General features: G+C 45.2%; 48 protein-coding genes. 36 read left to right on the top strand and 12 right to left on the bottom strand.

What is annotated here, in order from left to right:
- The 4 genes from L3V30_RS22110 to L3V30_RS22125 all read left to right on the top strand — a co-directional run.
- A partial coding sequence (locus L3V30_RS22110; RefSeq protein ID WP_267136969.1) for an EF-Tu/IF-2/RF-3 family GTPase occupies positions 1-728 on the top strand: 728 nt, incomplete at its 5' end.
- A 331-nt stretch (positions 729-1,059) separates the two neighbouring features.
- Positions 1,060-1,248: a bacterioferritin-associated ferredoxin gene (locus tag L3V30_RS22115; RefSeq protein ID WP_031780493.1), complete on the top strand. Its 189-nt coding sequence runs from the start codon at positions 1,060-1,062 to the stop codon at positions 1,246-1,248.
- 101 nt (positions 1,249-1,349) lie between these two features.
- Positions 1,350-1,826, top strand: a complete 477-nt coding sequence (gene bfr / locus L3V30_RS22120; protein WP_005395745.1) for a bacterioferritin — start codon at positions 1,350-1,352, stop codon at positions 1,824-1,826.
- 203 nt (positions 1,827-2,029) lie between these two features.
- Entirely contained in the window at positions 2,030-3,307 is a 1,278-nt protein-coding gene (locus tag L3V30_RS22125) for a malic enzyme-like NAD(P)-binding protein (protein ID WP_006742766.1), read from the top strand.
- Between the two features lie 113 nt (positions 3,308-3,420).
- On the opposite strand, the gene metJ is transcribed toward L3V30_RS22125, so the two are convergent.
- The gene (gene metJ / locus L3V30_RS22130) at positions 3,421-3,741 is read right to left on the bottom strand and encodes a met regulon transcriptional regulator MetJ (protein ID WP_005381353.1); all 321 of its coding nucleotides are present in this window, start codon (positions 3,739-3,741) and stop codon (positions 3,421-3,423) included.
- A gap of 225 nt (positions 3,742-3,966) precedes the next feature.
- On the opposite strand from metJ, the gene L3V30_RS22135 reads away from it, so the two are divergent.
- The 3 genes from L3V30_RS22135 to metF all read left to right on the top strand — a co-directional run bounded on the left by L3V30_RS22135 (position 3,967) and on the right by metF (position 8,715).
- On the top strand, positions 3,967-5,130 hold the full coding sequence (locus tag L3V30_RS22135) for an O-succinylhomoserine (thiol)-lyase (RefSeq protein WP_237309917.1): 1,164 nt from the start codon (positions 3,967-3,969) through the stop codon (positions 5,128-5,130).
- Positions 5,131-5,142: 12 nt separating this feature from the next.
- A complete protein-coding gene (locus tag L3V30_RS22140; protein WP_104969869.1) occupies positions 5,143-7,551 on the top strand; it encodes a bifunctional aspartate kinase/homoserine dehydrogenase II in 2,409 nt (802 codons plus the stop codon).
- A 261-nt stretch (positions 7,552-7,812) separates the two neighbouring features.
- The gene (gene metF / locus L3V30_RS22145) at positions 7,813-8,715 is read left to right on the top strand and encodes a methylenetetrahydrofolate reductase (protein ID WP_012841345.1); all 903 of its coding nucleotides are present in this window, start codon (positions 7,813-7,815) and stop codon (positions 8,713-8,715) included.
- 74 nt (positions 8,716-8,789) lie between these two features.
- On the opposite strand, the gene L3V30_RS22150 is transcribed toward metF, so the two are convergent.
- The 3 genes from L3V30_RS22150 to argE all read right to left on the bottom strand — a co-directional run bounded on the left by L3V30_RS22150 (position 8,790) and on the right by argE (position 13,797).
- A complete protein-coding gene (locus L3V30_RS22150) occupies positions 8,790-9,329 on the bottom strand; it encodes a PadR family transcriptional regulator (RefSeq protein WP_005395734.1) in 540 nt (179 codons plus the stop codon).
- A gap of 425 nt (positions 9,330-9,754) precedes the next feature.
- A complete protein-coding gene (ppc, locus tag L3V30_RS22155; protein WP_005395732.1) occupies positions 9,755-12,388 on the bottom strand; it encodes a phosphoenolpyruvate carboxylase in 2,634 nt (877 codons plus the stop codon).
- Positions 12,389-12,660: 272 nt separating this feature from the next.
- A complete protein-coding gene (argE, locus tag L3V30_RS22160; RefSeq protein ID WP_047009947.1) occupies positions 12,661-13,797 on the bottom strand; it encodes an acetylornithine deacetylase in 1,137 nt (378 codons plus the stop codon).
- Between the two features lie 144 nt (positions 13,798-13,941).
- Between argE and argC the strand changes: the two genes are divergently transcribed.
- The 4 genes from argC to argH all read left to right on the top strand — a co-directional run bounded on the left by argC (position 13,942) and on the right by argH (position 19,186).
- Positions 13,942-14,946 carry an N-acetyl-gamma-glutamyl-phosphate reductase gene (argC, locus tag L3V30_RS22165; protein ID WP_006742772.1) on the top strand — a complete coding sequence of 335 codons (1,005 nt, stop codon included), beginning with the start codon at positions 13,942-13,944 and terminating at the stop codon, positions 14,944-14,946.
- 21 nt (positions 14,947-14,967) lie between these two features.
- The gene (argB, locus tag L3V30_RS22170) at positions 14,968-15,759 is read left to right on the top strand and encodes an acetylglutamate kinase (protein WP_048626700.1); all 792 of its coding nucleotides are present in this window, start codon (positions 14,968-14,970) and stop codon (positions 15,757-15,759) included.
- 84 nt (positions 15,760-15,843) lie between these two features.
- Positions 15,844-17,058, top strand: coding sequence for an argininosuccinate synthase (locus tag L3V30_RS22175; protein WP_065645889.1), 1,215 nt, complete (start codon positions 15,844-15,846; stop codon positions 17,056-17,058).
- A 253-nt stretch (positions 17,059-17,311) separates the two neighbouring features.
- Positions 17,312-19,186, top strand: coding sequence for an argininosuccinate lyase (gene argH / locus L3V30_RS22180; RefSeq protein ID WP_104971008.1), 1,875 nt, complete (start codon positions 17,312-17,314; stop codon positions 19,184-19,186).
- 206 nt (positions 19,187-19,392) lie between these two features.
- On the opposite strand, the gene L3V30_RS22185 is transcribed toward argH, so the two are convergent.
- The 3 genes from L3V30_RS22185 to L3V30_RS22195 all read right to left on the bottom strand — a co-directional run bounded on the left by L3V30_RS22185 (position 19,393) and on the right by L3V30_RS22195 (position 22,446).
- Positions 19,393-19,662 (bottom strand): DUF3624 domain-containing protein, encoded by a 270-nt coding sequence (locus L3V30_RS22185; protein ID WP_012841349.1) that lies wholly within the window; start codon positions 19,660-19,662, stop codon positions 19,393-19,395.
- Positions 19,663-20,052: 390 nt separating this feature from the next.
- A complete protein-coding gene (locus tag L3V30_RS22190; RefSeq protein ID WP_006742775.1) occupies positions 20,053-21,525 on the bottom strand; it encodes a dihydrolipoyl dehydrogenase in 1,473 nt (490 codons plus the stop codon).
- Positions 21,526-21,717: 192 nt separating this feature from the next.
- Complete coding sequence (locus L3V30_RS22195; RefSeq protein WP_005395721.1) at positions 21,718-22,446, bottom strand: redoxin family protein; 729 nt, start codon at positions 22,444-22,446, stop codon at positions 21,718-21,720.
- Between the two features lie 170 nt (positions 22,447-22,616).
- Here L3V30_RS22195 and oxyR point away from each other — a divergent pair, with 170 nt between their 5' ends.
- Positions 22,617-23,528, top strand: coding sequence for a DNA-binding transcriptional regulator OxyR (oxyR, locus tag L3V30_RS22200; RefSeq protein ID WP_005395720.1), 912 nt, complete (start codon positions 22,617-22,619; stop codon positions 23,526-23,528).
- A 51-nt stretch (positions 23,529-23,579) separates the two neighbouring features.
- Here the strand turns inward: oxyR and L3V30_RS22205 are convergent, their stop codons facing one another.
- On the bottom strand, positions 23,580-26,141 hold the full coding sequence (locus L3V30_RS22205) for a PBP1A family penicillin-binding protein (RefSeq protein WP_237309919.1): 2,562 nt from the start codon (positions 26,139-26,141) through the stop codon (positions 23,580-23,582).
- 143 nt (positions 26,142-26,284) lie between these two features.
- Here L3V30_RS22205 and pilM point away from each other — a divergent pair, with 143 nt between their 5' ends.
- The 14 genes from pilM (at position 26,285) to rplI (ending at position 37,477) form a co-directional block, all read left to right on the top strand.
- Positions 26,285-27,301 (top strand): type IV pilus assembly protein PilM, encoded by a 1,017-nt coding sequence (gene pilM, locus L3V30_RS22210; RefSeq protein ID WP_237309921.1) that lies wholly within the window; start codon positions 26,285-26,287, stop codon positions 27,299-27,301.
- Positions 27,285-27,860, top strand: coding sequence for a PilN domain-containing protein (locus L3V30_RS22215; protein WP_046874634.1), 576 nt, complete (start codon positions 27,285-27,287; stop codon positions 27,858-27,860). The genes pilM and L3V30_RS22215 overlap by 17 nt, the downstream gene beginning before the upstream one ends.
- A complete protein-coding gene (pilO, locus tag L3V30_RS22220) occupies positions 27,853-28,446 on the top strand; it encodes a type 4a pilus biogenesis protein PilO (RefSeq protein ID WP_012841351.1) in 594 nt (197 codons plus the stop codon). Before L3V30_RS22215 ends, pilO begins: the two co-directional genes overlap by 8 nt.
- Positions 28,436-28,951, top strand: coding sequence for a pilus assembly protein PilP (locus L3V30_RS22225; RefSeq protein ID WP_012841352.1), 516 nt, complete (start codon positions 28,436-28,438; stop codon positions 28,949-28,951). Before pilO ends, L3V30_RS22225 begins: the two co-directional genes overlap by 11 nt.
- 25 nt (positions 28,952-28,976) lie before the next feature.
- Positions 28,977-30,725, top strand: a complete 1,749-nt coding sequence (locus L3V30_RS22230; protein ID WP_237309923.1) for a type IV pilus secretin PilQ family protein — start codon at positions 28,977-28,979, stop codon at positions 30,723-30,725.
- 187 nt (positions 30,726-30,912) lie between these two features.
- A complete protein-coding gene (gene aroK, locus L3V30_RS22235; RefSeq protein WP_005381319.1) occupies positions 30,913-31,431 on the top strand; it encodes a shikimate kinase AroK in 519 nt (172 codons plus the stop codon).
- 32 nt (positions 31,432-31,463) lie between these two features.
- Entirely contained in the window at positions 31,464-32,564 is a 1,101-nt protein-coding gene (aroB, locus tag L3V30_RS22240) for a 3-dehydroquinate synthase (RefSeq protein ID WP_046874636.1), read from the top strand.
- Positions 32,565-32,616: 52 nt separating this feature from the next.
- Positions 32,617-34,131, top strand: coding sequence for an AAA family ATPase (locus tag L3V30_RS22245; RefSeq protein ID WP_237309925.1), 1,515 nt, complete (start codon positions 32,617-32,619; stop codon positions 34,129-34,131).
- A 69-nt stretch (positions 34,132-34,200) separates the two neighbouring features.
- The gene (locus L3V30_RS22250; RefSeq protein WP_005395710.1) at positions 34,201-35,040 is read left to right on the top strand and encodes a Dam family site-specific DNA-(adenine-N6)-methyltransferase; all 840 of its coding nucleotides are present in this window, start codon (positions 34,201-34,203) and stop codon (positions 35,038-35,040) included.
- Between the two features lie 92 nt (positions 35,041-35,132).
- A complete protein-coding gene (rpe, locus tag L3V30_RS22255; protein ID WP_005395709.1) occupies positions 35,133-35,804 on the top strand; it encodes a ribulose-phosphate 3-epimerase in 672 nt (223 codons plus the stop codon).
- A gap of 242 nt (positions 35,805-36,046) precedes the next feature.
- Positions 36,047-36,436, top strand: coding sequence for a 30S ribosomal protein S6 (gene rpsF, locus L3V30_RS22260; protein WP_005381299.1), 390 nt, complete (start codon positions 36,047-36,049; stop codon positions 36,434-36,436).
- Between the two features lie 8 nt (positions 36,437-36,444).
- Positions 36,445-36,747, top strand: coding sequence for a primosomal replication protein N (gene priB, locus L3V30_RS22265; protein WP_237309926.1), 303 nt, complete (start codon positions 36,445-36,447; stop codon positions 36,745-36,747).
- 16 nt (positions 36,748-36,763) lie between these two features.
- The gene (gene rpsR / locus L3V30_RS22270) at positions 36,764-36,991 is read left to right on the top strand and encodes a 30S ribosomal protein S18 (protein ID WP_000090472.1); all 228 of its coding nucleotides are present in this window, start codon (positions 36,764-36,766) and stop codon (positions 36,989-36,991) included.
- Positions 36,992-37,024: 33 nt separating this feature from the next.
- Complete coding sequence (rplI, locus tag L3V30_RS22275; RefSeq protein WP_005381278.1) at positions 37,025-37,477, top strand: 50S ribosomal protein L9; 453 nt, start codon at positions 37,025-37,027, stop codon at positions 37,475-37,477.
- A gap of 79 nt (positions 37,478-37,556) precedes the next feature.
- Here rplI and L3V30_RS22280 read toward each other — a convergent pair whose 3' ends face one another.
- Positions 37,557-38,321 (bottom strand): DUF481 domain-containing protein, encoded by a 765-nt coding sequence (locus tag L3V30_RS22280; RefSeq protein WP_006743223.1) that lies wholly within the window; start codon positions 38,319-38,321, stop codon positions 37,557-37,559.
- A 221-nt stretch (positions 38,322-38,542) separates the two neighbouring features.
- Here L3V30_RS22280 and L3V30_RS22285 point away from each other — a divergent pair, with 221 nt between their 5' ends.
- Both L3V30_RS22285 and alr read left to right on the top strand, forming a co-directional pair.
- Complete coding sequence (locus L3V30_RS22285) at positions 38,543-39,943, top strand: replicative DNA helicase (RefSeq protein ID WP_005395704.1); 1,401 nt, start codon at positions 38,543-38,545, stop codon at positions 39,941-39,943.
- A 13-nt stretch (positions 39,944-39,956) separates the two neighbouring features.
- Positions 39,957-41,033 carry an alanine racemase gene (alr, locus tag L3V30_RS22290; protein WP_237309938.1) on the top strand — a complete coding sequence of 359 codons (1,077 nt, stop codon included), beginning with the start codon at positions 39,957-39,959 and terminating at the stop codon, positions 41,031-41,033.
- A gap of 38 nt (positions 41,034-41,071) precedes the next feature.
- Here the strand turns inward: alr and L3V30_RS22295 are convergent, their stop codons facing one another.
- Entirely contained in the window at positions 41,072-41,491 is a 420-nt protein-coding gene (locus L3V30_RS22295; RefSeq protein WP_237309928.1) for a secondary thiamine-phosphate synthase enzyme YjbQ, read from the bottom strand.
- A 306-nt stretch (positions 41,492-41,797) separates the two neighbouring features.
- Between L3V30_RS22295 and pgi the strand changes: the two genes are divergently transcribed.
- Positions 41,798-43,450: a glucose-6-phosphate isomerase gene (pgi, locus tag L3V30_RS22300; RefSeq protein ID WP_053807699.1), complete on the top strand. Its 1,653-nt coding sequence runs from the start codon at positions 41,798-41,800 to the stop codon at positions 43,448-43,450.
- A gap of 104 nt (positions 43,451-43,554) precedes the next feature.
- Here the strand turns inward: pgi and L3V30_RS22305 are convergent, their stop codons facing one another.
- Both L3V30_RS22305 and zur read right to left on the bottom strand, forming a co-directional pair.
- Entirely contained in the window at positions 43,555-44,016 is a 462-nt protein-coding gene (locus tag L3V30_RS22305) for a chemotaxis protein CheX (protein ID WP_005381269.1), read from the bottom strand.
- A gap of 9 nt (positions 44,017-44,025) precedes the next feature.
- The gene (zur, locus tag L3V30_RS22310; protein ID WP_005381268.1) at positions 44,026-44,490 is read right to left on the bottom strand and encodes a zinc uptake transcriptional repressor Zur; all 465 of its coding nucleotides are present in this window, start codon (positions 44,488-44,490) and stop codon (positions 44,026-44,028) included.
- Between the two features lie 321 nt (positions 44,491-44,811).
- Here zur and dusA point away from each other — a divergent pair, with 321 nt between their 5' ends.
- The 7 genes from dusA (at position 44,812) to L3V30_RS22345 (ending at position 51,813) form a co-directional block, all read left to right on the top strand.
- The gene (gene dusA / locus L3V30_RS22315) at positions 44,812-45,792 is read left to right on the top strand and encodes a tRNA dihydrouridine(20/20a) synthase DusA (protein ID WP_109170353.1); all 981 of its coding nucleotides are present in this window, start codon (positions 44,812-44,814) and stop codon (positions 45,790-45,792) included.
- A 163-nt stretch (positions 45,793-45,955) separates the two neighbouring features.
- The gene (gene pspG, locus L3V30_RS22320; protein ID WP_005398086.1) at positions 45,956-46,171 is read left to right on the top strand and encodes an envelope stress response protein PspG; all 216 of its coding nucleotides are present in this window, start codon (positions 45,956-45,958) and stop codon (positions 46,169-46,171) included.
- 98 nt (positions 46,172-46,269) lie between these two features.
- A complete protein-coding gene (locus L3V30_RS22325) occupies positions 46,270-46,929 on the top strand; it encodes a TIGR04219 family outer membrane beta-barrel protein (RefSeq protein ID WP_237309930.1) in 660 nt (219 codons plus the stop codon).
- A 156-nt stretch (positions 46,930-47,085) separates the two neighbouring features.
- A complete protein-coding gene (locus tag L3V30_RS22330) occupies positions 47,086-47,316 on the top strand; it encodes a hypothetical protein (protein ID WP_005455817.1) in 231 nt (76 codons plus the stop codon).
- A 117-nt stretch (positions 47,317-47,433) separates the two neighbouring features.
- Positions 47,434-49,305 carry an assimilatory sulfite reductase (NADPH) flavoprotein subunit gene (locus tag L3V30_RS22335; protein ID WP_237309932.1) on the top strand — a complete coding sequence of 624 codons (1,872 nt, stop codon included), beginning with the start codon at positions 47,434-47,436 and terminating at the stop codon, positions 49,303-49,305.
- Positions 49,305-51,041, top strand: coding sequence for an assimilatory sulfite reductase (NADPH) hemoprotein subunit (cysI, locus tag L3V30_RS22340; RefSeq protein WP_237309935.1), 1,737 nt, complete (start codon positions 49,305-49,307; stop codon positions 51,039-51,041). The genes L3V30_RS22335 and cysI overlap by 1 nt, the downstream gene beginning before the upstream one ends.
- Positions 51,034-51,813: a phosphoadenylyl-sulfate reductase gene (locus L3V30_RS22345; RefSeq protein WP_237309937.1), complete on the top strand. Its 780-nt coding sequence runs from the start codon at positions 51,034-51,036 to the stop codon at positions 51,811-51,813. The genes cysI and L3V30_RS22345 overlap by 8 nt, the downstream gene beginning before the upstream one ends.
- Positions 51,814-52,393: the final 580 nt, after the last annotated feature.

A 52,393-nucleotide genomic window follows, 5' to 3' on the forward strand; every position in this document is an offset into this window, starting at 1 on the left:
AAGTTCGTGAACTTCTATCTGAATACGATTTCCCAGGTGATGACCTACCAGTTATCCAAGGTTCTGCACTAGGCGCACTAAACGGCGAAGAGCAGTGGGAAGCGAAAATCGTTGAACTAGCTGAAGCTCTAGATACTTACATCCCTGAGCCAGAGCGTGCGGTAGATCAGCCATTCCTAATGCCTATCGAAGACGTATTCTCAATCCAAGGTCGTGGTACAGTAGTAACTGGCCGTATCGAGCGTGGTATCCTAACTGTAGGTGACGAAGTTGCTATCGTAGGGATCAAAGACACTACTACTACTACATGTACTGGTGTTGAGATGTTCCGTAAGCTTCTAGACGAAGGCCGTGCTGGTGAGAACGTTGGTGCACTTCTACGTGGTACTAAGCGTGACGAAGTTGAACGTGGTCAAGTACTAGCGAAGCCTGGTTCAATCACTCCACACACGAAGTTCGAATCAGAAGTATACGTACTGTCTAAAGATGAAGGTGGTCGTCACACTCCATTCTTCAAAGGCTACCGTCCACAGTTCTACTTCCGTACAACTGACGTAACTGGTGACATCCAGCTACCAGAAGGCGTAGAAATGGTAATGCCAGGTGACAACGTACAGATGACTGTTGAGCTAATCGCACCAATCGCAATGGACGAAGGTCTACGTTTCGCGATCCGTGAAGGTGGCCGTACAGTAGGTGCTGGTGTTGTTGCTAAGATCTTCGACTAATTCATAACGAATTAAACGAAATCTTGCACTCTTCTTCTTTATGAAGAAAGCGCATCGAGAAAGGGAAGCTTAGGCTTCCCTTTTTTATATCTAAATTATATTTGGTTATAAGTGTTCGTAGGAAATGCGTTAATTTTTTAATTTAAAAACAGAATATTACCGGCTCTATTTTTCAACACCTTTGGTCGTAGCACCTAACTCTCTGATCTTTGACTACTGTCCCCAAATCTATATAACAAAATATTCTGAATAGGCCTATCAATGCGACTGGTAACAAGAACTATTCTTGTTTATATTGGTTGCCACAGGTTAATTTAATAGGTTTTTGAGTATGTACGTTTGTCTTTGCCATGGGGTCTCCGACAAGAAAATTAGGAAGTTGGCGATAGATGAAGGCGTAACGGATATTAAAGGAATCAAAAAATGCACAGCATTGGGTAGCCAATGTGGTAAGTGCATCAGACAGGCCAAGGATATTTTAGCGGAAACCAGTTACACGGTATTCAAACAAGCTAGCTAATTACTGTGAGCATGCAGTAATTAAGTAATTATTTGCCTAGCGTTTTGACACCTTCTCATTTGCTTCTACATTTAAATGAAGCCAAAGAGGAGGTTTTTGTCATGAAAGGCGATCCAATCATCATCCAACATCTCAATAAAGTGCTCGGAAATGAGCTCATCGCTATTAATCAGTATTTTCTTCATGCTCGAATGTATAAGGACTGGGGGTTAAAGCACCTAGCAGATAAGGAATATCACGAATCTATCGATGAGATGAAACATGCCGATCATCTGATTGAGCGTATTTTGTTTCTTGAGGGCTTACCTAATCTACAAGATTTAGGCAAGTTGATGATAGGTGAAGACACTAAAGAAATGCTCGAGTGTGACTTAAAGCTTGAAATGGCCGCCATTCCAGATTTAAAAGATGCGATTGCTTATGCTGAAGACATTCGAGACTATGTGTCTCGCGATCTGTTTCAAGATATTCTTGAAGATGAAGAAGAGCATGTTGATTGGCTAGAGACGCAACTTGGCTTGATTGAAATGTCTGGCATTGAGAACTACCTCCAAGCGCAATACGTAGACGAAGAGTAATAACGTCCAGGATTTTGCGCACTTCAATTGTAAGAAGAAAAGAGCACCTGACTCGAAAATCAGGTGCTTATCCCCGCTATCTGGTCTAATCTCTTTTATTATCGGCTTTTTAAGGATATTGCTCGCAATCTTGCCTATGAAGTTTGATTTCTATCCGATAGAATTTATCCCCCCTTACCTAAAAATAAAAAAGAGAAACGTCCATGTCTGAAGACAATCGCCAAGCAGCCACTCCAGAAGAAGAACATCGCCAAAAAGCATTGGATTACCATGCTTATCCAACCCCAGGGAAGATTGCTGTCGAATTGACAAAGCCTGCGGAAACGGCGGGTGATCTTGCCCTTGCTTACAGCCCTGGTGTTGCAGAACCAGTGCGTGAGATCGCACAAAACCCTGATAACGTGTACAAGTACACAGCGAAAGGCAACATGGTTGCTGTTATTTCTAACGGTACCGCTATTTTAGGTCTAGGTAACCTAGGTCCACTTGCATCTAAGCCAGTAATGGAAGGTAAAGCGTTACTGTTTAAGCGTTTTGCAGGTCTTGATTCGATTGATATTGAAGTTAAGCACCGCACGATCGATGAATTTGTTGATACTGTCGCAAGCATTGCAGACACCTTTGGTGGTATCAACCTTGAAGATATTAAAGCACCAGATTGCTTTGAGATTGAAAAGCGTTTAATTGAGCGTTGTGATGTACCAGTATTCCACGATGATCAGCACGGTACTGCGATTGTAACGGCGGCAGGCATGCTGAACGCGATCGAACTTCAAGGTAAGAAGCTTGAAGACTCAACGATCGTTTGTCTTGGCGCTGGCGCTGCAGCTGTTGCGTGTATGGAGCTGCTGATTAAATGTGGTGCAATGCGCGAAAAAATTTACATGCTGGATCGTAAAGGTGTGATCCACACTCGTCGTGATGATCTTAATGAATACAAGCAGCTATTCGCAAACAACACGGACAAACGCACATTAGAAGATGTGATTGAAGGCGCGGATCTGTTCCTAGGTGTATCTGGTCCAAACCTATTGCCAGCGGAAGCGTTGAAGCTGATGGCAGATAAGCCAATCGTATTTGCATGTTCGAATCCAGATCCTGAAATTAAGCCGGAACTTGCCCACGCTGTTCGTGATGATTTGATCATGGGTACTGGCCGTAGTGATTACCCGAACCAAGTAAACAACGTATTGTGTTTCCCATTCATCTTCCGTGGTGCTCTTGATGTGCGCGCAAGTGAAATCAATGATGAAATGAAACTTGCAGCCGTTGAGGCGATTCGTGAGCTAGCAAAAGAGCCTGTACCTGAAACTGTATTGAAGGCCGCAGGCGTCGATAAGCTTGAGTTTGGTGCAGACTACATCATTCCAAAACCAATGGACTCACGTTTACTACCACGTGTTGCAAAAGCAGTGGCTCAGGCGGCGGTTGATTCAGGTGTTGCTCGTATCGAGATGCCTGAAAACTACATGGCAGAGTAATATATCTATTAGATGTGATGTACAAAAAATGGGACGCAATCGCGTCCCATTTTTTATGTCATTCTGTTGGCTTGAGATAAGAATTGCTATCTGAAGCCTCCAGCCTCGCTTTTTTACTCTTCGTCAAACGACTCAAATTCGATGCCCATTTCCGTCATCAGTGCTTTTACTTCTGTTGGAATATCATCTGGACGGTCTTTACGAAGGTCTTCATCTGTTGGAAGTGGCTGACCTGTATACGCGTGCAAAAATGCTTCGCATAGTAATTCACTATTGGTTGCATGGCGTAAGTTATTGATCTGACGGCGAGTACGCTCATCAGTTAGCACTTTTAAAACTTTTAGCGGGATAGAGACGGTAATTTTTTTTACTTGTTCGCTTTTTTTGCCGTGCTCTGCATATGGGCTAATGTATTCGCCATTCCAGTCAGCCATTGCACACCTTCATTTATGTAATCGGTTAAAAATAATTTAGGTGCTGATTTTAGCTGCATTTACCGCCATAAGCAAAGACATATAGACGTCTAGAAGTGTTGACGTCTCATTTTTTGACGAGTAAAGTGAACAGAACAGCAAAGGAAGCGTGTTGATCACTTTATTTTACTCATTAGATATAGCGCATTCCTCTTTAGAAGTCATTACCCGTGAAAGGATACACCCATGAGCTCTCGCAAACCTGCGACCATTGCAGTACGCACTGGTATTGAATCAGACAGCCAATATCACGCTGTCGTTCCACCTATTTATCTTTCCACTAACTATGGTTTTCCTGCTTTTGGTGAAGTACCTAAGTATGATTACACGCGATCTGGAAATCCAAACCGCGGACTGTTGGAAAGTGCGTTATCTGAACTCGAGTCTGGAAAAGGAGCGGTTGTCACGAACTGCGGTACGTCGGCATTAAATTTATGGGTGTCCGCTTTTCTTGGCCCTGATGATCTCATTATTGCTCCTCACGATTGTTATGGCGGCACCTATCGTCTTTTTAATACCCGAGCCAACAAAGGCGATTTTAAGGTTCAGTTTGTCGATCAATCAGACGAGCAAGCTTTGGATGCAGCATTAGCACAAAAACCAAAACTCATTTTGCTAGAAACTCCGTCAAACCCTCTGGTTCGCGTAGTGGATATTGCAGCTACCTGTGAAAAAGCGAAACAAGTCGGCGCGTTAGTTGCGGTGGACAATACCTTTTTGACACCCGTGTACCAAAAACCTTTAGAGCTAGGTGCGGATTTTGTTATCCACTCCACAACGAAGTACATCAACGGTCATTCAGACGTGATTGGTGGCGTGATCATCACCAAAACAGAAGCGCATGCAGAAGAGCTTGCATGGTGGGGAAATTGCATTGGTGCGACTGGCACACCTTTCGATAGTTATATGACGTTGCGAGGCATTCGTACACTTGGTGCTCGCATGCGAGTGCATGAAGAGAGTTCACAGCAGGTACTGGCTTATCTCCAGAAGCAAGGGTTAGTTAAAACCATTTATCATCCAAGCTTGCCGGAGCACCCAGGTCATGACATTGCCAAAAAGCAGCAAACGGGCTTTGGCTCTATGCTGAGCTTTGAGTTTGCCGGTTCGTTTGAGCAGTTAAAAGTGTTCGTTAAAGAGCTCCAACTGTTTTCATTGGCTGAGTCATTAGGTGGAGTTGAAAGCTTGATTTGTCATCCGGCATCCATGACGCATCGCGCTATGGGAGAGGAAGCACTGGCAGAAGCGGGGGTGTCGCATCAACTATTGCGTTTGTCTGTCGGCTTGGAAGATGCACAAGATCTCATCACAGATTTAGAGCAAGCATTCGCTAAAGCTGCCCAACAATAGGAGACGAGAATAATGACTGTACAACGTCAGCTGCATAAGTTTGGTGGCAGTAGCTTAGCAAACCCAGAATGCTATTTACGCGTTGTGGATATTCTTAAGGAGTATTCGACGGAAAATGATCTTGTGGTCGTCTCGGCGGCAGGAAAAACCACTAACCGCTTGATTGAGTTCCTGGAAGGGCTAGACAAAGATGGCCGAATCGCGCATGAAGCACTTCAAAGCCTAAGGCAGTTCCAAACGGAGCTAATAGAAAACTTGTTGGAAAATGAAGTACAAGAAGAACTATTAGCGTTACTGCATGATGAGTTCAGTACCTTATCTGAGCTGACAGCACCACTCACTGGCGCGCAAAAAGCCGCGGTACTAGGACACGGAGAAGTTTGGTCTGCTCGCCTATTGGCCGCGTTATTATCTCAACGTTCTATCCCCGCTGTTGCACAAGATGCACGAGCGTTTTTACGTGCGGAAGCCGGGACTCAACCTGAAGTTGATCGCGCTCGTTCATATCCTTTGATAAAAGAAGTTCTCGCGCAACACAATCATAAACGTGTGGTAATTACTGGCTTTATGGCTCAGAACGAGGCGGGCGAAACCATTTTACTTGGTCGTAATGGCTCTGACTATTCTGCAACTGTCATTGGTGCTCTGGCTGAAGTGAGCACAGTCACCATTTGGAGTGACGTTGCTGGTGTCTATAGTGCCGATCCGCGTTTGGTGGCAGACGCGTGTCTGTTACCGTTGCTTCGATTGGATGAAGCCAGCGAACTCGCCCGTTTAGCCGCCCCAGTCCTACACAGTCGTACACTTCAGCCTGTGGCGCAAAGTACTATGGATCTCAACCTCAAGTGTAGCTATCTGCCGGAATCGGGCTCTACTCGTATTGAGCGTGTCTTAGCGTCTGGCCGTGGCGCTAAAATTATTACCTCGCTGGATGATGTTTTATTGGTGCAGCTGTCTTTCATGCATGGGCACGACTTCGAAAAAACACAGAATGATGTATTACAAGCGTTGCAGCGAGCGCAATTGGAGCCATTGGCATTTGAGGCACAGCCCGATCAACACACGTTGCGCTTGGCGTATACCGCAGAAATTGCCGGTGGCGCACTGAAACACTTACAAGAGCTTGCGGTTGAAGCGGAGATTAAGCTCAAAGAAGGCTACTCTCTCTTAGCGGCGGTAGGCGCTGGCGTTACGAAAAACGCCAACCATTGTTTTGGTTTCTATCAGAAGTTAAAACACTCTCCGGTTGAATTTATTTCTGAAACTGAGTCGGGGCTGAGTTTAGTCGCCGTTTTGCGTCGTACTGATACCGAAGTGTTGGTTCAAACGATTCATAGCCAGTTGTTCCAAGCGCAAAAGCGCGTGGCGGTGGCTTTATGTGGCAAGGGCAACATTGGTTCTAGTTGGTTAAATTTATTTGCAACTCAAAAAGGTGAGCTCGAAAAACGTCATGGAATGAGCTTTGACCTTGTAGCGGTCGTGGATAGTCAAACCTACTGGTTCGATGAGCAAGGTATTGATGCAGCAAGTGTTGCTGAACGATTTGATGATGAAAGCCTAGCAAACGATGGGTCTTGGTTGACTCACTTAGGAGCGCTAAAAAATTACGATGAAGCCGTAGTGCTTGATGTGACAGCGAGCAAAGACTTAGCTCAGCGCTATGTAGAAATTGCGCAGCAGGGCATTCATTTGATTTCCGCTAACAAAGTGGCGGGTTCGGCTGATAGCCAGTATTACCATCAGGTTCAAGATGCATTCGCTAAAATTGGTCGTTATTGGCTGTACAATGCGACGGTTGGTGCGGGGTTACCGATAAACCATACCGTGCGAGATCTACGTGAAAGTGGTGATGAGATCGTTGCTCTATCGGGTATTTTCTCAGGGACGTTATCATGGTTATTCCAACAATTTGACGGCTCAGTACCATTTAATGATTTAGTCGACCTCGCTTGGCAGCAAGGTTTAACAGAGCCTGATCCTCGTTCTGATTTAGATGGTTCAGATGTGATGCGTAAGCTGGTTATCTTAGCTCGAGAGTCTGGTCTCGATATTGAGCCGGGCAGCGTTAAGGTTGAATCTCTGGTACCAGAAGAATTAAGAGAACTTAGCATCGATGACTTCTTCGATAACGGAGGGCTGTTGAGTGAAATACTGCAAGAGCGCCTGACAAAAGCACAGAGAAACGACCAAGTGCTTCGCTACGTTGCTCGTTTAGAAAAAAATGGTAAAGCGACGGTGGGAGTAGAAGCGTTATCTCGTGAACATGCGCTCGCCAACCTACTGCCGTGCGACAACATTTTTGCCATTGAAAGTAAGTGGTACAAAGATAACCCACTCGTTATTCGAGGGCCTGGCGCAGGAAGAGAAGTGACAGCCGGCGCGATTCAATCCGACCTCAACCGATTAGCCGGTTTATTCTAAAGTTGCGAGATACCTAAAACCCTGGAACCCGACCAGGGTTTTTTATTTTGCCTTCAGTGCCATACTGAAGTATCGGCTTGTGATAAGTGGTGAAATAACGTTCAAGTAATAACTTGAACTATCCTCATTATTAACTTGAGAAAAATTCATAATTACAAGGTTGACATTAAATCGTATTCAATACATTCTGTAGACATATAGACGTCTAAACGTCGATTTAAGGAATTTGTTTTCGTGGCGGAGTGCCACAGGGAGAGTAAGATGGGATACACGCACGCAGGCCATATTGACGCCTTGAACCAGAATATTGCTGAGTTGTCAGACAACATCAATGTATCATTTGAGTTTTTTCCACCAAGCAGCGCTAAGATGGAAGAGACACTCTGGAATTCAGTGCACCGTCTTAAAACGCTCCAACCTAAATTTGTTTCTGTGACTTACGGCGCTAACTCTGGCGAGCGTGACAGAACGCACTCCATCATTAAAGAAATCAAAGCAACAACCGGATTGGTTGCTGCTCCTCACCTCACTTGTATTGATGCGACTCGCGAAGAGTTGATTAATATTGCCGATGATTACTGGAATAATGGCATTGAAAATATCGTTGCTCTGCGTGGTGATATTCCTCCTGGTGGCGGTGCGCCTGACATGTATGCCTCGGATCTGGTTGAGCTGCTGAAATCACGTCACGATTTTGATATCTCAGTAGCCGCGTTTCCTGAGGTTCACCCTGAAGCTAAAAGTGCGCAGTCTGACTTATTGAACTTAAAACGTAAGGTAGATGCAGGTGCAAACCGTGCAATTACTCAGTTCTTTTTTGATGTTGAGTCTTATCTGCGATTCCGTGACCGTTGTGTAGCGGCAGGAATTGACGTAGAAATTGTGCCAGGAATTTTGCCTGTATCGAACTTTAAGCAAGCGTCTCGCTTTGCTGCGCAGAACAATGTGAAAGTACCAGGCTGGATGAGTAAACAGTTCGAAGGCTTGGATGATGATCCGGTGACTCGTCAGCTTGTAGGAGCTAGCCAAGCTATTGATATGGTGCGCGTACTTAGTCGTGAAGGCGTTAAGGATTTCCACTTCTACACCCTAAACCGTGCAGAGATGACTTACGCTTTATGTCATACGCTAGGCGTTCGTCCTCGCGTTGCAGTAGGTGCATAAATCGACCGGGTTTCAAAAAGACAAAAGGCTTGCCGAGTGGCAAGCCTTTTTCGTTGTATCAAAGTAAAAGGAAATTAACCAATCACTTCAAGTTCTGTTAGGACTTCTTCAGCCCAAGTGATCCACGTTTCACGTAACAGTAGGTTACGACGAAGCGTTAAACGCTCTAGGCGAGCTTGTTTGTCTAAAGTTGACGGCGTTGCGTAGTAAGCCGCTTCAATTTCTTTGTAGTGAGAAACCAGTTTGCGAGACTCTTCAACCAGTTCGGCGAGTTGATCACGGAAAGGTGTTGATGGTTGAACGGCACATGCCATCAATTTCGCTGAAAATTCATCACGAACAGTCGGGTGTGCAGTTGGTTGATCAAACCATTCTCCTAAAGCGCTGCGACCAGCATCTGTGATGGAGTAAACCTTACGGTCTGGTTTGCCTTCTTGGGGTTCTAATACGCAAGTAACCAGCTCTTTCTCGGCCATTTTATTGAGTTCACGGTACACTTGTTGGTGGCTTGCTTTCCAGAAGTAACCGATGCTAGCAGAGAATTCTTTAGTGATATCGTAACCGGTTGCGTCGCGAGTGCTAAGAACAGTTAAGATTACGTGTGGTAATGACATGTCTTCAATCCAAATGGTCAATAAACTTGTAAACAAGCTACTTATACTTTCAGCTGTGCTCTTTCTGGCACTTGAGTTTTTTAATGTATAAGTAGCACCAACAATGTTGGTCCTGTCACCTTAAAGCCGTTTATCACCTAGAGAGATGGGGAGTCCCATCATGGCTGGAGCAGGTATGATTGGATTTATGAGCTCTCAGCAGGCAAGTAGTATATAAATAATAAGCATGAAGTGGAATAGTAGGACAAAATTACCCTAAAAAACTAACATAATAATCAATAGTGTTAACTTGTGGTTTTTTATTCTTTTTGTGTGGTAATTTTTGGGTTTTTTATAGTTTATTAAACTGCCTTTTGGTTGTGCAATTATCCTGCGCCAAAAAAAAGCTGAGCACTTGCTCAGCTTTTTTATTACAAATGAAGCGATTAGCCTGTGTTGCGCATGCCAGCTGCAATACCAGCAATTGTCACCATTAGCGCTTCTTCTAGGTTTGCAGATGCTTCTTCGGTTTGGCGTGTACGGTATAGCAACTCGGCTTGTAGCATGTTCAATGGCTCAACGTAGATGTTGCGCAAGCGAATCGATTCGAGTCCCCAAGGGTCATGCTGCATCAAGTTTTCGTTGTTCTCTACATTCAGTACTGCTTTGATATCTTCTTGAAGCTGAGCGCGCAGCTTTTCACCGAGTGGACGGAGTGATTCATCCACCAATCGCTCATCGTAATAGCGAGAAATATCGATATTACACTTCGAGTACACCATTTCTAACATGCCAAGGCGAGTCGAGAAGAACGGCCATTCACGACACATCTCTTCGAGCAACGCTTGGTGGCCTTTATCGATCGAGTATTGAATCGCTTCACCCGCACCTAACCATGCTGGAAGTACCAAACGATTTTGGCTCCACGAGAAGATCCACGGGATTGCACGTAAGCTTTCCACTCCGCCCTTCGGATTACGTTTTGCAGGACGAGAGCCAAGTGGCAACTTACCGAGCTCGAGCTCTGGTGTCGCTTGACGGAAGTAAGGCACAAAATCAGGCTCGCCGCGAACTACGTTGCGATAAGACTCGCAGCTAACTTCTGATAGCACTTCCATTAAGTCGCGCCATTCTTGTTTTGGCTCTGGTGGTGGCAATAGGTTAGCTTCTAGAATCGCGCTCGCGTAAAGGTTAAAACTGTTTACGGCGACATCTGGAAGGCCCAGTTTAAAGCGGATCATCTCGCCCTGTTCTGTTACGCGCAAACCACCTTTCAAGCTTTTTGGTGGTTGAGACAGAAGTGCTGCGTGTGCTGGCGCGCCGCCGCGGCCTACTGTACCGCCACGACCGTGGAATAGAGTCAGTTCAACACCTTCTTCTTCCGCCACTTTTACTAACGATTCCATCGCATGGTACTGAGCCCAGCCTGCAGACATGACACCCGCATCTTTCGCTGAGTCAGAGTAACCAATCATGACCATTTGGTGGTTTTGGATAAAGCCACGGTATAGGTCGATACCCATCAGCTGTTTGATGACCGATTCTGCATTGTTCAAGTCGTCTAGCGTCTCGAATAACGGGCAAACATCCATACGATATGGGCAGCCAGCTTCTTGCAGAAGTAGGTGGACTGCTAACACATCTGATGCAGTGCGTGCCATAGAAATAACGTAGGCACCGAATGCTTCACGCGGTTGTGCTGCAATAATCTTACAGGTGTCCAAAACCTCTTTGACAGGTTCTGATGGTTCCCAATCACGAGGCAGAAGAGGACGTTTAGATGCGAGTTCGTTGGTTAGGAAAGCAATCTTATCTTGCTCGCTCCATTGTTCGTAATCACCAATGCCTAAGTAGCGGGTTAATTCAGACAATACGTCTGAATGACGCGTGCTCTCTTGGCGGATATCAAGGCGAACAAGATGAATACCAAATGCTTTTACGCGGCGCAATGTATCCAGTAGAGAGCCATTTGCGATCACACCCATGCCACATTCATTTAGCGACTGGTAACAGGCATACAGAGGTTCCCAAAGTTGCTCGACTTTTTGCAACGGAGCTTTAACGGCCAGTTTTTGACCATGGATTTTAGCATCGAGAATATCTTTGGTTTCGTTCAATAGTGAGCGAAGTTGTTTCAGGATCGCACGATATGGTTCGTGCTGATCTTCGCCAGCAAGTTCACGAACTTGATCGTTTGAAACCGTCATAGACAGTTCACTGATCAACTCGTTGATGTCATTGAGATAAAGATCTGCAGCTTTCCAACGAGACAGAAGCAATACTTCACGCGTCACGCTATGAGTGACGAACGGGTTACCGTCGCGGTCACCCCCCATCCAAGAAGAGAAGTGCACAGGGCGCGCATCAATTGGTAAACCTTCACCCAAGTAAGATTTCAAGCGATCGTGCATTTCACGTAAGAAGTCTGGCACTGCTTCCCACAGTGAGTTTTCTACTACGGCAAAACCCCATTTCGCTTCATCCAATGGAGTAGGGCGTTGTTGACGAATTACGTCAGAATGCCAGCTTTGTGCGATAAGTTGCTCTAAGCGACGCTCGGTTTTCTTGCGCTCTTTAGAAGAAAGATCACTCAGTTCCAACTTTGATAAGCACTCGTTGATCTTGACCAACTTGTTGATCATCGTGCGACGCGTGATTTCCGTTGGGTGAGCCGTCAATACCAATTCAATATTCAGATCACGAACCGCTTGCGCAGTGTCCAGTTTGCTCACATCGTTTTGTACCAGTTTAGAAAACAGCGAGTTAATCGCGTCTGGTTCACAGATGTGTTCTTCACAGTGGCGTGAAATCGTGTGGTATTGCTCAGCAATATTGGTGAGATTTAGAAATTGGTTAAACGCACGGGTAACGGGCGTTAGTTGCTCATCAGGTAAATGTTTGATTTCTTCGATCAAGCTGTCCCTGTCTGCTTGATTTCCTGCTTGAGCTGATTTGGATAATTTACGAATGGTTTCCACTTTCTCGAAGATTTCTTCGCCATGGGCATCGCGAATGGTGTTACCCAATAAGTGGCCTAACATGCGCACATTACTTTTGAGTGCGGCGTATTTCTCGTTCATTGTCGTCCTGCCTCGTAAAAAAACTACATCCATTGTCCTTGTTAAGACTCCAATCTAGCGAAAAGCACCAGTTATAGTCAAATAAAGCAGACTAAGTTTGCAATTATTCCGCTGTCTCCTGATTTAGAGCAAATTTACGGCAGCTGTAGAATAAGAAGTGAAAATTAATTACAAAATAACAAGTTAAAGAAGTGTTAAGGCTAGCGCTAAATTGTGAAGATAAAAAGATGCAGCTCAATCGAGCTGCACTGACTTTTGAGTTTATTCGTGTATTAACAGCAATACTTGACCATTGCCTTTGAAAGCACATCAATTGTGGGATCGATAAAATCAAATGAGAGAAACTCATCCGGTTGGTGCGCTTGGTCAATTGAACCGGGGCCGAGAACTAAGGTTGGACAGAGCTGTTGTAAGAAGGGCGCCTCAGTACAGTAGTTCACGGTTTCTGAACTGGTTTGGCAGATCTCTTCAACACCACCGATAAATGGGTGGTCATGTTGGCATTCGTAACCCGGAATTGGTTCATGTAACGGAATTATCTCCAAGCGTCCAGGCCACTTTGCTTCGACTTCTTTTAATGCTCCGCGCAGCATATTTTCTAGGCCATCCAGGCTGATCCCTGGTAGTGGGCGAACATCATAGTGCAGCTCACAGCAACCACAAATACGGTTAGCGCTGTCACCGCCGTGAATGTGTCCAAGGTTTAGGGTAGGGCTTGGAATGGCAAAACCCGGATGGTGGTATTCTTTCACCAATTTATCGCGCAGTTGCATCATGGCAAACATCACTTCATGCATGATCTCAATCGCGTTAACGCCTAAGGCAGGATCGGATGAATGGCCTGACTTACCCGTGACCCGAATTGCATTAGCCACATGACCTTTGTGGCCGCGAATAGGAACGAGGCTGGTAGGCTCACCAATAATGCAGTAATCCGGCTTAAAAGGGGCGTTTACGGTGAAATGTCGCGCACCCAACATGGTGGTTTCTTCGTCACAAGTGGCTAATACGTATAGCGGCTTGGCTTGCTTGCTCCAGTCGACTTTTTTGACGGCTTCGTAAATAAAGGCAAAAAAGCCTTTCATGTCTGCCGTGCCTAAACCGTAAAAGCGGTTGTCTTTTTCAGTCAGTTTATGTGGATCAAAACTCCATCGCCCTTGATCGAATGGCACGGTATCACTATGGCCCGCAAGTAAAAGGCCGCCTTCACCCTCACCCATACGTGCAATCATATTGTGCTTGCCTGGCTCGACCTCGATCACTTCAACGCTAAAACCCAGATCTTTAAACCAAGATGCGAGTTTTTCGATGACTTTTGCATTGCCCTGATCCCAGCTCGGATCCGTGGAGCTGATAGAAGAGGTGCTGATGAGTCCTTCATAGACCTCTAGAAAAGTTGGTAATTGCATGGATTCTTCAAATCTCCTGTTGACAGACAGACCACAAAAATGTAAAACACATATTAAATCATGTTTAATGAATAAAAAATCAAAATAAAGCAAAAATTAAATATGAATAGTCATTTTAGCCTTTAAGTATATGGATGTCACACAATGCTAAAAACCACGATTATTGGAGCCAGCGGTTACACCGGCGCAGAGTTAGCGTTAATGGTTAATAAACACCCACAACTTACGCTATCAGGTTTATACGTTTCCGCCAACAGTGTTGATGCAGGAAAGAATATTGCGCAGCTGCACGGTAAGTTAGCAGGCATCATTGATATGCCGGTCTCGCCACTAACGGATCCACTGCAAATCGCTCAAGAATCGGATGTGGTGTTTTTAGCAACGGCTCATGAGGTGAGCCACGATCTAGCCCCAACTTTCTTGGAGGCAGGCTGTCAGGTATTCGATTTATCGGGGGCATTCCGCGTCCAAAGTGAAGGTTTTTACAACACCTTTTATGGCTTCGAGCATCAACATAATAACTGGCTAGATAAAGCTGCATACGGCTTAGCAGAGTGGAACCAGGAATCAATTAAAACTGCTCCCTTAGTTGCTGTAGCAGGTTGCTACCCGACTGCTTCGCAGTTAGCCATCAAACCTCTACTCGAAAATGCATTAGTGGATACCAATCAATGGCCTGTCATTAACGCGACCAGCGGTGTGTCCGGAGCTGGGCGTAAAGCTTCTATGGTGAACAGTTTCTGTGAAGTGAGCTTGCAACCTTATGGTGTATTTACTCATCGTCACCAACCAGAAATTGCTCAGCACTTAGGTTGCGATGTGATTTTTACTCCGCACCTAGGCAACTTTAAACGCGGCATTCTTGCCACGATCACCATGAAGCTAGCATCAGGCGTTACAGAGCAACAAGTCGCTCAAGCATTTGAACAAGCTTATCTAGGAAAGCCTGCCGTGCGTTTAAAAGGCGATGGCATTCCACGTATTCAGGATGTCGAAAATACCCCTTTCTGCGATATCGGCTGGAAGGTACAAGGTGAACACATCATTGTGATTTCAGCCATCGACAACCTACTCAAAGGTGCATCAAGTCAAGCGATGCAATGTCTCAATATTCATTATGGTTACCCAGAACTGACAGCGTTGCTGTAGTCGTTGAAAGAGGGAAATGCGATGACGCAAACCAATCAAGCTCCTTTAGTCATTAAGCTAGGCGGTGCAGCTCTATCTTGCACTCAAACCTTAAGCCAACTGTTTGGTGCTATTGCGGCTTACCAAAAATCGGCACAGCGACAAATCGCCATCGTTCATGGCGGTGGCTACCTAGTTGATGAGTTGATGGCAAAGCTTCAGCTTGAAACCGTAAAGAAAAACGGTTTACGCGTAACGCCTTACGATCAAATTCCGGTGATTGCAGGCGCGCTTGCAGGCACAGCGAATAAGCTACTTCAAGGCCAAGCCATCGCAGATGGACTCAATGCAGTAGGTCTTAGCCTTGCGGATGGTGGTTTGTGTCTTGTTGAAGAACTTGACCCAGAGTTGGGCGCGGTAGGTAAAGCATCACCGGGTGATTCAACGCTATTACAAGCGGTACTAAACACAGGCGCACTGCCGATCATCAGTTCAATTGGCTTAACCACAGATGGCCAGATGATGAATGTTAATGCTGACCAAGCCGCAGTCGCGGTTGCGGGCGCATTAGATGCGGAGTTGGTCCTGCTATCAGACGTGAGTGGTGTATTAGATGGTAAAGGCCATTTGATCAAAACCCTGTCGGAACAACAAGCGAACATGTTGATCGATGGACATGTGATCACAGACGGCATGATCGTCAAAGTTAAAGCTGCTTTGGAGGCGGCCAATGATCTTGGTCGCCCTATCGAAGTCGCGACCTGGCGTTACCCAGAAAAATTAGTACAGCTATTCGCTGGTGAAAGTATTGGAACGCAATTTTTGCCTCAATAAGCATCAGCAAAAGAATTCAATATTAGGAAGTAGTAGTTGGCACTGACCGCCGAGCGCAGCGCCAGTTAAGTTTGGAGAAGAAAGATGAGCAAAGTGAACGTAAATAAAGTGGTAGTCGCATACTCAGGCGGTCTAGATACCTCAGTAATTATCCCGTGGCTAAAAGAGAACTACGATTGTGAAGTCGTTGCTTTCGTTGCCGATGTTGGTCAAGGCGCAGAAGAGCTAGAAGGTATTGAAGAGAAAGCAAAAGCTTCAGGTGCTTCTGAGTGTTACATCGCTGATCTGAAAGAAGAGATGGTGGCGGATTACATTTACCCAACGCTAAAAACCGGCGCGTACTACGAAGGTAAGTACCTGCTGGGTACATCAATGGCGCGTCCAATTATTGCTAAAGCACAGGTTGAAGTCGCACGTAAAGTGGGCGCGGACGCATTGTGTCACGGCTGTACAGGTAAAGGTAATGACCAAGTACGTTTTGAAGGTGCATTCGCAGCACTAGCACCAGACTTACAAGTGATTGCCCCTTGGCGTGAATGGGACCTAGTGAGCCGTGAAGAATGTTTAGATTACCTAGCTGAGCGTAACATTCCTTGTTCAGCGTCTCTTACTAAGATCTACTCACGTGATGCAAATGCATGGCATATTTCCACTGAAGGTGGCGTCCTAGAAGATACGTGGAACGCACCAAACGAAGATTGCTGGGTATGGACTGTAGACCCAGAGCAAGCACCAAACGAAGCGGAATACGTCACGCTGAAAGTAGAAAAAGGTGAGGTGGTCGAAGTTGATGGCGAAGCGATGACACCATACAACGCGTTGGTTTATCTAAACGAAAAAGGTGCGAAGCACGGTGTTGGTCGTATCGATATCGTTGAAAACCGTCTAGTAGGAATGAAATCTCGTGGCTGCTACGAAACACCGGGAGGCACCATCATGATGGAAGCGCTGCGTGCCGTTGAACAGCTCGTGCTAGACAAATCATCATTCGAATTCCGTGAAGAGCTGGGGCTAAAAGCGTCTCACCTTGTGTACGATGGTCGTTGGTTTACGCCGCTATGTAAGTCGATCCTTGCCGCTTCAGAAGAGCTAGCGCAAGACGTGAATGGTGAAGTGGTTGTTAAGCTCTATAAAGGCCAAGCCACGGTAACGCAAAAACGTTCTGACAACAGCTTGTACTCAGAAGAGTTCGCGACTTTTGGTGAAGATGAGGTTTACGACCAAAGCCATGCGGGTGGTTTCATCCGTCTTTACTCGCTATCAAGCCGTATCCGTGCATTGAACAGCCAGAAGAAATAATCTCTCCACATCTCGGATTGAGTAAAGACCTGCTATTGGATAGCAGGTCTTTTTTGTTGGCTTATGTCTATGAGCACAAAGATGCAAATTCACTCTATTTGAATATATATGTAAAAATATTGAATTTATACTTTATTTTTTGTCGAAATTGCCGTAACGTTGACCCATAAGAAAAAGTGAGCAAATGACCATCAAATTGGTTACTACTCATTCGATAACGTTAGAGTAAGCAATAGTCATCAGGAGAAACGCAATGGCATTATGGGGCGGAAGATTTACCCAAGCGGCAGACACTAGATTTAAAGAGTTTAACGATTCGTTGCGTTTTGACTACCGATTGGCTGAGCAAGACATCGTAGGTTCAATCGCATGGTCTAAAGCTCTGCTTTCTGTAGATGTTCTATCGGCAGAAGAACAGCAAAAGCTGGAACTTGCTTTAAACGAGTTGAAGTTAGAAGTGATGGAAGATCCTCATCAAATTCTTCGCTCAGATGCAGAAGATATCCACTCTTGGGTTGAACAGCAGCTGATTAGTAAAGTGGGAGATTTAGGTAAAAAACTCCACACTGGGCGTTCTCGTAATGACCAAGTAGCGACAGACCTAAAACTTTGGTGTCGTCAGCAAGGCCAGCAACTGTTGATTGCTTTAGATCGTCTGCAAGCACAAATGGTTCATGTTGCTAAGCAGCACCAAGGCACTGTATTGCCTGGCTATACTCATCTTCAGCGCGCTCAACCTGTCACCTTTGCTCACTGGTGTTTGGCTTATGTTGAAATGTTCGAGCGTGACTACTCTCGTCTGAATGATGCCTTACAGCGTCTCGACACTTGTCCACTTGGCTCGGGGGCTTTAGCTGGCACGGCTTATCCGATTGATCGTGAACAGTTAGCTCATAACCTTGGTTTCCACCGTGCTACGCGTAATTCACTCGATTCGGTTTCGGATCGTGATCATGTGATGGAACTGATGTCGGTGGCCTCGATTTCTATGTTGCACCTTTCTCGTCTTGCAGAAGATATGATCTTCTACAACTCAGGGGAGTCTAACTTCATTGAGTTAGCGGATACGGTGACGTCTGGTTCGTCATTGATGCCACAGAAGAAAAACCCAGATGCACTTGAGTTGATCCGTGGTAAGACAGGGCGTGTCTATGGCGCATTATCGAGCATGATGATGACAGTGAAAGCCCTACCATTGGCGTACAACAAAGACATGCAAGAAGATAAAGAAGGGTTATTTGATGCGTTAGACACATGGAATGATTGCATGGAAATGGCAGCGCTGTGTTTTGATGGCATTAAAGTAAATGGTGAGCGTACGCTTGAAGCTGCGAAGCAAGGGTATGCGAACGCGACTGAGTTAGCTGATTACTTAGTGGCGAAAGGCATCCCATTCCGTGAGGCGCACCATATTGTGGGCGTAGCGGTGGTAGGGGCAATTGACAAAGGCTGTGCGCTGGAAGAATTGTCTCTGCAAGAGCTAAAAGCCTTCTCTGAGGTGATTGAAGATGATGTGTATGACATTCTGACAATAGAGTCTTGTTTGGAAAAACGTTGTGCGCTGGGTGGCGTTTCGCCTCACCAAGTCGCTTATGCGGTAGAGCAAGCGGATAAACGTCTGAGCCAGCGTGACAGCTCGGCAGTGAAAGTGCGTCCTGCACGTTTGACGGACATTGAAACACTAGAGGGCATGGTGGCTTATTGGGCGAACCTCGGTGAGAATCTACCCCGCTCTCGTAATGAGCTAGTGAGAGATATTGGTTCCTTCGCGGTGGCTGAGCATCATGGTGAAGTGACAGGTTGCGCTTCTCTATATGTGTATGACTCAGGGTTGGCTGAAATACGCTCTCTTGGTATCGAAGCAGGCTGGCAAGGTCAAGGACAGGGCAGTGCAATCGTAAATCACTTGGTTGAGAAAGCACGTCAAATGGCGATAAAGAAGGTCTTTGTCCTCACTCGAACGCCAGAGTTCTTTATGAAGCAGAGCTTCTTACCAACATCGAAGTCGCTGTTGCCAGAAAAAGTCTTGAAAGATTGCGATCAGTGTCCACGTCAGCACGCGTGTGATGAAGTGGCGCTAGAGATCAATTTAATGGAGCAAGTGATCCAAAAATCGCATGTGGCATGAGCTGAAATTTCGGAGTGATTTTATTAGCATTCAATGACATAGTTATTTTCTGATTCACTTACATCAGTATTTGCTAAAAAAATCGAAAAAATTTGGAACCTTTGAGAGGAAGCTCGGTCTATTAAAGTACCACTGCTTTTTCTTAGAAGAATCTAAGAGAGCCCCAGAACTGATATTGGTTTTGGGGCTTTTTTCTATCTGCCACTTTACTCTTTTTTATCCGTCTCTTTTCTTCCTCGCCGACGTTGCCACGGCAAGATGACAAAACGCATCCATAAGTGCAAAAACAATAAAATATTGAAAGCGAAACCAGCAAAGATCAAAGCGATCGACTCGATGCTTTGTGGATCATCTTTGAACGCAAACCACCACACAATCCAGCACAGTACCGAAAGCACCGTTAACTGATCCAAGCATCGTTGGCAACGCCCAAGCTTTTTCCAAAACCAATGTTCCTCGCAACGGCGACAAGTCATAGTGTTTTCCAAGGCATCAGTGTTGCTTCAGATTATATACCCAACACAAAGAGAGAAAGCGTTTTTTGTAGCAGCTTAGAGCGCAGGAACACAACCAAAAATGGAAAGTTAGCTTCGTAGAGCTTATGTGGCACGTGATTGATGTATGGTGCGCTGTCAGTCTTTAATAGGAAAAATAATCATGTCGACAGAATTGAAATTTGCGCTGAGTATCGCTGGTGGCTTTTTTACGATCGGTATAGTCGCGATCATCATGGTAAGTCGTTACGCAATGATGGCTGTGTAGTACTTATGTAATCGCCTCAAAGTAGTCAACAGAAAGCCTCGTTAATCACGAGGCTTTCTGTTTTGTTTGGTATGTAAAGACTGGCTCGATTGAGCATGAAAGAGTTAGCAACCAGGCCCACAGTCAAGGCAATGTTTCACCATTTCTGGCCCTAAGTGTAGTTTTGCATTCAAATCACGTAGAGCGGTGCGGACACCCTCTTCGATCACTGGATGATAGAAGGGCATATCTAGCATCTCAGAAACCGTCATTCTATTTTGGTGTGCCCAAGACAAAAGATGCGCGAGGTGTTCTGCGTTCGGCCCCATCATCTCTGCACCTAAAAAGCGTCCAGTACCTTGCTCGCCATAGACATGTAACATCCCTTTGTTTCGTAGCATGACACGCGAACGTCCTTGATTCTCAAACGAGACTTCACCAGTAACAAAACAACCACAGCTTCCTAAGCGAGTTTCCAGTTGTTTGAAAGTTTCACCGACCATAGCTATTTGCGGATCGGAGAATACAGCTGAAATTGGCGAACGACGCAGACCTGCACGAATATCCGGGAAACGACCAGCATTGTCACCAGCAATGCGGCCTTGGTCAGCGGCTTCGTGCAGCAATGGAACTTGGTTACTTGCATCACCCGCAATAAAAATACTCTCTACGGAGGTTTGCAATGTGTAGTGATCTGCGGTTGGTACACCGCGTTCATCTAATGCCACATTGGTGCTCTCGATCGCTAGCTTATCTACGTTTGGACGTCGTCCAGTGGCTGCTAAAACGTAATCAACAATAAAGGTTTCTAATTCACCGTCGTGGTTAATGAATTTGATTTCAACTTTGTCTGCGCCTGCTGCATTCGATGATGGTATGCGCTTCATGCTTTCTACTTTTACATCGGCATCAAGATAGAACTCTTCTTTAAAAGTTTTATCTGCGTAAGCCATCACCTCTGGATCTGTCAGTGGACCAACTTGACCACCAAGACCAAAGAGCTTCACTTTCACCCCTAGGCGGTGCAATGCTTGACCGAGTTCAAGACCGATCACTCCAGGGCCAAATACCGCAACGGACTTAGGCAAATCATCCCAATCAAAGACATCATCATTAATTACGAGACGGTTTCCCAACTCATTCCAAGCTGCTGGATAGGCAGGACGAGAGCCCGTCGCGATCACAATCCGTTTTGCGGTGACCTGAGTATGGCCATCTATGATAAGCGTATGGTCATCGGCAAACTTCGCGTAGCCCGATAGTTTGTCTTCTGCGGGAATATCATCGACGCTTTCAAGCACAAAGCCAACAAAACGATCACGTTCGCGTTTTACACGATCCATGACTTCTTGTCCGTTAATGCGTATTTCACCTTGCGGATGGATCCCAAATCCAGGCGCTTTTTCGATTTGGTGGGCACTTTCTGCGGCCGCAATCAACAGCTTAGAGGGCATGCAACCGACGCGAGCACAGGTTGTTCCGTAAGGGCCGCCTTCAATCATTACTACGCTATTAGTATGAGCTTTTGCTGCTCGATAAGCGCCAAGACCAGCAGTACCACCACCAATAATCGCTACGTCGACATTAACTTGTTTCATCGTGAACTCTCGCTTTTTGTTTTTAAGCCAAGCTAGCTACATTGAGCTTGGAGAGTGAATTGGGTCGTTGAATCTGTATAAGGAGTCACCTTATCGGTAGACGACTACTTATCTAGACTAGTAGAAGAAGTGAGTTAGGGTTGGCCTCCGAGCCAAAGGCACCGGAGACCGAGGGTGTAGGCTATGGACAGCTTAGCCTAGATACGCTTCTAGCTCTTCGCTACCGCCGATGTGCTTGCCACCGATAAAGACTTGTGGAACAGTCGTGCGACCAGATATAGCTCGTAGACTAACTGTCGTTGCGTCTTTACCCAGAATCACTTCTTCATATTGAAGACCGTGGTCAATCAGGTTTTGTTTCGCTTTCATACAGAAAGGGCAGCCTGGCTTAGTGAATACCGTGATGGACTCTTGCGTTTTGTAGTCTGGCGCAATGTAGTTCAGCATGGTGTCTGCGTCTGACACTTTGAATGGGTCGCCTGGTTCGTTTGGCTCAATGAACATTTTTTCCACTACGCCATCTTTTACTAGCATGCTGTAACGCCATGAACGTTTGCCAAAGCCGATGTCGTTTTTATCCACTAACATACCCATGCCATCGGTGAATTCACCATTACCATCCGGGATGAAGGTAATGTTTTCTGCTTCTTGGTCTTGTTTCCATGCATTCATCACGAACGTATCATTGACCGAGACACAAATAATCTCATCCACTCCGTGCTCTTTAAATACAGGGAACAATTCGTTGTAACGAGGTAGATGGCTTGATGAACAGGTTGGAGTAAATGCACCCGGTAAGCTAAATACGATAACGGTCTTACCTTTAAATAGCTCATCAGTCGTTACATTCATCCAAGAGTCACCTTGACGAACTGGAAAAGTAACTTGAGGGACTTGTTGACCTTCTTTAGATACAAACATAATGATTTCCTTTAACTATTTTAAATTATGCGTATAGAGCTTAGCGTTTTTCTTTGCTCTGTTTCGTTCTGTTGAGCCCATTATTGTAAAAATCCTTTGATAGCTCTAATCGTTTGGTGTTATGGTTTTGATAGGTATTAGCTATTGTTAAAAGAAGCGAATTGTGAGTTATGAATATTCGAGATTTTGAGTACTTAGTTGCACTTGCGGAACATAAGCACTTTCGCAAAGCGGCAGAAGCATGTTTTGTTAGCCAACCAACATTGAGTGGACAAATTCGTAAGCTAGAGGATGAACTCGGTACCACGCTTTTAGAGCGAAGCAGCCGTCGCGTTTTGTTTACCGATTCAGGGTTGCAGTTGGTGGAGCAAGCTAAGCGTATCTTAAGTGAAGTGAAAACTTTTAAAGATATGGCGAGTGGTCAGAGCGGAGCAATGACTGGGCCTATGCATATCGGTTTCATCCCGACGGTAGGTCCGTATCTACTACCCAAAATTCTGCCGCAGATAAAAGAAGCATTTCCTGAACTGGAGCTGTTCCTGCACGAAGCTCAAACACATCAGTTGGTGCGTCAATTAGAAGAAGGTAAATTGGACTGCTTGGTCTTGGCTTCGGTTGATGAAACGGCACCTTTTAAAGAAATCGAAGTATATAACGAGCCGTTAAGCGTTGCGGTGCCATGTGATCATGAGTGGGCCTCTCTCGACCATGTTGATATGTTGGAGTTGAATGGTAAAACCGTTTTAGCGCTAGGAGACGGCCACTGTCTGCGTGATCAAGCGTTAGGTTTCTGTTTTGCTGCCGGAGCGAAAGACGATGAACGCTTTAAGGCAACCAGTTTGGAGACACTGCGGAATATGGTCGCTGCTGGTGCTGGGATTACGTTATTGCCTCAGCTTTCTATCCCCAATGAGAAGCAAAAAGATGGCGTGTGCTATGTACCAGCCGTTAACCCTACGCCTTCGCGCAATATAGTCCTTGTATATCGCCCGGGCTCACCACTGCGTGCAAGGTTTGAAGCTTTGGCGGCGAAGATTAAAGAAGTATTGGCTTCTTATCCTTCATTGAACGCCGCGGCGTAAAAGCCGATATAAAAAAGGGAGAGCGAATGCTCTCCCTTTTGCTTTAGTGATTTAGAACAGCTCTTCTGCGCCAGAGCCGGAAGAATAAATACTGTCTTCCAAACGGTCGCCAGCGTATTCGGTAGGCTCAGTGCCTTTTTCAAAGTATTCGAACATCGATGTGCTGTCTACTTTGTGCGTTAGCATGCCAGTGTTGCGATCAATACGAACACGAATGATGTTATCTGGAATATTTTTACCTTGCTCAGGTGTTTCTTCTAGTGCAACGCGCATAAAGTCAATCCAAGCGGGTTCTGCGGTTTTCGCACCTGATTCAGCACCAGAAATTTGGCCTTTGCCTAGGTTGCTATTAACCGTTGTGCGACCAAGGGCGCGTGAGTGATCATCAAAACCAACCCAAGCAATGGCAACAACACCAGGACCATAGCCGTTGTACCAAGCATCTTTGGAGTCATTCGTTGTACCCGTTTTACCACCGATATCACGACGCCCCAGTTTTTGTGCACGCCAGCCAGTACCGTTCCACCCCGTACCTTCACGCCAGTTACCACCACCCCAAATGTTGCTGTACATCATCTCACGCATCAAGAATGCATTTTGCTCAGAGATAACTTGTGGAGCATATTGAGGTTCATCATTTTCCAGTGCGTTGTCTGTTGCCAAACCATCAATCGCGACGTCTTGTTCGCCAAACTCATCGGCATAGCGATTGTCTGGCTGAGCGCTCATTTGTGGGCAATCCTTATGACAAACGCTCTTTGGATTCGCTTTAAACAGCACTTCACCGAATGCATCTTCCACGCGTTCTACGTAGAACGGTTCGACGTAATAACCTCCGTTCGCAAATACAGAGTAGCCTTGTGCCACTTTCATTGGTGTTAAGCTACCAGCACCGAGCGCGATGGTCTCTGAACGTGGTACTTGGTTAATATCAAAACCAAAACGAGTAAGGTACTGACGAGTTTCATCAAGGCCTACTTCACGCAGCGTACGCACTGCCATCACGTTCTTTGACTGAGCTAAGCCGAGGCGAAGGCGAGTTGGACCGCCATAGGTTGGTGGTGAGTTTTTAGGTCGCCAAGCCGAACCAGAACCTGCGTCCCATTTGTTAATCGGCGCATCGTTGATCAGAGTGGCTAGGGTAAGTCCCTTGTCAATTGCTGCTGAGTAGATAAATGGTTTGATACTTGAGCCAACCTGACGCACTGACATAGTGGCACGGTTAAACTTACTATGAACAAAGTTAAAACCACCCACTAACGATAATATCGCTCCATTTTCCGGGTTCATCGCGACAAACGCGGTGTTCGCTGTTGGCACTTGGCTCAGTTTCCAGCTTTGTGTCGTGTTGTCATCTTCATTGGTTTCGCTCACTTCGCGAACCCAAACTTGTTGACCCGTCGCTAGCACATCATGCGCTGATTTTGGTGTTGAACCTTGGCGGTTTTCGGTGATGTATTTACGTGCCCAATGCATTCCAGTCCAAGGAATGGTCTGCTCTTCATGGTTTTTAACCCAAACTTGTGCAGTCTTATCATCGACTTTTGTCACGACGGCAGGATAAAGGTCACCATAAGTTGGTTGCTTCTTAAGATGCTTTTCTATTTGCTCGCTGTTCCAAGCGGTTTCCCCTTCTTTCCAAAGCACTTTTTCCGCACCGCGGTAGCCGTGACGTTCATCGTATGACAGCAGATTATTTACCACGGATGTATTCGCGGCATCTTGCAGTTTAGAGTCCACCGTCATGTAGATATTCAAGCCAGAGGTATAGGCTTCTTCTTCACCGTACTCTTTCACGGCCCATGCACGAGCTAGTTCCGCCACATAAGGAGCGGAAAGTTCAATTTCAGCACTGTGGTAACGTGCCACGATAGGTTCGTTGCGTGCTTCGTCATACTGTTCTTGCGTGATGTATTTTTCATCAAGCATTCGCATTAACACGACGTTACGGCGTTTTGTCGCACGCTCAAGAGAGTAAATTGGGTTCATCGTTGATGGCGCTTTTGGCATCCCTGCGAGTGTCGCAAGTTCGCTTAACGTCAATTCATTAAGGCTCTTACCAAAGTAAACTTGAGCGGCCGCACCAAAACCATATGAGCGGTAACCAAGGAAGATTTTATTGACATAAAGTTCCATGATTTCTTGCTTACTCAGAAGCTGCTCAATGTGGATAGCAATGAAAATCTCTTTAATCTTACGCATGATCTTCTTCTCATTAGATAAGAAGAAGTTACGCGCTAGCTGTTGCGTAATGGTACTTGCGCCCTGCTTGGCTGAACCTGAGATCGCAACTACAACGGCTGCACGAGTGATGCCGATAGGATCGATACCTGGGTGTTCGTAAAAACGGCTATCTTCGGTGGCGATTAGCGCATGAATTAAGTCTTGAGGAATTTCATCATAAGTAACAGGAATACGACGCTTTTCACCGAACTGTGCGATCAGCTTCCCGTCTTGACTAAACACCTGCATAGGTGTTTGTAATTCAACGTCTTTTAGAGTTGCAACATCTGGCAATTCAGGCTTCACGTACTGATAGAAGCCAAATATTGTGGTGACTCCAAGAATTATGCAAATCAATGTTAAAAATAATAAACGCTTTATGAACTTCACCGGAGAATCCCTGATTGGTTGAGGCTGTGTAACGGCAAACCCTTGTACTCTTAGGTCAAAAATTTAGCACATAGAGATATTAACTCTTATTTGGGTGCTAATAACAACCTTTGCACGAAGAAATTTCGGAGCGAGAGTAAGAGATGGATAAGCTAATCGTTACCGGCATCGATATAGGCCATAACAGCCTCAAAGCCGTAGTACTTAAACCCACAGGCAACAATTACGCTCTGTTGGGTTACAAAGAAATATTACTAAAGGAAGGTATTGTCGCTGAAAATAACACTATAAATCATCAAGAAATTGTAAAGACCCTAAAGCTGATTAAAAAAGAACTGCCTTTTGGTGCTAAAAAGGTCGCAATTTCAGTGCCTGATAATTCGGTGATCAGTAAAAAACTGCAAATAGAACAAAACCTTGAAGATAGCGAAGTTGAGTTTGCTGTGATTCAGGCATTTTCTCATCAATCGCCATTCCCTGTCGAAGAGCTGAGTTTAGACTTCGTCCGTCTTCGTGCAGAAGATGGGTTGCGTGGGACTGATAACTATCAAGTGTTTGCGACAAGAAAAGATGTGGTCGATAGCCGCGTGGATGCATTACAAAAATCCGGACTAAAACCCGTTTTAGTGGACGTGCATTCACAAAGTCTTGGTCATATCTGGAAGCTCACCGCCGATCGCTTTCCTGACAAAAATAAGTACTGCTTACTCGATATTGGCACCTCATCGAGCTCCTTTACCATGTTTACCGAACAAGGTGAGCTGTTTCACAAAGAGTTTGCTTGCGGCACACGCGGAGCAAACAGCCCTGTTCAAGATGATTTGATGTCCGATGATGCTCAGGAGAAAACAGAGCTGTTTAATCGCCAAATCGTGGAACGGGTGAAACGTCAGATGCAGCTCTACACTTCAATTAATGGCTCGCAAAATATCAAAGGTATCTGGTTATCAGGGGAAGGAGCTTCGACACCAATGCTCGCGGAAGAGTTATCTCAGCAACTGTCACTAGAGTGTGAATTGCTAAACCCGCTAGGGCTATTTGAGATGAAGGTGTCCAAACGTAAGCGTCGTGCCGCGGATTGGCAGAATTTCTCTACAGCCGCAGGACTCGCGATTCGTGGCATTCATTGGCTAGGAGGTGCGCGTGCTTTATCGCATTAATTTACTTCCTTGGCGAGAGAACCAAAGAGAAGAGCACCGACGTCGTTTCATTAGCTTGGTCGCGTTAGGCATGTTGGTCGCCATTGGTATTCAATGGGGTATTGGAAAGTTTTTTGAGTACCAACAAGATCAGCAGCAGGAGCGGCTTGATTACCTTACTCACTACATTGCTGAGCTCGACCAGCGTATTGAAGCAATGAAAATAGCCGAGCAAGAGCACAGCAAAATCCTCGAACGTTTAAAAGTGGTTGAAGGGTTACAAAACGGTAGAAACAAAACGACCGAGTTTATGAACTTGATGCCAGCCGTCATTCCTGAAGGTGTATATGTCGACAAGATCAAAATGAATGATCTGGAAATTGAGATCTCGGGGATCTCTGATAGCACTCCAAAACTTGCCACGATGCTGGACAACATGGAGCGTTCGGCCAAGTTGAATGATGTAGAAATGCACTCCATCGTTCACGGAAAAGCGCGTTTTGGAAAAGAGTTCCAAACGTTCAAAGTGTCTTTCATGTTCAAAGTGCCGGAGAAGAAAGTGGAGGCCCAGCATGGTTGATTGGCAGGATCTCGAAATAGATGAAATGGCAGAGTGGCCATTGTTGCCTCAGCTTGTGGTTATCGCGCTGCTGATTTTCCTCATTCAAGGTTTTGGCTATTGGTTTTACCTTAAGCCAAAAGAAGAGCAATTGAATAACTTGGTCCAGCAGGAGCAGACGCTCAAGGTGGCATTGAAGATCAAAGCGAACAAAGTAGCAGCATTGCCTCAGCTTCAATCTCAATTGGATGAACTCACCACGCGTTACGAATTATTGCTACAACAACTGCCCGCGCAAAAAGAGTTGGCTACGATGCTCGCTTCGGTGAATGAACTCGGTATCGACAATAAGTTGACCTTTACCCGTATCGACTGGGGTGAAAAGCAATCAGAGCATTTCCTCTATCGTCTTCCTTTAAACATTGAGTTAACGGGAGATTTTCATGACATCGGCCATTTTTCTCAGGCGATAGCAACGCTACCTCGAATCATCACGTTTAAAGATGTGACTTGGCAGCGTGTCAGCCAAGAAAGTGAAACTCTGCACTTTAGGGTACGAGCCAATACCTATCAGTTTAAGCCAGAGGAGACGAACAATGACAAGTAAGCATTTGTTACTGGTACTGATGGGGTCTCTGCTACTTGGATGTCAGGCGAATGATGAGTCATTAACGGATTTTATTCGAGGGGTGGAGAGTCAGGCGCGTCGAGATGTCGAGAAACTTAAGCCTGCAGATAAGTATGTTGCCGTCACGTACGCACCTGAAGTACAGCGTGCGCCCTTTGAGTTGCCAAAAGAAGCCACCATCGCCACTCAGCCCGTTGCAAGAAAAGATTGCTGGCAACCGCCTTCAAGAAGGCGCACTGGCAAATTAGAAAAATTCCCATTAAGCCAATTACGTTTGAAAGGAGTTATGGGCATGGGTAATACGGTTTCTGGTCTCGTTCAGGCACCCAATGGCACCGTTTATAAAGTGAAGCCGGGGCAATACCTCGGACGCAACAATGGCAAAGTGACCCACGTCAGCCATTCCTATTTGTTAGTTAATGAAACGTTGCCCGACGGCTTAGGGTGTTGGCAGAAGCGTAAAGTTAAGTTGGCTTTGAGATAGCCCCATTTATTTTTGATATTGAGTAATGAAAATGAGACAAGGATTAACACGTACACCAAGGATACTAACAGGGCTCTTCTCCTTATGGTTGTTTGTATTTTTAGCCCCTTTAGTGGCAGCAGAAGAAGTATCGTCTAATGCCTTAAAGAGTATCGACTTTCGCACTAATAAAGATAAAGACGCCGTTATAGTCGTTGAACTGGCGTCACCTGCCGCGATTGTCGATGTCAAACGCGTACAGGAAGGGTTAAGTATCGATTTGCTTAATACTTCGGTAAAAGACGAGCAACTGTATCTCCTAGACGTAAAAGATTTCTCGACTGTGGTTGAAAGCGTAGAGGTGTTTCGCGATACCTCAACTACGCGCTTGGTTGCGCACATTAATGAAGAATATACGCATGATTACCGTTTAACGGGGCGATTCTTGGAAATCAAAGTGGCTAAGATCAAACCCAATGAGAAAGCCCCGGATAAAAGCATTCTAGAAAAAGAAGGCAAGCTCATTTCGATTAACTTCCAAGATATTCCTGTACGTAATGTGTTACAGCTGATTGCTGACTACAACCAGTTCAACTTGGTTGTTTCAGATTCTGTAGAAGGTAACCTCACACTTCGTCTTGATGGTGTTCCGTGGCAGCAAGTGCTGGATATTATTTTGCAAGTTAAGGGGTTAGATAAGCGTGTTGAGGGCAACGTGATTCTGGTTGCTCCAACAGATGAGCTTGATCTGCGCGAAAAACAGCAACTCGAAAAGCAGCAGCTAGAACAAACGATGGGAGAGCTTTCGTCTGAAATCATCAAGGTAAACTTCGCTAAAGCATCAGATATTGCAGAGATGATCAACGGAGAAGGGAACATCAGTATGTTGTCTGAGCGAGGCAGTATGACCATTGATGAGCGGACTAACTCGTTATTGATTCGTGAGCTACCTGAAAACATTGAAGTGATTCGAGAAATTATTGAATCTTTGGATATCCCGGTGAAGCAGGTTCAAATTGAAGCGCGTATTGTGACCATCAATGAAGGCAACATGGACGAGTTGGGAATTCGCTGGGGCTTTACCTCTATTAATGGCAATAACACGGTTGGTGGCTCTATCGAAAACAACCTTGCCACGATCGGTTTATATAACGGTGGTGGTGAAGGAGAAGACGGTGGTGACGGTGATGGAGTAGGTATCGATGACTTCCTAAACGTAAACTTAGCTGCAACCAGTCCAAACGCGACTAGCATTGCTTTTCAGGTTGCAAAATTAGGCTCAGACACCTTGTTAGACCTCGAGCTTTCTGCGCTGCAACAAGAGTCCAAAGCTGAGATTATCTCAAGCCCACGTTTGATCACTACTAATAAGAAGCCTGCCTATATTGAGCAAGGTACCGAGATACCTTATCTAGAGTCCTCATCAAGTGGTGCTACGACGGTAACGTTCAAAAAAGCAGTATTGAGTTTGAAGGTGACGCCACAAATTACACCGGATAACCGTCTTGTGTTGGACTTAAGCGTTACGCAAGATAGACCTGGACAAGTCGTGAAAACAGGCACTGGTGAAGCCGTTGCGATTGATACTCAGCGTATCGGGACGCAAGTGTTAGTAAATAACGGTGAAACCGTCGTTCTTGGTGGTATTTTCCAGCACAGCATTACTAACTCGGTGGACAAAGTGCCTTTGTTAGGCGATCTGCCACTATTAGGTGCGCTTTTCCGTCGAAGTTATGAAAATGTTGGCAAAAGTGAGCTGTTAATTTTCGTCACCCCTAAGGTGGTGATTCAGTAGTTCTACCTCGTGAAAAACTGATTAAATCAAAAATAAAGTTGCAATAGTGGCACCATGCTTGGATAATTTCGGGTCTTATCACGAATTATCTGTGAGGAACTGGTGCCACAAGCCTTGTAGAACAGCGATTTAGCTGTGTTTTCTTGTGGCGATCTTATTGAATCAATGTTGTAAATTACTGCTAAACATGGCTGAGAAACGTAATATTTTCCTTGTTGGCCCAATGGGCGCCGGCAAAAGTACAATTGGTAGACATCTAGCACAGCAACTGCATATGGAGTTTGTTGACTCCGATACAGTGATCGAAGAACGCACTGGTGCAGACATCTCTTGGGTTTTTGATGTAGAAGGTGAAGAAGGCTTCCGCAAGCGTGAAGAAGCGGTACTTGAAGACCTAACACAAGAGCAAGGCATCGTGCTTGCGACTGGCGGTGGCTCTGTTAAGAGCAAAGAAAACCGTAATCGTCTTTCGGCACGTGGTGTTGTTGTTTACTTAGAAACGACGATTGAAAAGCAACTTGCGCGCACAAACCGTGACAAGAAGCGTCCTCTACTTCAAACGGACAACCCTCGCGAAGTATTGGAGCAATTAGCTGAAGAACGTAATCCTCTGTATGAAGAAGTAGCGGATTACACTGTTCGCACTGACGATCAGAGTGCAAAAGTGGTAGCCAACCAGATCGTAAAAATGCTAGAAGAGAGATAAGTTTTTATCTTTTTTTTAATTGGAGCAAACCGATGGAACGGATTACGGTCAACCTAGCTGAGCGTAGCTACCCAATCTCTATTGGCGCCGGGTTATTTGAGGACCCGGCGTACCTCTCTCAAGTTCTCTCAAACAAAAATGCAAAACAAAAAGTTGTTGTGATCAGTAATGTCACAGTGGCGCCTTTGTATGCTGACAAAATTTTAAAGCAACTCGAGCAGCTCGGTTGTAGTGCATCCTTGTTAGAATTGCCTGACGGCGAACAGTACAAAAACTTGGATGTGTTTAACCAAGTGATGAACTTCCTCCTCGAGGGGAATTACGCTCGTGATGTTGTGATCATCGCGTTAGGTGGTGGCGTTATTGGCGACCTTGTGGGTTTTGCTTCTGCCTGTTACCAGCGTGGGGTCGACTTTATTCAAATACCAACGACATTACTATCTCAAGTGGACTCTTCGGTGGGGGGAAAAACCGCGGTTAACCATCCGTTGGGTAAGAACATGATAGGTGCGTTTTACCAACCTAAAGCCGTGATCATCGATACCAACTGTTTATCGACGTTGCCTGAGCGTGAATTCGCAGCAGGTATCGCAGAAGTCATTAAGTACGGCATCATTTACGATGCAGACTTTTTTGTATGGTTGGAAGAAAACCTTGAACGCTTGTACGCGTTGGATGAAGAGGCGCTAACTTATGCCATTGCACGTTGCTGTGAAATAAAAGCGGAAGTGGTGGCTCAGGATGAGAAAGAATCGGGCATCCGCGCTCTGCTCAACTTAGGTCACACCTTTGGTCATGCGATTGAAGCTGAGCTTGGCTACGGCAATTGGCTGCATGGTGAAGCGGTTTCTGCTGGCACGGTTATGGCGGCCAAAACTTCGCATCTGCGCGGTCTTATCTCAGCAGAGCAATTTGAGCGTATTGTTGCGATTTTGCGTCGTGCCAAACTGCCTGTTCATACTCCAGAAAGTATGAGCTTCGATGACTTCCTCAAACATATGATGCGAGATAAAAAAGTTCTCTCTGGTCAATTAAGATTAGTTCTACCTACAGGCATTGGTAGTGCCGAGGTCATTGCTGATACGACACAAGACGTACTCAAACAGGCGATAGACTTTGGTCGCGATATTTAACCTTGTAATGGCGCCTTTGGGCGTCATTCTTGTAGTGTATTAAGGTTATTAGATGAGTGTTGCTCACGTTCTGGAATTAGATTCTCAAATCGAGTTGCTTGATAGGTTGGGATTGCTGACTAATTTTGGTTCCAATTTCATTGCGATTAATGGTCATGATGGTTATGGAAAATCTTGGTTAGCGCAGCGATACCTTGAAGTGGGTGCCAGTAACAAGAATCAATGTTTGTTACTTTGTCATTCTAATCAAGATGATGTGCAGCGCCGCATCCTTATTTTGAGTCAACTGGTTTCGGACGCATTGTTTAATCAGCAAGAGCCTTTACTTGATAGCCTCGAAAGACTATTGGGTGATGAGCCTTGTGATATCGCGATTGTGGTTGATGATGCGCATTTATTAAGTGAGACGCTCGTTTCTGAGCTTTGGATGCTGGTTTTAGAGGCGCATCGTAAGCCGAATTGGACCATCAATGTCTTATTATTTACGCAGTCTGGGCGCTTAGAAGGATTGCTGTCACGTCTCAGTTACGGACAAGAGATAAAGCCTGTTGAGCTTGATATTGATATGTTGTCCGAAGTGGAAGCCCGTCGTTTCTTTGAATCACTTGTTGCGCGCTATGTTGATGATGAGGCGGAGAAGCGGGTTCGAGATGCATTTAAAAAAGTTGACCCAGTACCGGGTGACATCATGGCGTTAGGAGAGATGAAAGTGGAAAAAAGGATCATTATCCGCTCGATTGTCGGTTCACCGCTGAATATTGCGTTAGTGGTATTAGCATTACTGTTGCTTGCTGCTGGTGGCTATTGGTGGATGTATAATCAACCAAGCCCTGATGATAAAGCGCAGCAAATTGCTGGTAGTTTAGAGCAAACGGCTATTCCAACTTTTGAAGATTCAGGAATCAGTGCTGCGCAGTCTTCACTACAATCTGTGACTGATGACACTAGCAGTGGCCTTGATGGCTCTGGCGCGATTGATGATTCTGATTCATTACCGCCAGCAGTAACGGAAGAAGTGGCGAGCGTTGGCAGTGATGACAATCAACAGAGAGTGGTGATTGAGTCGAATGTGGTCGATGCATTGCTTGAAGGTAAAGCTGATTCAGCAGACACAAAAGCGATTGATGATATCGTAGGTACTGATAAAGCAGAAACTGCTGATGAAACTGACTCTCCTTTGATTAAAGTCGTGAAACCAAATCAAGGTATGACGCAAACTTCTGCTCGGTCAGGAGAAGACGGTGCGAAGCAGCCTGTGGTTAAGTTTTCATTTGCTCGCGAAGAATTAAAAGCACTATCACCAAGAGCCTATACACTGCAGCTTGCTGCTATGACGTCAATGGAGGATGTACAAGCCTTCCTCGATGAGCATCGGCTGAATGATCAAGTACGAATTTATCCTACCGTTCGCAATGGCACCGAGTGGTATATCATCACATATCAAGATTATCCGACAATTCAAATGGCTCGCGATGCCGTTGCAAGCTTGCCTGATTCGGTTAAGTCGGTGAGTCCTTGGGCAAAATCACTCCGTCAGGTTCATCGCGAAATTGATCGCGTGAAATAAACCTGAGCTTCGCTGAAAAATATGTTACATTCCGCAGCCTTAATTTTTGGTCGATAGATAGAGCAGTAGATGAAAAAGCAACGAGCCTTTCTTAAATGGGCAGGAGGAAAATACGGACTGGTTGAAGACATCCAACGTCATTTACCGCCGGCTCGAAAGCTAGTTGAACCTTTTGTTGGCGCGGGCTCAGTTTTTCTGAATACCGACTATGACCATTACCTACTGGCAGATATCAATCCAGATCTGATCAATCTGTACAACCTACTGAAAGAACGCCCTGAAGAGTATATCTCTGAAGCGAAGCGTTGGTTTGTCGCTGAGAACAACCGTAAAGAAGCTTACTTACACATTCGCGCTGAGTTTAATAAAACCGATGACGTGATGTACCGCTCTTTAGCGTTTTTGTACATGAACCGCTTTGGTTTTAATGGTCTATGCCGTTACAACAAAAAAGGCGGTTTTAACGTTCCGTTCGGTTCATATAAAAAGCCTTACTTCCCAGAGGCGGAATTGGAGTTTTTTGCCGAAAAAGCCAAGAAAGCCACGTTCGTTTGTGAAGGTTATCCAGAAACTTTTCGTCGAGCACGTAAGGGGAGTGTGGTGTATTGCGATCCTCCTTATGCACCGCTTTCAAACACGGCAAATTTCACCTCATACGCAGGTAATGGTTTTACGTTGGATGACCAGGCTGCATTAGCCGACATTGCTGAAAGAACGGCGACTGAGCGTGGTATTCCGGTTCTGATTTCCAACCACGACACTACGCTGACGCGTCGGTTGTATCACGGTGCGGATCTCAATGTAGTAAAAGTGAAGCGCACCATTAGCCGCAATGGCAGTGGTCGTAATAAAGTCGATGAGCTGCTTGCGCTTTTTCATGCCCCTGAGATGGATCAACCAAGCTCTTAGTTCTCACACTATTAAATCTAAATAGTGGATCTCCCCACTGGCTTCGGTAGAATTGCGCGCAGATTGTTTGCTCATTACTACTGAGGTCAGGTATGAAAGATTTTCTTATTGCTCCATCCATTTTATCGGCAGATTTTGCTCGTCTCGGTGAAGATGTCGAGAAAGTACTTGCTGCGGGTGCGGATGTGGTGCATTTCGACGTTATGGATAACCACTATGTACCAAACCTGACTTTTGGTGCACCTGTGTGTAAAGCACTGCGCGATTACGGCATCACCGCACCAATCGATGTTCACCTAATGGTGAAACCGGTTGACCGCATTATTCCTGATTTCGCAAAAGCGGGTGCGTCGATGATTACATTCCATGTGGAAGCTTCTGATCATGTAGACCGTACACTGCAGTTAATTAAAGAGCACGGCTGTCAGGCTGGTGTGGTACTAAACCCAGCAACGCCACTTGCGAGCCTTGAGTTCATCATGGACAAAGTTGACATGATTCTACTGATGTCGGTTAACCCTGGCTTTGGTGGTCAATCATTCATTCCTCACACGCTAGATAAACTGCGTGCAGTTCGTAAGATGATCGATGAGTCTGGTCGCGATATCCGTTTAGAAATCGATGGCGGTGTGAAGGTTGACAACATTCGTGAAATCGCAGAAGCGGGCGCAGATATGTTTGTTGCAGGCTCGGCGATTTTCGGTCAGCCAGATTACAAACAAGTGATCGACCAAATGCGCACGGAACTGGCTGAAGTAAAATAAGTCCCTATATACGCGCGATAATGCCCTGATTTTAAAGGCTGTCACTTTATTGGCAGCCTTTGTTATTTCTAGTGTTGGATGAAATAAAATATCCCCTGCGTTGAGCAAATAATCACTTGCCTATTTTGCGCCCTTTCTGTACTATTCGTGCTCCTTAAACTCAGTCAATTATCTTTAGTTCCTTGCTTCCTCTGGACGACTGAGCCATTTGTGGAAGCTGAATAATCCGTAAGGAGCAACCAATGCGTCATTACGAAATCGTATTCATGGTGCACCCAGATCAAAGCGAGCAAGTTGCTGGCATGATCGAGCGTTACACTGGTTCAATCACTGAAGCTGGCGGTAAAATCCACCGTCTAGAAGACTGGGGCCGTCGTCAACTGGCTTACCCAATCAACAAGCTTCACAAAGCTCACTACGTTCTTATGAACGTTGAAGCTGACCAAGCTGTAATTGATGAGCTAGAAACTGCTTTCCGTTTCAACGATGCAGTTCTACGTAACATGATCATGCGTACTAAAGCAGCGATCACTGAGCAATCTATCATGCTTAAGCAAAAAGAAGAGCGTGCTCCACGTCGTGAAGAGCGTTCTGAAGCTAAGCCTGAAGCTAAGTCAGAAGCTGCTGAGTAAGTTTTCTTATGGCCAATCGAATGGAGCTGAGCGGCACCATTGCCAAACCGCCCATTCATAGTAAAAGCCCTGGTGGCATTGAACACTGTCGGTTTTGGCTGGAGCATCGCTCTACTATTATCGAAGCTGACTTACCTCGACAAGTTTATTGTCGTATGCCGGTAGTCGTCAGCGGGCTTGGGTCACAAGCACTAACTCAGAATTTAGTTCAAGGCAGTAACATTAAGGTAAGTGGTTTTGTCACTTATCAAACCGGCCGAAATGGCGTGGGAAAATTAGTGTTACACGCCGACAACATTACTCAAATTTAAGATCAGGAGATAGCCCATGGCTCGTTTCTTCCGTCGTCGTAAATTCTGCCGTTTCACTGCAGAAGGCGTACAAGAGATTGATTACAAAGACGTAGCAACTCTTAAAAACTACATCACTGAAGCTGGTAAAATCGTACCTAGCCGTATCACTGGTACAAGCGCTAAGTACCAGCGTCAACTAGCACGTGCTATCAAGCGTTCACGCTACCTAGCTCTACTACCGTACACTGACAAGCATCAGTAATCGGTTCATTTTATTAAGAAAGAGGATTAAGCAATGCAAGTTATTCTACTTGATAAAATTGGTAACCTAGGTGGTCTTGGCGATACTGCAAACGTTAAATCTGGCTACGCTCGTAACTTCCTTATCCCACAAGGTAAAGCAGTTATGGCAACTAAAGCTAACGTTGAAATGTTTGAAGCTCGTCGTGCTGAACTAGAAGCTAAAGTTGCTGAGCAACTAGCTGCTGCAGAAGCTCGCGCAGAGAAAGTTAACGCTCTAGAAGCTGTAGTTATCGCTTCTAAAGCTGGTGACGAAGGCAAACTATTCGGTTCTATCGGTACTCGTGACATCGCTGACGCTATCACAGCTGCAGGCGTTGAAGTTGCTAAGAGCGAAGTTCGCCTTCCTGAAGGTGCTCTACGTACAACTGGTGAGTTCGAGATCAGCGTTCAACTTCACTCTGAAGTTTTCGCAACTGTGAACCTACAAGTTGTTGCTGCTGAGTAATTCAGTATCAAGACGAAATACTAAAAAGCACCTCTTCGGAGGTGCTTTTTTTATTTCTAAAACTGGGAGAAAAAACAGGTTAAAAAGCGAAGAGTAAATTAACGGAAAATACGCTATCCGCTTTGCTTAAGCCTTCAGGCACTTTATCGTGATACTGACGAGAGTGTGCCAGTTTCAGTGCAATATCTTCAGTAATATCATTGGTCACGCTGAGCTCACTATCGGCCCGTGTATTACTTTTACCTGTTACCAACGTAATATCAGCCGCGAAACTCAGGTTATCTAGTGCGTGCCAAGTCGTATTGATATTCCCTCGAAAAATGCCTTCTCGAACGATATCGGGAAAGACAATGTCGTCATCATCTATCTCATCTAAATTTGGTTCTTGATAACGAAAACCAGGACCGACTTCTACCTCTAAAATGAAGTTTTCAGTGTAGGAAAACTGGTAACCCAAACCACCTGATAAGGTGTAGTCTTTAAAATAGGCACTGTAACGAGAATCCACCCCTTTAAAGCTGCCATACAAATACGTTTTAGGACCTAACTTGTAGTCACTCTGTAGGGCGTAGGTGGATGAGCGTTTGTCTTCTTCACCGTCTTTGTACAAGTTGTAGTACTTCCATTCACCATTAGAACGGTGTCGACCTGACGTATATTCAGCACTCAAACGAGCATTCAGGGAACGAGAGTCCGTGTTACCTGTGTGAGCTTGATAGCCGAACTCCACCTCGGTTTTTAATGGGTCGGGCACATCAATATTTTGCTCTGGCTGTACTGATTCGTCAGCATACGATGCACTAGCGCATAGTAAGCTAAAGCTAAGTAACCAGTATCGGGACACATCAACCTCGAACGTAATTAAAAAGGAGGGGCATGATACTGATACAGATATTTTGTTGGGTCAATGGTAGGTTAATTTTTATTAGAGCTGGGCGGAAGAACCAGGCTATTACTTGTGCGGTTCGCATGTTGATTTCTTAACAAGTAATTGTCGCTTCGGGGAAGCATCTCAGTTAGGTTAAGGTTATAATCGTGGGTCAATAGTAGTTATCGAGCAAAGTCATGGCGGAAAACAGAAATCGCAAACCTTCAGACAGTCAGGTCGACGCAATCAAAGTGCCACCTCACTCACTAGAAGCCGAGCAATCAGTAATTGGTGGTCTTTTACTGGACAATGAACGTTGGGACACCGTTGCCGAACGTGTTGTAAGCAGTGATTTCTATAGTCGTCCGCATCGCCTAATTTTTGAAGGTGTAAAAACCATTCTTGAAGCGGGCAAGCCTCTCGATCTTATTACTTTATCGGAATACCTGGAGCGTCACGAGCAATTAGAAGATGTGGGCGGTTTTGCTTACCTTGCAGATTTGGCGAAAAACACGCCAAGCGCCGCTAACATTAATGCGTACGCTGATATTGTTGCCGAACGTGCGATCGTCCGTGGTTTGATCGGTGTCGCGAATGAGATTGCGGATGCGGGTTACGATCCTCAAGGTCGAAGTTCGGAAGATCTGATTGATATGGCGGAGAGTAAAGTTTTCGCCATCGCTGAGTCACGAACCAGTGAAAACGAAGGGCCACAAAATGTTGATAACATCCTCGAAAAGACGTTAGAACGTATCGAGTTGTTATATAAAACACCGCAAGATGGTGTAACGGGTGTCGACACAGGTTTCACTGACCTCAATAAGAAAACCGCAGGTTTGCAAGGTTCTGATTTGGTGATTGTCGCGGCGCGTCCATCGATGGGTAAAACGACCTTTGCGATGAACTTGTGTGAAAATGCGGCCATGCAACAAGAGAAACCTGTGCTTATTTTCTCGCTAGAGATGCCAGCCGAGCAGTTGATGATGCGTATGTTGGCCTCTTTGTCTCGCGTTGACCAAACCAAGATCCGTACGGGTCAGCTGGATGACGAAGACTGGGCGCGTATTTCTTCTACTATGGGTATCTTGATGCAGAAGAAAAACATGTACATTGATGACAGCTCCGGTCTAACTCCGACCGAAGTGCGTTCACGCGCTCGCCGTATCGCACGTGAACATGGCGGTCTGTCGATGATCATGGTCGACTACCTTCAGCTTATGCGCGTGCCTGCACTCTCTGATAACCGTACGCTGGAAATCGCGGAGATTTCGCGCTCTCTGAAAGCGCTGGCAAAAGAGCTGAATGTGCCCGTCGTGGCGCTGTCTCAGCTTAACCGTTCCCTAGAGCAACGTTCAGATAAACGCCCAGTAAACTCGGACTTGCGTGAGTCGGGCTCTATCGAGCAGGATGCCGACTTGATCATGTTCATCTACCGTGACGAGGTATATCACCCAGATAGCCCATACAAAGGCACAGCAGAAATCATCATTGGTAAGCAACGTAACGGTCCTATCGGCTCTGTGCGTCTCACCTTCCAAGGTCAACACTCGCGCTTTGACAACTACGCGGGTCCTGCATTCGATATTGATGATGAGTAACCCCATGAGCTATATGAAAGCGGCCAAGGCGTGCATTGATTTGTCTGCGTTGCAGCACAACTTACAGCGCGTGAAAGCGCAAGCGCCCCAAAGTAAAGTGATGGCTGTAGTGAAGGCCAATGGTTATGGTCACGGATTACGTCATGTCGCAAAACATGCTAACCATGCGGATGCGTTTGGTGTGGCTCGCATTGAAGAAGCATTGCAACTGCGCGCTTGTGGAGTAGTAAAGCCGATTCTATTGCTAGAAGGTTTTTACTCTCCTGGTGACTTACCTGTTCTTGTGACGAACAACATTCAAACCGTGGTGCATTGTGAAGAGCAGCTTATCGCCTTGGAGCAAGCCGACCTTGAAACTGCGGTTGTCGTGTGGCTTAAGATTGACAGTGGGATGCACCGTCTTGGCGTTCGCCCTGAGCAATATGATGAGTTTGTCACGCGGTTGAAAGAGTGTCCAAACGTAGCCAAGCCGTTACGTTACATGAGTCACTTTGGCTGTGCAGATGAGCTGGATAGCCATATCACTCCCCAACAGATTGAGCTGTTTAAGTCGTTGACCTCTGGTTGTCAGGGGGAGCGTTCACTTGCGGCCTCTGCGGGGTTGTTGGCATGGCCTCAAAGCCATTTGGATTGGGTTCGTCCGGGCATCATCATGTATGGTGTATCGCCATTTGATGACAAGACCGCACAAGATCTGGGGTATCAACCCGTGATGACACTTAAATCCCATCTTATTGCGGTACGTGAAGTTAAGAAGGGCGAAAGTGTTGGCTACGGCGGTATGTGGACCAGTAAGCGAGATACAAAAGTCGGTGTCATCGCAGTAGGGTATGGCGACGGTTACCCAAGAAGTGCCCCGAATGGCACTCCGGTTTGGGTAAATGGTCGTAAAGTACCTATCGCAGGTCGAGTTTCCATGGATATGCTGACGGTCGATTTGGGACCAGATGCAACGGATAAAGTCAGCGACGAAGCGATTCTTTGGGGGAAAGAGCTCCCAGTAGAAGAAGTGGCGGGTCACATTGGTACCATTGCGTATGAACTCGTGACTAAGCTAACGCCTCGCGTCGAGATGGAGTACTCAAAATAAACAGCGAAAGGCTAACCTAAGGTTAGCCTTTGTTTTATCTATTCACCGTTAATCGTAGCAATAACGCGGCGGCCGTCGCCATAGTCTCGGTGCTCACCTAAGTAAATGCCCTGCCATGTTCCTAAAGCTAATCGACCATTTTGGATTGGTATCGTCACACTACTGCCAAGTAGGGATGCTTTAATGTGTGCTGGCATGTCGTCATCCCCCTCATAGGTGTGCTGATAATAAGGAGCACGCTCTGGCACAAACTTATTGAAGTGCGCTTCCATATCCATACGCACGGTTGGATCAGCATTCTCATTTAAGGTCAAACTGGCGGAGGTATGTTGAATAAATAGGTGTAATAAACCTACCGAAAGCTCGTTTATTTGTGGTAATTGTTGTTCAATTTCATCAGTTATTAGGTGAAAACCGCGGCTTCTCGCTTTTAATTGCAGTGTTTTTTGTGCCCACATACGTGTTCCTTTGGAAATTTATAAATTGGCGTCTATCCTATTCCAATTAGAGCCTGTCATTAGTAAGTGATATGATTCTTGTCATCGTAAATGAATTGTTCATTTTCAGGGCAGGGAACGTGACCTAACTCAATGTGAGTGTAAATACTCTCAGTCATAATTGGCACCTGAAAAAAAATTACAAAGACTTGTTTTGTGGCAATTCGCCCAAACATCTAATTAATATTCTATTTGCTAAATCGGGGATTCCACAGTTTTCGCTAGACTGTAAGGAATGGAACCTACTGTAACATCGGGATAAAGACCATGTTGAAAAATATCAATCCAACGCAAACACAAGCTTGGAAAGCGCTAACTGCGCATTTCGAATCTGCACAAGATATGGATCTTAAAGAGTTATTTGCTCAAGACGCAGCGCGTTTCGACAAATACTCTGCACGTTTCGGCTCAGACATCCTAGTCGATTACTCAAAGAACCTCATCAATGAGGAAACTCTGAAGCACCTCTTCGCTCTTGCGAACGAGACTGAGCTGAAATCTGCAATTGAAGCGATGTTCAGTGGCGAAGCGATCAACCAAACAGAAGGTCGCGCTGTTCTTCACACTGCACTACGTAACCGCGCGAATACACCAGTAATGGTAGACGGCGAAGACGTAATGCCAGCAGTGAACGCGGTTCTAGAAAAAATGAAATCATTCACTGAACGCGTTATCGGCGGTGAGTGGAAAGGTTACACAGGTAAAGCAATTACAGATATCGTGAACATCGGTATCGGGGGTTCTGACCTTGGCCCTTACATGGTGACGGAAGCTCTAGCACCATACAAAAATCATCTAAACCTTCACTTCGTATCTAACGTTGATGGTACTCACATCGTTGAAACGTTGAAGAAAGTTAACCCAGAAACGACGCTATTCTTGATCGCGTCTAAGACGTTCACAACGCAAGAAACCATGACTAACGCGCACACTGCTCGTGATTGGTTCCTAGAGTCAGCTGGCGATCAAGCGCACGTGGCTAAGCACTTTGCTGCGCTTTCAACGAACGCGACAGCCGTGTCTGAATTCGGTATCGATACCGCGAACATGTTCGAATTCTGGGACTGGGTTGGTGGCCGTTACTCACTATGGTCTGCAATCGGTTTATCAATCGCATTAGCGGTAGGTTACGACAACTTCGTTGAGCTGCTTGAAGGTGCTCACGAGATGGACAAGCACTTCGTATCAACAGACCTAGAAAGCAACATCCCTGTGATCCTTGCGCTTATCGGTATTTGGTACAACAACTTCCACGGTGCGGAATCAGAAGCTATCTTACCTTACGATCAGTACATGCACCGTTTCGCGGCGTACTTCCAGCAAGGTAACATGGAATCAAACGGTAAATACGTTGACCGTGAAGGCAATGCTGTGACTTACCAAACGGGCCCTATTATTTGGGGTGAACCAGGTACCAACGGTCAGCACGCGTTCTACCAACTGATTCACCAAGGCACTAAGCTGATCCCATGTGACTTCATTGCACCTGCAATCAGCCACAACCCAGCTAGCGATCATCACCAAAAACTGATGTCCAACTTCTTTGCGCAAACTGAAGCACTAGCGTTTGGTAAGAGTGAAGAAACCGTGAAAGAAGAGTTGGTGAAAGCAGGTAAGAACGCTGAAGAAGTGGCAGCGATTGCGCCATTCAAAGTGTTTGAAGGTAACCGTCCAACAAACTCTATCCTAGTGAAGCAAATCACGCCTCGTACGCTAGGTAACTTGATCGCAATGTACGAACACAAAATCTTCGTACAAGGTGTTATCTGGAACATCTTCAGCTTTGACCAATGGGGCGTGGAGCTAGGTAAACAACTGGCTAACCAAATCCTACCTGAGCTTGCAGACGAGTCTCAAATCAGCTCGCATGACAGCTCAACAAATGGTCTAATCAACGCATTTAAAGCGTTCAAAGCTTAATGTTTGGTTTGAATAGATAAAGAAAAGGTCAGCAAATGCTGACCTTTTTTATTGCCTGAGGCAAAAAAAATAGGTTGGCCAGTGCCAACCTATTTTTTTCTCTTTTATTCGAAGCAAATTTCGATAAAGGCATTTCCCCATTGGGAAGAGAAAGGCATGATGATGATTGAGCCCTCACACTTGTGGCGAATCGTATGGCCTCGGCCAGAAACCACTACGGGTGTTGCCATATCAAAATCAAAACCACTTTCCGCCAGAATGCGTTTCGCACCACCAGTAACCATGTTGGTGATCTCACCCACCATATCGGTGACCTCTTCATTGAGTCCATTTGGACGCTCACCAAGCATGTTCTGCATGATTTCTAGAGCTAGCGCTTCATCAAAGGTAATCGACATTGAACCACGAGTTTGTGGACCTACCATGCCAATCAGACCAGAAACGTCACCTCGTGCGATCTCATCCTTCTTGATTCGCGGTTTTTGTGGCTTCAGCTCAAGAGAAGCCATGGTTTTTAGCACGTTCATTAAAGAAGCTAAAAACGGGTTTACAAATTCAGCGCGCATAACGTTCTTCTATACTTTTTCTTTCGTCTCGGAGGAACAGGCCTGGCATTCACCATGAGTTTCAATAACTTGGTTGGTCAGTTTGAATCCATGCTTCTCGGCGTTTTCGGCTAACAAGGATATCAGCGTCTCATCTTCGAGTTCAACGACATCACCACATTTATCGCAAATTAGTAATTGGAAAAAGTGCTGCTGAGTATTGAAAGAACAACAAGTAATAAAGCTATTTGTCGATTCCACTCGGTGGATGAAGCCTTGCTCTAGGAGAAAATCTAATGCTCGATAAACAGTGGGAGGCTTAGCCTGAGGCTCACTCTCTTTTAGTTGCTCCAATAGCTCATACGCACTTGAGGCGCGGCGATTAGAACAAATGAGTTCAAATACGCGTCGGCGTTGCGGAGTCAATCGTACTCCACGCTCTGCGCAGATACTTTCAATTTGTTCAATGATTGTTGGGTTCAAACCTTTCACCATAACTATCGGACGTGCTCTATGATAAATCATTTCTATACGAAGTTCGTTTAGAAATGCTTCATTTTACCCACTATCAGAACGAAAATCATGAATTAAAGCAAGTCGGTGGTGGTGTGAAGTCGGAATAGTCATCACAGAATGAATCAACGAGTGACGAATTCGTATTACTGCTGCATATTCCTAAGCATTTGGCTAGCCAGACAACCAAATCATTCTCGCTGAAACTAGCACCTAGAGGTGCTTGGGTATACAATACCCGACTTATTTTTTGAGCGTACTGCTGCGCTCGACCTTGGCAACATAAAAACGGGTGTTTATATCATGACTCATTCTTGCAGGCTCTCCGTAGCACCAATGTTGGACTGGACCGATCGTCATTGTCGCTACTTCCATCGCTTAATGACCAAAGAAACCCTGCTGTACACTGAAATGGTGACGACAGGTGCGATCATTCATGGAAAAGGAGATTTCCTGGCTTACAACGAAGAAGAGCATCCGTTGGCCCTTCAGTTGGGTGGTTCAAACCCAGAAGACTTGGCAAAGTGTGCCAAACTGGCTCAAGAGCGTGGCTATGATGAGGTTAACCTCAATGTGGGTTGCCCGTCTGACCGTGTACAAAACGGTCGCTTTGGTGCTTGCCTAATGGCGGAACCACAGTTGGTTGCGGATTGTGTCGCTGCAATGAAGGACGTGGTTGATATTCCTGTGACAGTCAAGACTCGTATTGGTATTGATGATCAAGATTCTTACGAGTTCCTAACGGATTTCATTTCTATTGTTTCAGAAAAGGGTGGCTGTGAGCAGTTCACTATCCATGCTCGTAAAGCTTGGTTAAGTGGTTTAAGCCCAAAAGAAAACCGCGAGATCCCACCATTGGATTACCCACGCGCTTACCAATTGAAGCAAGACTTCTCACACCTAACGATTGCGATTAACGGTGGCGTGAAATCATTAGAAGAAGCAAAAGCACATCTTCAGCATCTTGACGGTGTGATGATTGGTCGTGAAGCATACCAAAGCCCATATTTACTGGCATCGGTAGACCAAGAGTTGTTTGGCTCTAATGCTCCAGTGAAGAAACGCAGCGAAATTGTTGAAGAGATGTATCCATACATTGAAGCGCAATTAGCGAAAGGTGCGTACCTTGGTCATATTACCCGCCACATGTTAGGTTTGTTCCAAAGCATGCCCGGTGCTCGTCAATGGCGTCGTCATATCAGTGAAAATGCGCACAAACCAGGTTCTGGTCTAGAAGTGCTGCAAGACGCGTTAGCGAAGATTCCAAAAGAATTGAATGTGTAAAATTCACCAGTGGTTGGCTAAAATTACCAACTAAAGAACAAGTAAGCCAGAGTGCAGAAATGCCTCTGGCTTTATTTTTGAATAAAAATCATTGTGTTATCGTTATCTTGGTAAGTTGGTATGGAAACTGCTCTGTTTATTAAAAACAAATGGAGAAGTGATTATGTTGGAGCTAATCTTTATTTTAGTCTTTGCGGCGACCCTATTGGTTACCGGTATCACAATGATGACCGTATTCGCAGCAACCGGTATTGCGTTAGTTGTGATGTTTTTACTGGGAATGGTCGGAGCGGTACTCAAACTATTGCCATGGTTAATCGTGATTGCATTGGGTGTTTGGTTCTTCAAGAATTACGTTGCCCAGCCCCGCTATAAATAACGAGTGACATGATTTAGTTGATAGAGAGACGTGAGAGTATGGTATATTTCCTCTCACGTCTTCAACGTGAACATCAGCTATCTCGGAGTACACACTACATGACAAATAAAGCGACCATCGCTTTAACAGCATTATCGTTGGCAGTATCTTTTCCTGTTTTTGCAGAATATTCTGTATCGACGAAAGTCGGCGCAGAGATCTGGGCTGCTGACACTAAAGTAAATGAAGTAAGACGAGATAGCAGCACAACAGACGCATTTTACGCGGCGATTGAACATGATGTTAAATACGTTCCTAATGCGCGCCTTCGCTACTCAAGTGTTGATGCGGATTACATGGGGTTCGATAAGCTCGATTTCACCATGTACTACCAAGTTCTGGAGCATGATTTATTGCATTTTGATGCGGGTGTTACATTCAGTAATTTAAGTGACACTAAATACATTGATGCTGGCTCAAACAAGCGTATAGAAGAGTTTGATGAGCTGATTTGGGCTTGGTACGGTTACGCAGAGATTCAAGTTCCGAACACAAATTTTGATGTGATTGGTGAGATAAACTTTGGTGACAACAAAGGTATCAAAAGCACTGATTTCATGGCCGGTGTTCAATACCATGTACCGCTCGAAAAAGCTCAACTGGCTTTTCGTGGTGGTTACCGCGTGATTGATTTGGAGTCCGAGAAATTCATGTCGGATCTAGGGAAAGAGTTTATTTTTGCTAACGGCTTTTTTGTGAGTGCAGAATACGCATTCTAAATGCAGCCAGATTAGATACTCGATTTTTTAAAACGTCGCTTTATAAGCGGCGTTTTTTTATATCACTTCATTATATCCAATCGAATTTTCTGCCTATTTTGCTGACTTAGACCATGCTTACCCAGGAGCAATGTGAAAGTTAAAGCAGGGATAGCGATGACAATAAACGAACTAAGACATCTATTCCGTGAAAACCAGCTTGTCGAAGCGATTATTGAACCTGCAATCCAAGAGGGTGGTTGGGTTGTGGAGTTCAGACATGCGCGCGGTGGTTTTGTTTTTCTGACGGACAGTCATGGTGAAGAATGTCTTTATGAAGATTTGGATGCAGCGTCAAAATCGGCAATGGCAGTAGGCTTTCAACAAGTCCGCATTGAAGATCGATGAGCAAAAAGTAAGCCGTTCTTACTTCCAAAAAGTTATAAAACATTCACTTCTATTCTTTCTTGTTATTAAGGAGAGTGGGTACTCTATCGTCACGCAATGAATAGGGATGTCGTGATAATGTCTTTTCAAAAGAATGAGTATTCTCACAAGAATGTGTCTGAAGATAATAATGGGCAAGGAGGAAATCCTCCAATCGCAAGCCCTCTGAATGACCAACAAATTAGCTCACTCCAACAAACTGTCTCTGAGTTGTCTTCACAGCAACTTGCTTGGGTCAGTGGGTATTTTTGGGGATTAGCTCAAAATCAACCAAATACAGCGGTAACGCCAATTGCACAAGCGACGGCAGCCGTATCAGCGAAGCCTGCAGGTAAGTTGAGTATTATTTTTGCTTCCCAAACTGGCAACGCTAAAGGCGTTGCTGAAGCTCTAGAACAGGAAGCAAAAGCAGAAGGAATTGCTGTCGAACTTTTTGATGCAAGTGATTACAAAGGTAAAAACTTAGCCAAAGAAACACATGTCATTATTGTGGCATCGACGAATGGCGAAGGCGAAGCACCAGATAACGCTATAGAGCTACACGAGTTTTTGCAATCTAAGAAAGCTCCTAAGCTGTCAAACCTTCAATATGGCGTTATTGCTCTGGGTGACTCGAGCTACGAATTCTTCTGCCAAACCGGTAAAGACTTCGACGCTTACCTATCAAAGTTAGGCGCGACCCCATTTATCGATCGTCTTGATTGCGATGTGGATTATGAAGCACCAGCAGCTGAATGGCGTAAGAATGCGTTAGGTAAGGTAAAAGATACGCTTTCTTCTGGCACTGAAGCGGATGTGGTTCAACTTCCTGTGGGTCAGGCGGCGACTGCGCACTCTCCTTACAATAAACAAAACCCATATACAGCGACGTTACTGACCAGTCAAAAAATCACGGGTCGTGATTCTGGAAAGGATGTTCGTCATATAGAAATTGACTTGGAAGGTTCGGGGTTAACGTATCAGCCTGGTGATGCGCTAGGTGTGTGGTTTGAAAATAGTTCAGAACTTGCTAATGCCATTCTTGGTAAGGTCGGTTTGTCTGGGGTTGAAACCGTTGATGTTGATGGCGAAAGCTTGTCAATCCATAGTGCTCTCGTGAGGAAATATGAAATCACAACATCTAACCCACAGCTCATCACAAAGTTTGCCGAGTTATCCGGTAGTAAGAAGCTACAAAAGCTGGTTGACGATAAAGATAAACTTCGCGAGTACTCTGCAAATACTCAAATTGTTGATGTATTGGCAGAGAAGAAAACCAAGTTAACCGCAGATGAGTTGATTAGTTTGCTTCGTCGTCTTACTCCTCGCCTTTACTCTATTGCATCAAGCCAAGAAGAGGTCGATGAAGAAGTACACTTAACGGTTGCTTTGGTTGAGTACGAACAAAACGACGAAAAACGATATGGTGGTGCGTCTAGCTTCTTAGCACAGCGTCTCGAAGAGGGAGATGAAGTTAAAGTATTTGTGGAGCATAACAACAACTTCAAACTGCCGGAAGATGATAGCACCCCAATTATCATGGTGGGTCCGGGCACTGGGATCGCACCATTCCGTAGCTTTATTCAGGAACGTGAAAACCGTGATGCTGAAGGCAAAAACTGGTTGTTCTTTGGTGATCGCACGTTCACTCAAGACTTCTTGTACCAAGTGGAATGGCAAAAGTACCTCAAGTCAGGAGTACTAAGCCGATTGGATGTTGCCTTTAGTCGTGACCAAGTAGAAAAAGTTTACGTACAACATCGCATCTTAGAAAACGCAGCTCAAGTGTGGCAGTGGATCCAAGAAGGCGCTTATATCTATGTCTGCGGTGATGCAACGCGTATGGCAAAAGATGTGCACGACGCACTGGTTATCGTTGCTGAACAAGAAGGCAAGATGCCGCGTGACGATGCGGAACAATTTATTAATGACCTACGTAAAGCGAAACGTTATCAGAGGGATGTGTACTAATGACTTTTTCTACGGACAATAACAAGCAGGTTGTATTAGGTGAAGAGTTAGGGCCGCTATCTGATAACGAGCGCCTGAAGCGAGAAAGCAACTTATTACGTGGCACCATTGAGCAAGATTTACAGGACCGTATTACTGGTGGCTTTACTGCCGACAACTTCCAGCTAATTCGTTTCCACGGTATGTATCAACAAGACGATCGTGATATCCGTAATGAACGCACAAAGCAAAAACTGGAACCATTACATAATGTGATGCTTCGTGCACGTATGCCGGGTGGTATCATTACACCAACGCAATGGTTAGCGATCGACAAGTTCGCAACGGAGCACTCTTTATATGGAAGTATTCGTCTGACGACTCGCCAAACGTTCCAGTTTCATGGGGTATTAAAACCGAATATTAAGTTGATGCATCAAACGCTCAACAGTATTGGCATTGATTCGATTGCAACCGCGGGTGATGTAAACCGAAACGTGTTGTGTACCACTAACCCAGTGGAGTCGGAGTTACACCAAGAAGCTTACGAATGGGCGAAGAAGATCAGTGAGCATCTATTACCAAAGACGCGCGCTTATGCAGAGATTTGGCTAGACGGTGAAAAAGTAGAAAGCACGGAAGAAGACGAACCAATTCTAGGCAAGAACTACTTACCACGTAAGTTTAAAACCACAGTGGTGATCCCACCGCAAAATGACGTAGATGTACACGCTAACGATCTTAACTTCGTAGCGATTGCAGATAACGGCAAGCTGGTTGGTTTTAACGTCCTGGTCGGCGGCGGCTTAGCGATGACGCATGGCGATACGTCAACCTACCCACGCCGTGCGGACGATTTCGGTTTCATCCCACTAGAAAAAACACTTGATGTGGCGGCTGCGGTTGTCACAACTCAGCGCGACTGGGGTAACCGTTCAAACCGTAAGAACGCAAAAACCAAATACACATTGGATCGTGTAGGTAGCGATGTCTTTAAAGCGGAAGTCGAGAAACGTGCTGGTGTTAAGTTTGAGCAAAGCCGTCCATATGAATTCACAGAACGTGGTGACCGTATTGGCTGGGTAGAAGGAATTGATGGTAAATATCATTTAGCGCTTTTCATCGAAAACGGTCGCTTATTAGACTTTCCAGGTAAACCACTTAAGACGGGTGTTGCTGAAATTGCCAAAATCCACAAAGGCGATTTCCGCATGACAGCAAACCAAAACCTAATTGTTGCGGGTGTACCTAAAAACGAAAAAGCGAAGATTGAAAAGATCGCTCGTGAACATGGATTAATGGACGACGGCGTAAGTGAACAGCGTAAGAACTCAATGGCTTGTGTTGCTTTTCCAACGTGTCCGCTAGCGATGGCAGAAGCTGAACGTTTCCTTCCTCAGTTTGTTACTGATGTGGAGGGGATTCTGGAGAAGCACAACCTACCAGAAAATGACAACATCATTTTGCGTGTAACTGGGTGTCCAAATGGTTGTGGTCGCGCAATGTTGGCTGAAATTGGTCTAGTTGGCAAAGCGCCGGGTCGTTACAACTTGCACCTAGGTGGTAACCGTGCCGGTACTCGAGTACCAAAAATGTATAAAGAGAACATCACGGATAAGCAAATCTTAGAAGAGATGGATCTGCTGGTGGGTCGATGGTCGAAAGAGCGTGAAGAAGGCGAAGCCTTTGGCGATTTCACTATTCGTGCTGGCATTATCCAAGAAGTGCTCGTATCAAAGAGGGACTTTCATGCTTGATTCTGTAGCATCCAAGCTGGAGCTCACAGAGTTACTGACATTAACAAAGACGGAGCAAATCCTCCGTCTTGCTCAAATTAATGTCGAACTCGAAAAGCTTTCAGCACAAGAGAGAGTAGCGTGGGCTTTAGATAATCTAGAAGGCGAGTTCGCGGTTTCTTCTAGTTTTGGTATTCAAGCTGCGGTTATGCTTCATTTAGTTACTCAAGTCAAAGCGGATATCCCCGTCATTCTAACCGATACAGGATACCTGTTTGCTGAAACCTATCAATTCATTGATGAGTTGACAGATGCTCTCAACCTAAACTTAAAAGTTTATCGAGCGAAAGAAAGTGCGAATTGGCAAGAGGCTCGATATGGAAAGTTATGGGATCAGGGTGTAGAGGGAATTGAAAAATACAACAAGCTCAATAAAGTGGAGCCAATGCGTCGAGCGCTAAAAGAGCTTAATGTTGGAACGTGGTTCTCTGGACTACGTCGAGAGCAAAGTAAATCACGAGCAGGTTTACCGATACTATCAATTCAGAACGGTGTGTTTAAGTTTTTGCCAGTAATTGACTGGACTAATAAAGACGTTCATTACTACTTAGAACAACACGGCCTTAAATACCACCCATTGTGGGATGAAGGTTACCTTTCAGTTGGTGATACTCATACCACTCGTAAATGGGAGCCGGGAATGTCAGAGGAAGAAACTCGATTCTTTGGTTTAAAACGAGAGTGTGGTTTACATGAAGATGATGGTTCAGAACAAGATGGGTCCGGCATATAACCATAGTGACCTTTAAATCGAGTTTAGAGTAAATAAAGAAAGCTGCAATAAAGCAGCTTTCTTTATTTATAGCACCTGAAAAACACGCTTTATAGAATAACTCTGTGGATAAGTTGTGCGAGTTCTTGGGGTAAAGTTGAATAAATAAAGCTTTGATCGAAAACTCATCGCTTAACCATTATTTTTGCAATTTTTGAAAAATAACGCTTGCCAATGTGAGCGCGATCTCTATAATGCCTCCTCGTCGACAGGGCAAGGGCTCACAAGGGTTTAAGCGAAGTTGATAAGGCTGAAAAGAAAAACGAAATAATTTAAAAAAAGTGTTTGACACAATAAATTATCTCGCTAGAATGGCCGCCTCTTCCGAAGTGATGTTAATTACAAAGAAGAGTTGCTCTTTAACAATATAGACCTATCAATCTGTGTGGGCACTCGTTGATGATAATCCAATTCGATACCTCGGTATCAAATTAGGTTTCAATGAAACGAAGTGACCATTGAATCGAAAGATTCAGCACAGTCAATTCAAACATTACTTTATGTAATGTTCAGTATTCATTGAGCCGAACAAAATCTTAAA

It is taken from the genome of Vibrio sp. A1-1, assembly GCF_021728175.1.
Taxonomy (GTDB): Bacteria; Pseudomonadota; Gammaproteobacteria; order Enterobacterales; family Vibrionaceae; genus Vibrio; species Vibrio diabolicus.

Excerpts from the sequence above, each read along its gene's own strand:
- L3V30_RS22115 (WP_031780493.1), top strand. The coding sequence starts at position 1,060 with ATGTACGTTTGTCTTTGCCATGGGGTCTCCGACAAGAAAATTAGGAAG.
- bfr (WP_005395745.1), top strand. The coding sequence starts at position 1,350 with ATGAAAGGCGATCCAATCATCATCCAACATCTCAATAAAGTGCTCGGA.
- L3V30_RS22125 (WP_006742766.1), top strand. The coding sequence starts at position 2,030 with ATGTCTGAAGACAATCGCCAAGCAGCCACTCCAGAAGAAGAACATCGC.
- metJ (WP_005381353.1), bottom strand. The coding sequence starts at position 3,741 with ATGGCTGACTGGAATGGCGAATACATTAGCCCATATGCAGAGCACGGC.
- L3V30_RS22135 (WP_237309917.1), top strand. The coding sequence starts at position 3,967 with ATGAGCTCTCGCAAACCTGCGACCATTGCAGTACGCACTGGTATTGAA.
- L3V30_RS22140 (WP_104969869.1), top strand. The coding sequence starts at position 5,143 with ATGACTGTACAACGTCAGCTGCATAAGTTTGGTGGCAGTAGCTTAGCA.
- metF (WP_012841345.1), top strand. The coding sequence starts at position 7,813 with ATGGGATACACGCACGCAGGCCATATTGACGCCTTGAACCAGAATATT.
- L3V30_RS22150 (WP_005395734.1), bottom strand. The coding sequence starts at position 9,329 with ATGTCATTACCACACGTAATCTTAACTGTTCTTAGCACTCGCGACGCA.
- ppc (WP_005395732.1), bottom strand. The coding sequence starts at position 12,388 with ATGAACGAGAAATACGCCGCACTCAAAAGTAATGTGCGCATGTTAGGC.
- argE (WP_047009947.1), bottom strand. The coding sequence starts at position 13,797 with ATGCAATTACCAACTTTTCTAGAGGTCTATGAAGGACTCATCAGCACC.
- argC (WP_006742772.1), top strand. The coding sequence starts at position 13,942 with ATGCTAAAAACCACGATTATTGGAGCCAGCGGTTACACCGGCGCAGAG.
- argB (WP_048626700.1), top strand. The coding sequence starts at position 14,968 with ATGACGCAAACCAATCAAGCTCCTTTAGTCATTAAGCTAGGCGGTGCA.
- L3V30_RS22175 (WP_065645889.1), top strand. The coding sequence starts at position 15,844 with ATGAGCAAAGTGAACGTAAATAAAGTGGTAGTCGCATACTCAGGCGGT.
- argH (WP_104971008.1), top strand. The coding sequence starts at position 17,312 with ATGGCATTATGGGGCGGAAGATTTACCCAAGCGGCAGACACTAGATTT.
- L3V30_RS22185 (WP_012841349.1), bottom strand. The coding sequence starts at position 19,662 with ATGACTTGTCGCCGTTGCGAGGAACATTGGTTTTGGAAAAAGCTTGGG.
- L3V30_RS22190 (WP_006742775.1), bottom strand. The coding sequence starts at position 21,525 with ATGAAACAAGTTAATGTCGACGTAGCGATTATTGGTGGTGGTACTGCT.
- L3V30_RS22195 (WP_005395721.1), bottom strand. The coding sequence starts at position 22,446 with ATGTTTGTATCTAAAGAAGGTCAACAAGTCCCTCAAGTTACTTTTCCA.
- oxyR (WP_005395720.1), top strand. The coding sequence starts at position 22,617 with ATGAATATTCGAGATTTTGAGTACTTAGTTGCACTTGCGGAACATAAG.
- pilM (WP_237309921.1), top strand. The coding sequence starts at position 26,285 with ATGGATAAGCTAATCGTTACCGGCATCGATATAGGCCATAACAGCCTC.
- pilO (WP_012841351.1), top strand. The coding sequence starts at position 27,853 with ATGGTTGATTGGCAGGATCTCGAAATAGATGAAATGGCAGAGTGGCCA.
- L3V30_RS22225 (WP_012841352.1), top strand. The coding sequence starts at position 28,436 with ATGACAAGTAAGCATTTGTTACTGGTACTGATGGGGTCTCTGCTACTT.
- L3V30_RS22230 (WP_237309923.1), top strand. The coding sequence starts at position 28,977 with ATGAAAATGAGACAAGGATTAACACGTACACCAAGGATACTAACAGGG.
- aroK (WP_005381319.1), top strand. The coding sequence starts at position 30,913 with ATGGCTGAGAAACGTAATATTTTCCTTGTTGGCCCAATGGGCGCCGGC.
- aroB (WP_046874636.1), top strand. The coding sequence starts at position 31,464 with ATGGAACGGATTACGGTCAACCTAGCTGAGCGTAGCTACCCAATCTCT.
- L3V30_RS22245 (WP_237309925.1), top strand. The coding sequence starts at position 32,617 with ATGAGTGTTGCTCACGTTCTGGAATTAGATTCTCAAATCGAGTTGCTT.
- L3V30_RS22250 (WP_005395710.1), top strand. The coding sequence starts at position 34,201 with ATGAAAAAGCAACGAGCCTTTCTTAAATGGGCAGGAGGAAAATACGGA.
- rpe (WP_005395709.1), top strand. The coding sequence starts at position 35,133 with ATGAAAGATTTTCTTATTGCTCCATCCATTTTATCGGCAGATTTTGCT.
- rpsF (WP_005381299.1), top strand. The coding sequence starts at position 36,047 with ATGCGTCATTACGAAATCGTATTCATGGTGCACCCAGATCAAAGCGAG.
- priB (WP_237309926.1), top strand. The coding sequence starts at position 36,445 with ATGGCCAATCGAATGGAGCTGAGCGGCACCATTGCCAAACCGCCCATT.
- rpsR (WP_000090472.1), top strand. The coding sequence starts at position 36,764 with ATGGCTCGTTTCTTCCGTCGTCGTAAATTCTGCCGTTTCACTGCAGAA.
- rplI (WP_005381278.1), top strand. The coding sequence starts at position 37,025 with ATGCAAGTTATTCTACTTGATAAAATTGGTAACCTAGGTGGTCTTGGC.
- L3V30_RS22285 (WP_005395704.1), top strand. The coding sequence starts at position 38,543 with ATGGCGGAAAACAGAAATCGCAAACCTTCAGACAGTCAGGTCGACGCA.
- alr (WP_237309938.1), top strand. The coding sequence starts at position 39,957 with ATGAAAGCGGCCAAGGCGTGCATTGATTTGTCTGCGTTGCAGCACAAC.
- L3V30_RS22295 (WP_237309928.1), bottom strand. The coding sequence starts at position 41,491 with ATGTGGGCACAAAAAACACTGCAATTAAAAGCGAGAAGCCGCGGTTTT.
- pgi (WP_053807699.1), top strand. The coding sequence starts at position 41,798 with ATGTTGAAAAATATCAATCCAACGCAAACACAAGCTTGGAAAGCGCTA.
- L3V30_RS22305 (WP_005381269.1), bottom strand. The coding sequence starts at position 44,016 with ATGCGCGCTGAATTTGTAAACCCGTTTTTAGCTTCTTTAATGAACGTG.
- zur (WP_005381268.1), bottom strand. The coding sequence starts at position 44,490 with ATGGTGAAAGGTTTGAACCCAACAATCATTGAACAAATTGAAAGTATC.
- dusA (WP_109170353.1), top strand. The coding sequence starts at position 44,812 with ATGACTCATTCTTGCAGGCTCTCCGTAGCACCAATGTTGGACTGGACC.
- pspG (WP_005398086.1), top strand. The coding sequence starts at position 45,956 with ATGTTGGAGCTAATCTTTATTTTAGTCTTTGCGGCGACCCTATTGGTT.
- L3V30_RS22325 (WP_237309930.1), top strand. The coding sequence starts at position 46,270 with ATGACAAATAAAGCGACCATCGCTTTAACAGCATTATCGTTGGCAGTA.
- L3V30_RS22330 (WP_005455817.1), top strand. The coding sequence starts at position 47,086 with ATGACAATAAACGAACTAAGACATCTATTCCGTGAAAACCAGCTTGTC.
- L3V30_RS22335 (WP_237309932.1), top strand. The coding sequence starts at position 47,434 with ATGTCTTTTCAAAAGAATGAGTATTCTCACAAGAATGTGTCTGAAGAT.
- cysI (WP_237309935.1), top strand. The coding sequence starts at position 49,305 with ATGACTTTTTCTACGGACAATAACAAGCAGGTTGTATTAGGTGAAGAG.
- L3V30_RS22345 (WP_237309937.1), top strand. The coding sequence starts at position 51,034 with ATGCTTGATTCTGTAGCATCCAAGCTGGAGCTCACAGAGTTACTGACA.